The 57,671-nt window shown below is 40.1% G+C and carries 52 protein-coding genes, 3 tRNA genes and 1 rRNA gene (1 of these 56 running past the window's edge); 10 read left to right on the top strand and 46 right to left on the bottom strand.

The features are described 5' to 3' along the window. The 25 genes from G631_RS0109260 to G631_RS0109385 all read right to left on the bottom strand — a co-directional run. A 16S ribosomal RNA gene (locus G631_RS0109260) occupies positions 1-123 on the bottom strand; the annotation flags it as partial. Between the two features lie 653 nt (positions 124-776). Beyond that, a tRNA-Ser gene (locus G631_RS0109270) sits at positions 777-864 on the bottom strand. Between the two features lie 117 nt (positions 865-981). Then, positions 982-1,509 carry a Fe-S-containing hydro-lyase gene (locus G631_RS0109275; RefSeq protein ID WP_026489196.1) on the bottom strand — a complete coding sequence of 176 codons (528 nt, stop codon included), beginning with the start codon at positions 1,507-1,509 and terminating at the stop codon, positions 982-984. 160 nt (positions 1,510-1,669) lie between these two features. Continuing rightward, a complete protein-coding gene (locus G631_RS0109280; RefSeq protein ID WP_026489197.1) occupies positions 1,670-2,512 on the bottom strand; it encodes a fumarate hydratase in 843 nt (280 codons plus the stop codon). 28 nt (positions 2,513-2,540) lie between these two features. Then, the gene (locus G631_RS0109285; RefSeq protein ID WP_026489198.1) at positions 2,541-2,945 is read right to left on the bottom strand and encodes an HIT family protein; all 405 of its coding nucleotides are present in this window, start codon (positions 2,943-2,945) and stop codon (positions 2,541-2,543) included. Next, a complete protein-coding gene (locus tag G631_RS0109290) occupies positions 2,945-3,439 on the bottom strand; it encodes a rhomboid family intramembrane serine protease (RefSeq protein ID WP_176757124.1) in 495 nt (164 codons plus the stop codon). Before G631_RS0109290 ends, G631_RS0109285 begins: the two co-directional genes overlap by 1 nt. A 174-nt stretch (positions 3,440-3,613) precedes the next feature. Continuing rightward, entirely contained in the window at positions 3,614-4,624 is a 1,011-nt protein-coding gene (locus G631_RS0109295; protein WP_026489200.1) for an SCP2 sterol-binding domain-containing protein, read from the bottom strand. A gap of 50 nt (positions 4,625-4,674) precedes the next feature. Further along, positions 4,675-6,096, bottom strand: a complete 1,422-nt coding sequence (locus G631_RS20235; protein ID WP_051197094.1) for a DUF6382 domain-containing protein — start codon at positions 6,094-6,096, stop codon at positions 4,675-4,677. Then, complete coding sequence (locus G631_RS0109305; protein WP_026489201.1) at positions 6,069-6,536, bottom strand: pilus assembly protein; 468 nt, start codon at positions 6,534-6,536, stop codon at positions 6,069-6,071. The genes G631_RS20235 and G631_RS0109305 overlap by 28 nt, the downstream gene beginning before the upstream one ends. Next, complete coding sequence (locus G631_RS0109310) at positions 6,529-6,972, bottom strand: prepilin peptidase (RefSeq protein ID WP_026489202.1); 444 nt, start codon at positions 6,970-6,972, stop codon at positions 6,529-6,531. The genes G631_RS0109305 and G631_RS0109310 overlap by 8 nt, the downstream gene beginning before the upstream one ends. Further along, complete coding sequence (locus G631_RS20240) at positions 6,959-7,888, bottom strand: hypothetical protein (RefSeq protein ID WP_155833907.1); 930 nt, start codon at positions 7,886-7,888, stop codon at positions 6,959-6,961. Before G631_RS20240 ends, G631_RS0109310 begins: the two co-directional genes overlap by 14 nt. Continuing rightward, positions 7,878-9,206, bottom strand: coding sequence for a DUF5702 domain-containing protein (locus tag G631_RS0109320; RefSeq protein ID WP_155833908.1), 1,329 nt, complete (start codon positions 9,204-9,206; stop codon positions 7,878-7,880). Before G631_RS0109320 ends, G631_RS20240 begins: the two co-directional genes overlap by 11 nt. Before the next feature lie 94 nt (positions 9,207-9,300). After that, the gene (locus tag G631_RS21460) at positions 9,301-9,519 is read right to left on the bottom strand and encodes a Flp1 family type IVb pilin (RefSeq protein WP_035789599.1); all 219 of its coding nucleotides are present in this window, start codon (positions 9,517-9,519) and stop codon (positions 9,301-9,303) included. Positions 9,520-9,546: 27 nt separating this feature from the next. After that, the gene (locus G631_RS0109330; protein WP_026489205.1) at positions 9,547-11,004 is read right to left on the bottom strand and encodes a type II secretion system F family protein; all 1,458 of its coding nucleotides are present in this window, start codon (positions 11,002-11,004) and stop codon (positions 9,547-9,549) included. Positions 11,005-11,021: 17 nt separating this feature from the next. Next, the gene (locus tag G631_RS18750) at positions 11,022-11,786 is read right to left on the bottom strand and encodes a type II secretion system F family protein (protein ID WP_155833909.1); all 765 of its coding nucleotides are present in this window, start codon (positions 11,784-11,786) and stop codon (positions 11,022-11,024) included. Beyond that, positions 11,731-12,969 carry a CpaF family protein gene (locus tag G631_RS0109340; protein WP_026489206.1) on the bottom strand — a complete coding sequence of 413 codons (1,239 nt, stop codon included), beginning with the start codon at positions 12,967-12,969 and terminating at the stop codon, positions 11,731-11,733. The genes G631_RS18750 and G631_RS0109340 overlap by 56 nt, the downstream gene beginning before the upstream one ends. Further along, positions 12,953-13,978 carry a hypothetical protein gene (locus G631_RS0109345; RefSeq protein WP_026489207.1) on the bottom strand — a complete coding sequence of 342 codons (1,026 nt, stop codon included), beginning with the start codon at positions 13,976-13,978 and terminating at the stop codon, positions 12,953-12,955. Before G631_RS0109345 ends, G631_RS0109340 begins: the two co-directional genes overlap by 17 nt. Next, complete coding sequence (locus G631_RS0109350) at positions 13,975-14,364, bottom strand: prepilin peptidase (protein WP_026489208.1); 390 nt, start codon at positions 14,362-14,364, stop codon at positions 13,975-13,977. The genes G631_RS0109345 and G631_RS0109350 overlap by 4 nt, the downstream gene beginning before the upstream one ends. A 139-nt stretch (positions 14,365-14,503) precedes the next feature. Continuing rightward, the gene (locus tag G631_RS0109355) at positions 14,504-14,980 is read right to left on the bottom strand and encodes a flagellar export chaperone FliS (RefSeq protein ID WP_026489209.1); all 477 of its coding nucleotides are present in this window, start codon (positions 14,978-14,980) and stop codon (positions 14,504-14,506) included. Positions 14,981-15,010: 30 nt separating this feature from the next. Further along, complete coding sequence (locus G631_RS0109360; protein WP_026489210.1) at positions 15,011-16,195, bottom strand: flagellin N-terminal helical domain-containing protein; 1,185 nt, start codon at positions 16,193-16,195, stop codon at positions 15,011-15,013. Positions 16,196-16,204: 9 nt separating this feature from the next. Then, a complete protein-coding gene (locus G631_RS0109365; protein ID WP_026489211.1) occupies positions 16,205-19,354 on the bottom strand; it encodes a DUF6240 domain-containing protein in 3,150 nt (1,049 codons plus the stop codon). Positions 19,355-19,430: 76 nt separating this feature from the next. Beyond that, positions 19,431-21,350: a 1,4-alpha-glucan branching protein GlgB gene (gene glgB / locus G631_RS0109370; protein ID WP_026489212.1), complete on the bottom strand. Its 1,920-nt coding sequence runs from the start codon at positions 21,348-21,350 to the stop codon at positions 19,431-19,433. 31 nt (positions 21,351-21,381) lie between these two features. Further along, the gene (locus tag G631_RS0109375; protein WP_026489213.1) at positions 21,382-24,168 is read right to left on the bottom strand and encodes a tetratricopeptide repeat protein; all 2,787 of its coding nucleotides are present in this window, start codon (positions 24,166-24,168) and stop codon (positions 21,382-21,384) included. Positions 24,169-24,243: 75 nt separating this feature from the next. After that, positions 24,244-25,122, bottom strand: a complete 879-nt coding sequence (rsmA, locus tag G631_RS0109380; RefSeq protein ID WP_026489214.1) for a 16S rRNA (adenine(1518)-N(6)/adenine(1519)-N(6))-dimethyltransferase RsmA — start codon at positions 25,120-25,122, stop codon at positions 24,244-24,246. 44 nt (positions 25,123-25,166) lie between these two features. Continuing rightward, positions 25,167-25,934: a TatD family hydrolase gene (locus G631_RS0109385; RefSeq protein ID WP_026489215.1), complete on the bottom strand. Its 768-nt coding sequence runs from the start codon at positions 25,932-25,934 to the stop codon at positions 25,167-25,169. Positions 25,935-26,152: 218 nt separating this feature from the next. Here G631_RS0109385 and G631_RS0109390 point away from each other — a divergent pair. Continuing rightward, a tRNA-Lys gene (locus G631_RS0109390) sits at positions 26,153-26,225 on the top strand. A gap of 315 nt (positions 26,226-26,540) precedes the next feature. On the opposite strand, the gene G631_RS0109395 is transcribed toward G631_RS0109390, so the two are convergent. From G631_RS0109395 to sufC, 7 genes are all read right to left on the bottom strand, one after another. Beyond that, the gene (locus G631_RS0109395; RefSeq protein ID WP_026489216.1) at positions 26,541-28,025 is read right to left on the bottom strand and encodes a radical SAM protein; all 1,485 of its coding nucleotides are present in this window, start codon (positions 28,023-28,025) and stop codon (positions 26,541-26,543) included. Between the two features lie 182 nt (positions 28,026-28,207). Then, positions 28,208-28,759: a TetR/AcrR family transcriptional regulator C-terminal domain-containing protein gene (locus G631_RS0109400; RefSeq protein ID WP_026489217.1), complete on the bottom strand. Its 552-nt coding sequence runs from the start codon at positions 28,757-28,759 to the stop codon at positions 28,208-28,210. A 24-nt stretch (positions 28,760-28,783) separates the two neighbouring features. Then, complete coding sequence (sufU, locus tag G631_RS0109405) at positions 28,784-29,233, bottom strand: Fe-S cluster assembly sulfur transfer protein SufU (RefSeq protein WP_026489218.1); 450 nt, start codon at positions 29,231-29,233, stop codon at positions 28,784-28,786. Further along, positions 29,223-30,443 carry an aminotransferase class V-fold PLP-dependent enzyme gene (locus tag G631_RS0109410; RefSeq protein ID WP_026489219.1) on the bottom strand — a complete coding sequence of 407 codons (1,221 nt, stop codon included), beginning with the start codon at positions 30,441-30,443 and terminating at the stop codon, positions 29,223-29,225. Before G631_RS0109410 ends, sufU begins: the two co-directional genes overlap by 11 nt. Positions 30,444-30,469: 26 nt before the next feature. Next, positions 30,470-31,642: a SufB/SufD family protein gene (locus tag G631_RS0109415; RefSeq protein WP_026489220.1), complete on the bottom strand. Its 1,173-nt coding sequence runs from the start codon at positions 31,640-31,642 to the stop codon at positions 30,470-30,472. 14 nt (positions 31,643-31,656) lie between these two features. After that, complete coding sequence (gene sufB / locus G631_RS0109420) at positions 31,657-33,066, bottom strand: Fe-S cluster assembly protein SufB (RefSeq protein WP_026489221.1); 1,410 nt, start codon at positions 33,064-33,066, stop codon at positions 31,657-31,659. Positions 33,067-33,077: 11 nt separating this feature from the next. Beyond that, positions 33,078-33,824: a Fe-S cluster assembly ATPase SufC gene (gene sufC / locus G631_RS0109425; RefSeq protein ID WP_026489222.1), complete on the bottom strand. Its 747-nt coding sequence runs from the start codon at positions 33,822-33,824 to the stop codon at positions 33,078-33,080. A gap of 167 nt (positions 33,825-33,991) precedes the next feature. Between sufC and G631_RS0109430 the strand changes: the two genes are divergently transcribed. The 3 genes from G631_RS0109430 (at position 33,992) to G631_RS0109440 (ending at position 35,513) form a co-directional block, all read left to right on the top strand. Further along, a tRNA-Gly gene (locus G631_RS0109430) sits at positions 33,992-34,062 on the top strand. 80 nt (positions 34,063-34,142) lie between these two features. Next, positions 34,143-35,039, top strand: coding sequence for a putative manganese transporter (locus G631_RS0109435; protein WP_035789601.1), 897 nt, complete (start codon positions 34,143-34,145; stop codon positions 35,037-35,039). Between the two features lie 15 nt (positions 35,040-35,054). After that, positions 35,055-35,513 (top strand): Fur family transcriptional regulator, encoded by a 459-nt coding sequence (locus G631_RS0109440; RefSeq protein ID WP_035789603.1) that lies wholly within the window; start codon positions 35,055-35,057, stop codon positions 35,511-35,513. Positions 35,514-35,628: 115 nt separating this feature from the next. Here the strand turns inward: G631_RS0109440 and G631_RS20245 are convergent, their stop codons facing one another. The 3 genes from G631_RS20245 to G631_RS0109455 all read right to left on the bottom strand — a co-directional run bounded on the left by G631_RS20245 (position 35,629) and on the right by G631_RS0109455 (position 38,036). After that, on the bottom strand, positions 35,629-35,934 hold the full coding sequence (locus G631_RS20245; RefSeq protein ID WP_051197099.1) for a hypothetical protein: 306 nt from the start codon (positions 35,932-35,934) through the stop codon (positions 35,629-35,631). Between the two features lie 187 nt (positions 35,935-36,121). Beyond that, on the bottom strand, positions 36,122-36,817 hold the full coding sequence (locus tag G631_RS0109450; protein WP_026489225.1) for a hypothetical protein: 696 nt from the start codon (positions 36,815-36,817) through the stop codon (positions 36,122-36,124). Positions 36,818-36,860: 43 nt separating this feature from the next. Next, positions 36,861-38,036, bottom strand: coding sequence for a DUF3810 domain-containing protein (locus G631_RS0109455; protein WP_026489226.1), 1,176 nt, complete (start codon positions 38,034-38,036; stop codon positions 36,861-36,863). Positions 38,037-38,212: 176 nt separating this feature from the next. On the opposite strand from G631_RS0109455, the gene G631_RS0109460 reads away from it, so the two are divergent. From G631_RS0109460 to G631_RS0109470, 3 genes are all read left to right on the top strand, one after another. Beyond that, positions 38,213-38,887, top strand: a complete 675-nt coding sequence (locus G631_RS0109460; protein ID WP_026489227.1) for a response regulator transcription factor — start codon at positions 38,213-38,215, stop codon at positions 38,885-38,887. An 11-nt stretch (positions 38,888-38,898) separates the two neighbouring features. After that, positions 38,899-40,197, top strand: coding sequence for a sensor histidine kinase (locus G631_RS18760; RefSeq protein ID WP_051197101.1), 1,299 nt, complete (start codon positions 38,899-38,901; stop codon positions 40,195-40,197). Positions 40,198-40,291: 94 nt separating this feature from the next. Beyond that, entirely contained in the window at positions 40,292-40,783 is a 492-nt protein-coding gene (locus G631_RS0109470) for a hypothetical protein (protein WP_026489228.1), read from the top strand. Here the strand turns inward: G631_RS0109470 and G631_RS0109475 are convergent. From G631_RS0109475 to G631_RS0109500, 6 genes are all read right to left on the bottom strand, one after another. Next, the gene (locus G631_RS0109475) at positions 40,752-42,203 is read right to left on the bottom strand and encodes an O-antigen ligase family protein (protein ID WP_026489229.1); all 1,452 of its coding nucleotides are present in this window, start codon (positions 42,201-42,203) and stop codon (positions 40,752-40,754) included. The two genes, G631_RS0109470 and G631_RS0109475, sit on opposite strands and share 32 nt — an antisense overlap. 14 nt (positions 42,204-42,217) lie before the next feature. Next, positions 42,218-42,988 (bottom strand): RluA family pseudouridine synthase, encoded by a 771-nt coding sequence (locus G631_RS0109480; protein ID WP_026489230.1) that lies wholly within the window; start codon positions 42,986-42,988, stop codon positions 42,218-42,220. 84 nt (positions 42,989-43,072) lie between these two features. Then, complete coding sequence (locus G631_RS0109485; RefSeq protein ID WP_026489231.1) at positions 43,073-43,762, bottom strand: response regulator transcription factor; 690 nt, start codon at positions 43,760-43,762, stop codon at positions 43,073-43,075. A 22-nt stretch (positions 43,763-43,784) separates the two neighbouring features. Beyond that, the gene (locus tag G631_RS0109490; protein WP_026489232.1) at positions 43,785-45,299 is read right to left on the bottom strand and encodes a sensor histidine kinase; all 1,515 of its coding nucleotides are present in this window, start codon (positions 45,297-45,299) and stop codon (positions 43,785-43,787) included. A 184-nt stretch (positions 45,300-45,483) separates the two neighbouring features. Beyond that, positions 45,484-47,064 (bottom strand): glucose-6-phosphate isomerase, encoded by a 1,581-nt coding sequence (locus G631_RS0109495; protein WP_026489233.1) that lies wholly within the window; start codon positions 47,062-47,064, stop codon positions 45,484-45,486. Positions 47,065-47,264: 200 nt separating this feature from the next. Beyond that, a complete protein-coding gene (locus tag G631_RS0109500) occupies positions 47,265-47,804 on the bottom strand; it encodes an NADH peroxidase (protein ID WP_026489234.1) in 540 nt (179 codons plus the stop codon). Positions 47,805-48,095: 291 nt separating this feature from the next. Here G631_RS0109500 and G631_RS0109505 point away from each other — a divergent pair, with 291 nt between their 5' ends. From G631_RS0109505 to G631_RS0109515, 3 genes are read left to right on the top strand one after another with little or no spacing between them, the layout of a single operon-like run. Continuing rightward, entirely contained in the window at positions 48,096-48,962 is an 867-nt protein-coding gene (locus tag G631_RS0109505; RefSeq protein WP_026489235.1) for a MurR/RpiR family transcriptional regulator, read from the top strand. 5 nt (positions 48,963-48,967) lie between these two features. Further along, positions 48,968-49,447, top strand: a complete 480-nt coding sequence (locus G631_RS0109510; RefSeq protein ID WP_026489236.1) for an S-ribosylhomocysteine lyase — start codon at positions 48,968-48,970, stop codon at positions 49,445-49,447. A 30-nt stretch (positions 49,448-49,477) separates the two neighbouring features. Then, entirely contained in the window at positions 49,478-50,173 is a 696-nt protein-coding gene (locus G631_RS0109515; protein ID WP_026489237.1) for a 5'-methylthioadenosine/adenosylhomocysteine nucleosidase, read from the top strand. Positions 50,174-50,256: 83 nt separating this feature from the next. Here G631_RS0109515 and G631_RS0109520 read toward each other — a convergent pair whose 3' ends face one another. The 5 genes from G631_RS0109520 to G631_RS18765 all read right to left on the bottom strand — a co-directional run. Next, on the bottom strand, positions 50,257-51,345 hold the full coding sequence (locus G631_RS0109520) for an undecaprenyldiphospho-muramoylpentapeptide beta-N-acetylglucosaminyltransferase (protein WP_026489238.1): 1,089 nt from the start codon (positions 51,343-51,345) through the stop codon (positions 50,257-50,259). A gap of 63 nt (positions 51,346-51,408) precedes the next feature. After that, entirely contained in the window at positions 51,409-51,651 is a 243-nt protein-coding gene (locus G631_RS0109525) for a TIGR03905 family TSCPD domain-containing protein (protein ID WP_026489239.1), read from the bottom strand. 115 nt (positions 51,652-51,766) lie between these two features. Continuing rightward, positions 51,767-52,858, bottom strand: a complete 1,092-nt coding sequence (locus G631_RS0109530) for a hypothetical protein (protein WP_026489240.1) — start codon at positions 52,856-52,858, stop codon at positions 51,767-51,769. A 56-nt stretch (positions 52,859-52,914) separates the two neighbouring features. Beyond that, on the bottom strand, positions 52,915-54,381 hold the full coding sequence (locus G631_RS0109535; RefSeq protein ID WP_242829085.1) for an MBOAT family O-acyltransferase: 1,467 nt from the start codon (positions 54,379-54,381) through the stop codon (positions 52,915-52,917). 201 nt (positions 54,382-54,582) lie between these two features. Then, positions 54,583-57,671, bottom strand: the 3' portion of a protein-coding gene (locus tag G631_RS18765) for an endo-1,4-beta-xylanase (RefSeq protein ID WP_051197106.1). 583 nt of this gene lie beyond the right edge of the window; the window shows 3,089 of its 3,672 coding nt (coding positions 584-3,672); its start codon lies off the right edge, out of view; its stop codon occupies positions 54,583-54,585.

A 57,671-nucleotide genomic window follows, 5' to 3' on the forward strand; every position in this document is an offset into this window, starting at 1 on the left:
GTCCGCCACTAAGATTTAACAAGAATCCGCCGAAGCCTCATCAGCGTTAAATCTCCGTTCGACTTGCATGTGTTAGGCACGCCGCCAGCGTTCATCCTGAGCCAGGATCGAACTCTCACGTTTAAAAGTTTGATCTGGCCAGAACTCAAGCTTGGCTTTTTGTTCTGTCCGTTATTTACTAATTTTGTTCTGAATAAATTCTCTTGGAATTTTTCAGGGTTGCATTACTGTTTATTTGTCAAGGTTCTTAGTTGTTGTAGCTCTCAGCCGCAACTCATTTAGAATAGCATAGCTTTAAGTTTCTGTCAACAACTTTTTTAATTTGTTTTCCGAAGTTTCGATTCGCAGTTACTGGGACAAAGCCTCATCAGTAGGTAACTGCCCTCTCCGCAACGGGCAAAAGTTATTATAGCAAAGCACTTTTCCAAATGCAACATCTTTTTTTAGAAATTTTCAAAAAGTTTATAACCCACTATATATAGGCCACTAAAGCTGCTTTGACCGCAATCTGTAGTTCGATATTATATGCTTTCTTCAATATTTCAATATCGGTTATATTCCTTTCAAGTGCATATATTTGAGCAGGGCCAATATTTGGAAGGCACCTGAAATATATCAAAACCATATTTTGTCCTGGTGAATAGGATTGAGTAGAAGGCGGTCAGTCTTCCTACTCGTCTGCGAGCCGCTGGTCAGCTTAGCTGACATATTTCATATCAGCGGCTCTGCAATACAAAAAACTCCTTAGGAATAATCCTAAGGAGTTATGTGCTAAACGGAGAAAGCGGGATTTGAACCCGCGCACCGCGTGAACGGTCTACACCCTTAGCAGGGGCGCCTCTTCAGCCACTTGAGTATTTCTCCATGCCTGAATCCCTCTACCAATATGTGGTTTGAATTCTATAGCTTGCATCTGTAAATCATCAGACGCAAATGTAATTATACAAAGGTGCAAAGGCTTTGTCAATTCTTTTATGGTAATTATTTGTCGTAAAGATTCGTTCCATCTGAATCTATTACTACTATTACAGGAAAATCTTTTACCTCAAGTCTTCTAATAGCCTCTGTTCCCAGATCATCATAGGCTATGACTTCTGCCTTAGTTATAGCTTTTGACAATAACGCGCCGGCTCCGCCAATGGCTGCAAAATATACTGCTCCATTCCTCATCATTGCATCAATTACTTCTTGTGATCTTTTTCCCTTACCTATCATTCCTGCAAGTCCAAGATCTAACAGCTTTGGCGTATACTTGTCCATTCGACTTGCTGTTGTCGGCCCAGCAGAACCTATAGGGCGGCCTTCTCTTGCAGGAGAAGGCCCCATATAATATATGAGATTATTTTTTAACTCTATGGGTAATTTCTCGCCTCTATTCAGAGCTTCATCCATTCTCTTATGTGCAGCATCTCTGGCTGTATAAATAGTTCCAGTGATATACACCATATCTCCAGCCTTTAGCTGTTTAATTTTTTCCATGTCTACAGGAGCATTTATCTTTATTTCCATATCATCCTCAAAAATGCTAGTGTAACGCATTTATATTTCTCAAGAGAAAAATAGCTACACTAATTGTGTTTTATCCTATGAAATACCTTATTGATCCTTTAGGTGTTAGCCATTACATTTCCAAAAAGTATACCGGCTTGTTTGCCTCTGAACACCCAAATCAGATAACCTTTGATACATGTCGATTCACATGACAACAGATGTTTACAGCTACCGGAAGACCTGCTATGTGGGTAGCGTAGGTATTAATGTTTACAGCAAGGGCCGTAATCTTTCCTCCAAGACCGGCTGGTCCTATGCCAGTCTCATTGATCCTATCAAGTAGCTCTTCTTCCATTTTGCAAACATACTCAATGTCTGAATGTTGGCCTACAGGTCTTGTAAGTGCTTCTTTGGCCATCTCAGCGCATTTTTCAAATGTGCCTCCTATGCCCACTCCCACAACCATAGGTGGGCAGGCATTAGGCCCAGCATCCTTAACAGCTTGAACAATAGCATTTTTGACGCCTTCTTCACCATCAGCAGGCTTGAGCATAAACACTCTGCTCATGTTCTCACTTCCAAAGCCTTTAGGCGCACAGGTAATAGATACTTTATCTCCTTGAACGATGTTGTAATGAATAACGGCAGGGGTATTGTCGCCTGTATTCTTGCGTATGAGCGGATCTCCAACTACAGATTTTCTGAGATATCCTTCTGTATATCCTTGTCTGACTCCTTCATTAATTGCATCTGTAAGACTACCGCCAACAAAATGAACTTCCTGCCCAACATTTACGAAAAATACAGCCATTCCAGTGTCCTGGCATATTGGAATCATATCCTCTTTAGCAGTCTTAAGATTTTCCTCAAGTTTAGAAAAAATATTCTTGCCAAGCTCAGACTCTTCCTGTTCCTGTGCTCTTGAAAGTGCAGTTCTCATATCATCTGACAGTGTATGGTTGGCATCAATGCACATTTGCCTAACTATCCCTGTTACTTCAGCAACATCTATTTCGCGCATTCAAAGGTGCTCCTTATAGTTATTGATCTCATCCTAAGATTTCGTTCTTGATTGCTACAAGCTCATCTGCAGAAGGACTTGTAGGCTTCCAAAGTATATGCTGTCCATCATTTTCATATCTTGGAATAATATGCAAATGGAAGTGCATAACTGTCTGTCCTGCTGCCGCTCCATTGTTCTGCACAAGATTAAGGCCGTCACAGCCAAGTTTTTTCTTCATAGTACCTGCAACTTCCTGTGCCACCTTTACAGCTCCCATCACTGCTTCCTGTGGAATATCAAAAAGATCTGCGTAATGCTTTTTGGGGAGTACCAGCGCATGGCCCTTTGTAGCTGGCCCGTTATCAAGAATAACTCTGAAATCATCATCCTCATAAATTGTATTTGATGGTATCTCTCCATTTGCTATTTTACAGAAAATGCAATCACTCATTAGACTATTCCCTCCATGTCTTTTCTATTATTAAACATAATGATATTGATCATACCCATGATAAATCCTGCCAAAAAACCACCCAAATGTGCTTGAGTATTGGCCTGAGCCTGAAAAAAACAGGCTTCCACTACGAACATAAGAAGTAACACGAGCCTTAATAGCATAGACTTATCTTTGGCTAATGACTTTCTATTTATCACAAGCCATACAACTAAAAATCCAACAATTCCCATTGTGGCGCCACTAGCACCAAGAGATATTCTATAATTGGATTTGACTATCTCGTAATACATTGACATAAGATTGCCAGAAAGACCGGCAATGATATATAAGAAAAGATATGCCAAATGTCCAAGATAGTGCTCTATTACAGCTCCTACCAATAGCAAAACCATCATATTATTAAAAAGATGATTGATATCCCAGTGCATGAACATCGAGGAAAAGAGCCTGTAATATTCGCTATTTCCAACGACAAGTGCTGTATCCATAGACGCCTTTGCGTTTAAGGAACGCATCACGGTGTTATTTAATGTAAAGAGAATCACATTTATAATGACAAGCGCTAGTGTAACATATGAAGTTTTATAGATTTGCTTCTGTTTTTCATAAAAGGCTTCATCTATACCAAATTTATTATCCTGCATATCTATGTTTGAAAGCTGTTATTCAGCCATTAGATCAAATAGCTGATCCATGCTGCGAAGAAGCTTAAAATCTCCCTTCATCTTGATGCTGCCTGCCATAAATGCTCTCTGGAAGGTCATTCTCCCCTCAAGAACATCCTCTAAGACCATCTGATCAGAGGTGATAATAACATCGCAGTCATCGTCATTTCCTACATGACAATCACATTTGCTATTGTCAACGTCTATAATTATAGGCTTAGACTTAGGATTATCCTGCACAATTATCTTGTATTTAGCACGAATCCCAGCTACCGGAGTGAATTTCTTGTTCAGCCGCTTTACATATTCTTCTGTGTTTCCGACACTGCCGTCTTCTTTGCCCATCTTATCTCTAAAGATACTGGCAAGTTCCTGTATGTCTTCCTTTTGTGTGCGAACATAATTATCATCAGATGCATATTCTGAAAGCTGCTCTGATTCCTGAGGTGTAAGATCTATACCTTTTGAAGCTGCAACTTTATTTATCACAGCTTGATTACTCGCGGGAAAGACTGCCATTTTTTGATTAATGGTTCGGTAAATGTTCTCAGTCTTTTTCTCAATTATCTTGGAATACTCGGTGCTGTTCTCAAGCTTGGTAGTGTCAGCTATGTATCCGCACATTCCATCACAAGGAAGTCCCCCTAGCATTTCCCATGCTGCTGCCAGGCTCATCATTCCTTCTCGCTCGCCATGAGTAGTAGACATGACAACAGGAGCCATGTAAATTCCCTTTATTCTGTCTTTATCTCCATATAGCCAGCAGGCATCAAGAAACTGCATAAGATAGCCGCCCACCCCATACCACTCAACTGTTGATGCTAGTATTATTCCGTCTGCATCCTTGAGCGTATTAGGAAGCGCAGTAATACCATTACGCTGCTCATATAGATTGTATTGCTGAACTTTAACATTTAATTCTTGTAGAACTGCTTCGATCTGTGAGATAACGTACAGAGTTGGATCATCAATGATTCCTCTGCCGCCGTAATAGATATTAATCTTCATGGATACCCCTCCAACCAGTTAAGGGTATTATACCACAATTATAGGGCAAATCACCTACAGTCAAAGCAAATTCTACCGATTCTGACCTCATCCCCCTCTTCAAGTCCTATCTCTTTTTGCGGAGTGATTTTTAGACCATTTCTAAACGTTCCATTTGTTGAATTGAGATCAACGATTGAAATACCGCCTTCCTCATTTTGCATAAATCTGCAGTGAATCCTTGATACACTCATATCATCTAGCACCTCATCAACGCACCCTGCCATTTTTCCTACAGTCAATGGGAGTTTGTCCAATGAAATCCTTATAGTCTTGTCTGTATTTCTACTATATAAAGTAAATGCTTTATCGCTGTCCTCTTCCTGAGATAGCACTACTGTTTCACCGCATGATGGCCTTGTACTGGCAACATGCCTTGGTCTCTTGCTATATGATGTTACATTGACTTTATTCTTGTAGCTGTCGACATCCACATAAGTATCCATAATCTCCTCATCATTGAATTCTTCGCAATCTTCAAACTGATTGTAGTCCTCATCTTCATCCATATCTTCCAGAGGCTTGATATCCTTTTTGTTTTTGTTTTTCTTTTTCCATGACAAGCTGACATTTGCATCTTTAAATCCATTGATAAATGCCACAAGACCAGTTACAACAGATACTACAATAACTATTATTGATAATAAATTTTCTTCTTTGGACAAAATGTAATTCATGCGTACATACATCATGATAGCTAAAAGGATCAGAAACAGAATTCCAAATATGATCTGAACCTTGCCACTGGCTTTTTGGACTTTGTGCTTTCTGATGTCTTCATTCTCTTCTTCCTCATCCTCATCAAGATTAAGTGCTCTATTGTCAAATTCTATAAATTCCTGAGTATCTTGGCTCTGCTCTATTTTCTCAATAGGTTCTTTTACATATCTTTTATCCTCGAGAACCTGTTCGATACAGTCAATGGCCAGCATGCTATCCATCTCCGCCTTCTCAGCGCATGAATATATCATCTCTACAGCTACCTCATCATCATGATCAACCAGTTCCACTAGTTCATCGATGAATCCTGCAAAATCTGCCTGTTCCTTCTTGAAAGGGCAATACATGAATTTAAATTCACCAGTAGACAGATCAGTAAAAACGCTTTTTGCATCAAGGACTACATTTTCCATGCCAAGCAGATATTCCGATAGGCTCTCTAATGAATTCTTAAGAGATGTCAAAAGCTTCGCAAGCTGTTCTGCATCCATTCCTCTTACAGAAAATCTGTCGCGAATATTCTGCATTGAGTTTATCTCATAGTATAAATAGTTTTCATTATTTATAGTTCTCATGTTGCATGTCAAAAAACCTGATAACTTGCCTTTTTCCAAAATTCTTGCCTGATAACTTTCAATCTTTTCCCGTGAGTTATTGTCTTGTTGAACTATCAGATAGTTATGCTTTAATTCTCTATAGTATCTGTATTCCATAAATCCTCCTTAGTAGCGATATCCTTAATTCTTTTTACAGTTCTGATATGGTCAGAGTATTTTCTTTTTCTGGCAGTGGACTTTGTCTCAATTTCCCAACCTTTTTTTGGTTTTAAAAAAAATCTGCCCATAGCCCCATGGCGAGTTGTGGTTTTTCCTGTAACAGTTATTTCTTTTCCTCTAGTTTCTCCATCAAATACTGGCTTAGCATTACCAAAGTACTTATTTCCTGCTACCATCTGGCTTTTGTCCATGACAGTTTGCTGCATATCTTCATTTTCGGCTGTTGAAGCGCGAAAAGCCAGAATATAACTATCTTGCGCCAGCATGCATCTTGCGTACATGTAATTTGTGAAATATATGATGAGTATGAATACGCAAATTGTCATTGGCACTATGAAAGATGCCTCTACTGTCATATATCCTGAAAGTTTACGCAAACATCATCACCCCCATTCCCAATGTCAAAAAGGGAACAAAGGCAATCTGTGTCTTTCTGTTTCCCTTTCGACACACTAGGATGAATATGGATAGAATATTGGTCACAAACAGCCCGGCAAAACAGCCAAGTATCACGTGCTCAAGTCCAAACACCGGCCCAACAGCCATGAGAATAAGGCCGTCCCCATACCCGACTTCTTCCCTGGTTATTCGTCCTATGATCAACATAATGGCCCCAGGTAAAAGAGATAAGAAAGAGTCTGGCAGTCCTTCACCCATATAGAACCTTATGCCGGTTGATAATAGCGCTAATAGACCACAGACTATGATGGCTTTCATCGATATTTCTTTTTTCTTAATATCCTCATATGCTACAAGTAGCATGATTACGAGGGTTAGTATTTTTATAGTTATCAACATTTTATCCACATCCACTACAGGGACTTTTTCCTCCTACTTCTGATATTGGTATCGTATATATTTTTCTTTTTATTCCCGGGCAATCAATCGTTGAATGATACCGTTCTCCATAATCAGTAATAAAGACATTTCCGCCCGCAACGCTCTGTCCGCAATATTCACAGGGATAATATTTAGACTGATCCTTATTGCGCTCAGCTCCTATCTGCGAATAGGAAACACTCTTGATGCTTGGCTTAAGGTATTTACAGCCAATGTCCCTGTGATAAACACTGCCATGCTCGGTAACATATACCATTTCTTCTGCCAGACTAGCCTCAACATCACTACCCACAATGTCATATCCTGTCCAGGCATGGCCATAATATCTTGATTCCACCAGAAACGATCTAAAGCCAATCAAGGAAATGATGGGATGCACTCTATAGTCAATAACAATGTCAACTATGTCGTTACCCATCATTATCTTTGACGAGAGCATGTTTTTTATGTCTATCCCATCTGTTACTGCCGTATTTGCAAGTTTTTGATCAAGTCTCTTTTTTAGCTGGTAATATACATATCCATTTAGTCCGCCTGTTTCCATTATTCGCAGAGCATCGTTTTCTGGTTCCACCAGCTTTTCTCCCTCTCTCATATCAAAAGCCAGAATGCAAGCATCGTTGCCCACCTGGTGCAGAGTTGCTTCCATCTCAGACTGAATCCTGACTATATCTATGGCAGCGATGATATTTACAAAAAAGAATATGAAAAGAGGCAGTGCAATAGATGCCTCCAGTGTCATAGAAGCAGATAAAGACACTTCTTTAAGAGTTCTGATTGTCTGGAGTATACAGTTATCTTTTATTTCTTTTTTGTGTTTGTGAATTTTAAAAAAAGAAGTGCCCTTAACTCCCCCCATGACACTGTTTGGTGGATTTTTATCTCTCATATCCATAAATTCTCTCTATTCCTACCTCATATCCATATTTGGTGCCCACTTCAAGCTGCGCTCTAAATACATCAACGCAATAATCCAGCTTGAAACCGGCATTTCCTTCTGTTTGCCGTATATCCATTTCCATGATGTCCATCATTCGCTTTGTCTTTTCCAAATGGCTTGTCATTAAAAGCTTGATTCTCAGGTAGTCCTCGTAAAGAAGTCCTTCCTGGTTGTCCTGACTGCCCAGATGATCTCGGAAAGAGAACATATTCGAAAGACTAAGCTTCCAGGTTTCATCTGATTTAAACAAGGGAACACGTCCTCCGGAAAAGAGAATGTGAAGATCTGAAATGGATTCCGCAAAAGTCCAGGCAAATAAAATTGAGTACTTTATCGCATCGGCAAGCTCTGGAACAAACAGAATCACTGACAGGGCTGTTGCTATTGCTTCGGCCTCTGACACTTTTTCCTGGCAGCTAAAAAGATAGATCATATTTGAAGCCTGTCTCCAAAACAGTAGTGTTTCAGCCATTTTTTCCAAATTGCCATAATCACTGTTAAGACCATAGATCAGATATTCCAGCTGGTACTTTAACTGGGCCTTATCCATTTCTGCACCGTATCTACTGCATTTTTCATAGTAATACTGATCCAGGATAAGCTTTTGTACTGCAGTAATACCCATTTGATCATCGAGGCCAGTTCCCTTATTAAGATTTCTATGGGACGCATACTCAGACAAACTGCAAACCGACTCCGAAATACCGCTTTTATCAGGCAACGCCAGGTTTAACGCCCCTATTCCTCTCTGAGAGTTGACCACATCTGCAGGATTACCGATTGAAATAATTTCCTTTTTTCCATCTTCTTTTTCTATTTCAGGAAGTTCCGTGGAATCTATTATTTCCTGGTTCTCACTTGCCAGAGCGTCAACATCTGTGGAATCAAGGCCGCCTGACTGAAGGCTGCTGGCATTTGATGAAACTTCTCCCATCAAATACCCAATAGGTTCTCCTGCCATATAAGCCAGTATCTGTCTGTTTAGCACAGCGCCATTGTTATCAGTTGCTACGCTATAGCCAGATATCTTAACATCTTTGCAGTACATAGCTGTCATAGTCTGGGCATTAAGGATTCCTCCTGCTGTGCTTCTTTCAAAATTTTTTTCTGCATAGTGCCTTAAATGATCCTCTAGATTTTTGATTGATGGATTCCCGGTTCCATAAGATGTATCCACCATCAAAAGTCCGTACTGCTCATATAGTTCTCTGTTGTACTCTGCCAGAACCGAGTTCATAGCAATATCTGCTACACATTCTGTCTTCATTCTCACAGCACCTATCCTGGCTCCCTGATAGAGAGCCAGTACCAGTGACAAAATGATCATTATAGACAATGATAAAAAAACTGTTATGTATCCTTTAGTTTGTGATTTCACGAGTTTCTGCCCTTATTGTCTTAAATATGTCTTCAACGATTCCTGAAATCTGCTTCTTGAACACAATAACAAGTCCAATTAGTACAACGATAATCAGAATGACTTCTACTGTTCCCATTCCGGATTCATCATTCCAGAACGCCTTTACTCCATTTGAAATTTTTGTTCCTAAATTCTTTGCCTTAATCTGTAATTCTTTCATTATTATTTCCTCTTTCTTTTTCATAATTTAAAATGTCATATACGCTGGAATCATGATAATTATCATCACAATAAGCAGCATTAGTATCATAGGTAATAGGAGTCTTGTTCCAGCCTCTTCTCCTGCTTTTCTTGCCAGATCAAGTCTGTCATCAAATGCTTTTTCTGACTCCTCTGAAAGCAGCTTTAAAAGCTCACTATTTCCCTTTCTCAAATTCTGGGACAGCAAGGTACTAAGTCTTGTATACTGCTGCCCACCACATCTTCTCCCAAAATCCTCATACACCGCAGTCTCGGATTTTCCCATTTTCATTTCTCTAGTGCTTTTTGTAAGTTCCTCATATGCATAACTCATGGGAGCACCTTTTTTTCTTTTACTGGCATAATTCTCTGACAGTTTAGAAAAGATATTTCTCATGGTCATTCCAGCCCCTAGATATAAGACTATCTGCGAAACAATTCCTGGATATTCTCTTATGAGCTTTGCATTTCTATCATCAATCTTTTGCTTTAATTCTTTATCCTTCATTACAAAAGTTGCTGCACCACCTACCAGCATTAGGAGAAGTAGCAGAAGACTATTGTCTTCTTTTATTTCACTCCAGCTTAATTTTTCTTCTTTGTACTTCTCCGGTAGTTCCATGCTTCCTTCATACCTGCTTACCTCATTGCTGGTATTTAGCAACTCTTCAATGTCGTTTTGAATGATCTGGGCCGGCGAAAGTTTTTTGGGTATTACTTTCGCATATATTACCTGCTCCCACTTGTGATCATCGTAAGTATAAGTGGCGATCAGCGTAATAACTGTGCCCTCCGCAGAGACATTTGAACAGTCTATCTCTCCGTCATATTTGCAAATATCATGATCATCTACATTCCAGGTTATCTCGAAGGGGTACCCATCAATTTGCTTTATCAGCATTAGATTGTCATTTACTTTTTCTAAGCTCTCGTTCTTTCCCAGAATCTCTTTTTCTAGTTTTGAACTTGCTTCTTTAAATAAGGCATCTGCTTCTTTTTTGGTGTACTTTCTCTCCCCTACTTCTACATGAAATTTTCCAAGCTTCGTTCCATCTTCAGTTTTGGCTACTAGCTCAACATCTCGCTGCCCCTCTCCTGGAAGATATCTCTCCACCTGCCCACTTTCCTTTAGTGCTCCATCAAAGTTTCCTGAAAGGTATAGCACAAGAGAAAGGATGCTACCGCAAAATGCAAGTAGCAGAACTATACTGATCTTTTGGGCATAGTAATAACTGGTTGCCTTATCCAAATCCTTGCTTCCACCAAGTGTTGTCAGGTATCCTCGAACCTTCTGATCCCAGGAAATATGCCTCTTGCCACGTACCTTTTGATATATGAAAAGAGATACCTTAAATAATTCTTTTGATATACCCTCTTCGTTTATATCTTCATCAAGTTCCATATTTCTTGCTATTATCCAGATAGAAAAAACCAGCACTGGAATAATAAAATAAATCAAAATCATTCTTTAAATTTCCTTCTTTAAACAGAGATATTTACTATGCGCTCAGACAGAACGTACGAAATGCAATAGATGACCATACAAACAGTCATTAAGATTATTCCAAAAAAATTGTGATATAAAGCATCAAAAAAACCTGGGCTTGTCAGACTTATATAGAAGATGATAAAAAACGGAACACAGTTCATTATCCTGGCTTCAAGCCTTTTAGCGCTGACTAGAACATCTATCTCTTTTTCAACATTCATCTTCCTTGAGATAACATCTATAGTCCGCTGGATAATGTCTGTCATGTTTCCGCCACTTCTTTTCGCTACAGAAAAGACCATTGCAAAGTCCTGGATGTCTGTATTTCCTGTTTCTTTTCCCATGCCATAGATAAGCTTTTCAAGAGGAACACTGTTTTTTAGCCCCTTACTGATCCTTGCAAGATAAAAAGAAATATCGCTGTTCTTACCATACAGAAGTTCCATGTCTCTTCTTGCTTCCATAAATGCATTCTCTATAGAGAAGCCTGCCTTCAGACTCGTTAAAACAGAAAAGATAGCATCCTTAAACTGAATTCCAATCTGTCTGCATCTTTGCTCACTTTTATTTTTCTTTTGGATGATAACCCAAGGGATTGCTATCGGCGATAATAAAGCCACCGCAAGATACGAGTCGAAAAATAATCTCCCAAACATTAGTGCGATCAAAGCTCCCTGAATCCAGAAAATGGCATCACTCTTCTTAGGATGATAGCCTAAGACCTGCTGCCTCAAGCTTTTCAGTATTCTTAAGTTCACCAATTTTCCTCCATTCTCCCTTTATCTTTAAGTCTGTAGACTCAGCGCTTTCGCAGAATCTAAAAAGTGGGTTAAGTGCAATTCTGCCATTATCATCAAGTTCTTTTTCCACTTCACTTATTTCCAGCACTTTTCTCGATCTGTCCCTCAGTCTTCCAAGATGTATTATAATGTCTATTCCTGCTGAAATCTGGCCTCTTACCGCAGACAGTGGTAGTTCCCCCATTCCCATAAGACTCATGGTCTCCAGTCTGTACAGCATGTCTGAAGCACTGTTGGAATGACCTGTTGACATAGCCATATGACCGGTATTCATAGCCTGCAGCATGTCAACACATTCTCCTCCTCTAACCTCACCAACGATGATCCAGTCTGGTCGCATTCGCAGAGATGACTTAATAAGATCTCTAATGGTAATTGGTTTGCATCCTTCTACATTGGCGTTTCTGGATTCCAACCGGACAAGGTTGGGTACTCCCATTATCTGAAGTTCTGCAGAATCTTCTATCGTAAGAACTCTTAGATCCTTTGGAATAAAATCTGATAATGCATTGAGAAATGTGGTCTTACCAGAACCTGTGCCACCAGAAATAAAGACGTTATAGCCTGCCTTTATTAAGATCTTTAGATAATCTCTAAGAAAAGGAGATAAAGAACCAAGCTCTATGAGCCTTGCCATGTCTATAGGTTTATCCGGAAATCTTCGAATAGTGATGATCGGACCATTAAGTGCGACAGGGCCTAGCACGATATTCACTCGGCTACCATTTTCAAGTCTTGCATCCACTATTGGCTGCGACTGATTGACGACTCTATTGCAGGATGCAACTATCTGCTGAACAACATCCTCAAGTTTGTCACTTGATTCAAATCTTCCATCAAACTTAAACAGACTTCCATTTTTCTCGATGAAGATATTTTCAGTACCATTTACCATGATTTCTGTGACTGTAGGGTCATCTACCAGTTGCTGAAGGATATCTAGTTTTCTTATAGAATGAAAAATCTGCATTCTGAGCCTTTTTCTATCCTCCACGGATATAGCGACATGCCTTAGCCTTTCAGATAGTTCTTTATCCACAAGTACGTACATTTCTTCGTCAGAGATATCCTTGGAGTAGTCTATGCAGCCCATGACCTTTTGTCTGACAGATCTTTTTATCCCATCAAATCTTTCTTCCATTCAAAAGTCCCTCCCGGGCAAGTAGATAATAAACATACCCATCGTATTCCTGCTTGTCCCTAATATCCGGAAGCTGGCATTTTATGGTCTTTTCAATTATATCCTCAAGTTCGCTTTTCCTAAGGACTTCATCGTACATCTGCACAACTCTGTTATCCCGCAAGTTATCCCTTGTTATTGTGAATATCTTTTCACTTGAAGATGCAATATCAAAAAAACCACCTGGAAGCTCTGTAAGATCTACAACAATGTTGTCATATCCACATTCATCAGTCAGTAGCCTGTACAGATCCATAACCTTTTCAAATCCGATTTCCTTAATCTGCATTGCAGTCTTGGCTGGCATTATGTAGTCCACGTTGTTCTTGGTCCTTTTTATCTTCTCAAGGAAAAGTCCGAATTTCTCCCTTTCGCAGTCTGCATAATAAATCAGATCCGAAATATCTTCTTCATAGTCAATACCAAGATAATCCGGAAGTGTAGAAAAACTTTCAAAGCTTAGAAAAACTGTCTTGGAATCCCTGGCCAAAAGTTCTGCAATATTTACTGCCAGAGTTGTCTGTCCACACTTAGAAAGTGGTGAATACAGGCTGATAACTCTCCCTTTTCCTGAGGCTGTCTGCAAGCTAAGGCCATTCAAACTGCTTGAATCTTCCATGCAAAAACCAATAATGTTATCCACAATACTGGACGCTGACTGGTACTTATCCACATATTTAGTTGTCAGCTCATCTCCATCTCTAACCACGCTGCTTCCGCCAAGGCCTTCATCAAGGATTAGTATATTTCTGAGGCTTGAGAAAAGTTTGCATTCACCTAGCTCTTCAAGCATGCTTTCCGCTATCATCAGAAGTTCAACTGTGTTCTTTCTTGCAAATTCCTCCATGATCTTAAAATCAGTAAAAGAGAAAATTTCAAAACCAAGATGTAAATGGCTCCTTAAGTACTCATCAAGTCTTCTGCAATAAAGCTCATCGCTATCGCAAATAACTAATTTTAGCTTTTTCATACCAATCCTCCCAAAACAAGTACTGCACTCAAAAGGACAGGTACTGCAAAATGTAGTGTTTTCTTTTCTCTCTTAAAAATAATAATTACCAGTGAAATGGCTCCTGCAATCAGGAAAGAAAATAAGATACAGGAATATAATTCCTGAAATGATAAAAAAGATGCTGTAGACAATAACAGTTTAACATCTCCTGCCGCAATCCCTTTAACGAGATAGACCGGCATGAGCACCAAGAAGGTGGCTCCGACACCCGTAAGCGCATTTAGAAACCTGTCTGGTCCCTGGCTCAGGGCTAAGATAAGTCCAGTTAATAGACCTGGAATTATCCAAACATTATAGATCTTGTCTTTATACAGATCGGTAAAAACTGCTCCGCCTAAAAACAAGAGTAAAACCGCTCTTATTATGATCCACTCCTTTCAAAGATTTTTTCGAGCTCGCGATTAAAGAATTTATCATCATAAAAGCGGTTTGTAAATACCTAAAATTATTAATCTTTCTTAAGAAATTCGGAAACAGGCATGGTTAAGCCATAAATCCACGGTTCATAGATGAATCTTTTACACTTTCATTTAAACTATACCTGCCATAAGTAAGTCCAGCATACACACTCTGCGTATTTCCCATGGTCGGTTCGCTTTTATCAATGCTCTCTATCTCTTTATATGCTGCATGGAGTGCCTTAAAATTTCGCTCCACTCTCTGGAGTCTGCTTGTACTCATATTAACGCCTGCCAGCATAAGCTCCTTTTTCGAAAAAATATAGAGTTTATGGAGCATCTTACCTAGTTCTGTCCTAAGGTTAACAGACCTGATAAGTTCATCAATGCAGTTTTGAGCATATCCTATATTTCTGTCTGAAAGAGTCCTGTTGCCTGTGCTTATGGCAGCCTTCGCATCTGCTATATATTCAAGCACCATTTCGTACAGTATTGTGATCATCTGTGTCTTATTTGCCTGTGTTATCTTGAGGGTATACTCCTGCTTTTTTTCCTGTGTCATAGACATATCCTCTCTGCTATCTTAAATAGGTCACTGAAGAAGCTGTAATACTTGTGATGGTCTTTCATTTGCCTGAGCCATCATAGAGGTTCCGGCCTGGGAAAGCACCTGCTGAGTAGAATAAACAGTCATCTCTTCAGCCATATCTACATCCATGATTCTTGAATATGCGGCAGTCATATTCTCAACAGTAATATCCAGACTGTTTGATGTATGCTCAAGTCTGTTCTGATAGGATCCAAGCCTTGCACGGATTGAACTTATTGTTGAAAGAGCTCCCTTTATGTCTTCGATTGCTTCTCTTGCGCCGACTGTATTAGCCATATCAAGGTTGTAGATTCCAAGGGTTGTAAGGGAAACCTTAGGGATTCTGATATCAAGCGTCTGTCCTTCATTGGCTCCTACCTGCATTGTCATTGCTCCTGATGCCGTAAGGTCCAAAAATACTGTATCATCAAGAGGTCTGTCAATTTGGATATCAATTCTTTTTCCAGTACTGTCTGAAAGTGTAAGGACATCTTCATTGATGGTTGCAGACATTCCATTTGTCATGTACTCTGTCTCAACGCCATTGTTAACTTTGTATATCTTTATTTCCTTGTCGCTTCCGTTTTCAAAGAAAATACCTTTTTTATCTACTCCTGTAGTTCCTGTCAGGTTTATGTATGAAACATCTATTCCTGTGATCTTATATTGTCCAGCTTCCACCACATCAGAGTAGCTACTGAGTTTAACTGCTGCATCAGTAACAGAACCGTCAAGACTCTTTCCTACTGTTGTATATCCTTTTAGATCAAAGGTCCCATCAAGTATGCACTGTCCATTAAACTGCGTTGTCTGAGCCATTCGCTCTATTTCCTGTTTTAAAAGACTTACCTCCTCCTGGATTGTCTGCCTGTCAGAATCTGTGAGGGTTCCGTTACTTGCCTGAACCGCAAGCTGGTTCATTCTCTGCAGGATCTCATGGATTTCTGACAAAGATCCATCTGCAACCTGAACAATAGAGATTGCATCATTTGAGCTATCTCCGGCTACGCCAAGACCTTCAATCTGGGAATTCATTCTTCTTGACATTGCAAGACCTGAAGGATTATCCTTGGCATTTGCAATCTTAAGGCCGCTGGACAATCTCTCCAGTGATTCAGATAAAAGATTATCATTTCTCTGAAGCGCGTTATTAGCGATCATCGCGGACACGTTATAATTTACTTTCATTTCTACCTCCTAAAGGGACTCTATAAATGCTTTCGCCATAGACAGAAGTACCGTAGTATCTGCTTTATTCTTTTGATTGCCATCCGTGGCATTTGCATTAGCTGTTCCTACTGAGATAGGCTGTGTCTGCGCATGGTAAAGGATTGCTATTTGTTCCTGGCCCACGCCAATATCCTTTAGTTTCTCAGCCAATTTGACGCACATTTTAGATCTAACGCTTTCCAAGTATTCAGCTTCTTCGCTGCTCTGGTTATATGTCGTTGTGAGCATACCGGCCACCATATTGTCTTTTACATAAAGACTAGCTGTGATTAGACCGTATTCGTATGTCTGAACACTTGCCTCCATCCTTGAGTCCATGCTGTTATCACTCTTAAGCGTGATATGCATGGAAATCTTTTGCCCATCGATAGTTACAGGCACATCGAAGGTTCCTTGATCGGAGCTCTGACTCATAACAGTCATCCTTCTCTGCATGAGGTTGATGGCCTTAATATCAATATAAGAGTCATCATCACTCATAAGAAGCTGCTCTAGACTATCCGAGATGTTACTGAGACTGTTTTTATAAGTCTCCACATAATCCGGCTCTCCGAGAGCATCCACCAGCCTGCCTGTCTCTCGCAAAGCCCTCTCGCCAGCCAGATCTTCTGCCTTCTGCCAGATGTTCCCATTCTTACGTTCCCTTCTATTAGAGATCATTGCCTCAAGATTTCCAAAGTTAACCTCCATATGAAGACCTTTTAGTTCTTCAAGAGCATTGTCTGAATCTCTTGTCTGGGCCGTCTCTCTTATCTGCCTTATAACCTGCGAAGCATACTGCCTCTCAAGGCTCTCCTCTACCCCAGCATTTTGCAAGTCTTCTGCAAATTTTGGTAAAAGAGTATTCTCTGAAGGAGCCGCCTGCATAAGTTTTTCGGGCTCAAGATTCTCATATACTATATCGGCCTGTGCACTATAATACTTAAAGGCCAAATTAATTTGTTCATCAATTTTTAATCCTGATGCATCCTGCAGCTCTACTCCGCCGAAGTCGTCATCTACTGTATATTCTATTCCTCTCTTAAATGCCGACTGGATCCTTGTTGCTGCAAGAAGATTGCCAAGTGTCATCTCCATACCTGTCTTTAGAACTGCACCAATTGCCTGATAATCATTCTTTTTAATGGTATGGAATAGTCTGTATATACCAATAAATGCACTTCTCTCCTGGGCCGTAATTTCTTTTTTATGCTCCAGCTTATAAAGAAACTTCGCATATTTCTCATCTGACCTGCTTCCGCCATTGCCAGATTCCTTATCGCCCATCATGTTTTTATCCAAAGCACTTGCAAGTTCACCAATCGTCATTCCCAGAGGATTATTGCCCTCTCTGACGATATCAAGTACTGCTCCAGGTTTAAGCCTATCAAGCGTTGTCTTTAATGTCTGGTCAAAGGCTCTGACTTTTTCGAAATTTTCAGTCGAAAGCTCCATACTGTTGTAACCAAGAATCCTGATAGCGCGTCTATTACTGTCATTTATTTCCTGGCCCATATCTTTTAATATGTCATCTACATTTCTAAAGGCCTTTTTAATGTTATCCCCAAGGTCAGCCCTTGGAGCGGTCATCATTGGCTCGTAGCTCTCGCCTGCCTTCCTATAGCGCATCTTGAGTTGCATGGAGGCATCACTTATCTCTGCAAGTGAAGCTGTCTCCATTTCTGCCATCCTAGCTCCGCTTATTTCTATTGGCCCTGACTGGATAATTGCGACCTTGCTCAATGTAGCACGTATAATATATGTCTGGGTTGCCGGTGTTACCTCTGCAATTTCATCAAGCGCCACTCCAGCAGTTTCGTCAGGAATCTGACCAAGAAGATTTTTTAGTCTTTCGATAAGCTGCTCCATTGGTGCAGTATCTATAGAAAAGCCACTGGACAGAAGCTGTTTGTTTGCATCTACAGTCATACGGAGTCTTACTTCTTCTAGCTGAAGCCTTGCCTGCACAAATCTGCTATCCTGTGTATCTACTGTGCACTCAGCAGCTCTGGCATAGTTATCTTTATTGAGCTCTGACTCTGCTATGAGATTCCTTAACGTATTCTCTTTGCCTGCCTGGATATTTGTCCTAATATCATCCTCAGATATCTTATCTGTTGCACTTTTAATATCCGCAGCCTGCCTATAGTAATTTCTATCTTCTGACAGGTCCGCTGCCACTGCTTTTTTTCCATTAGCTATAGCGGCTGCAATTGCCTTGGCTGCGCTGCTCTCAGAAACGGGAAAAGATATTTCTTTTACCCTGTGTACTCCATTCAAAGTATCTGCAGTAAGTGGAATTCCCTGCTGTATGATCCATCTGGCCTCTTCTCTTACCTTTCCATCTTCTTTGCTAAGTCCGGCCTCATCTATAATCTTATCGATCTGTCCATCAAGTTGTTCCCAGTCATAGGTCTCTGCTTTCTGTGCATAATATCCCCCTGCATCCTGAGCGTAGAAGCCACGCCCCATGCGGTTTTGTCCATTAGTACTATGAGCAGCAAAGTAGATGTTTTCCATGCTAGGTCTCATGTTATTATGAACAAGGTATTTCACTGCAGCATCTTCCAGACCCTGTATGTCAGAAATCTGGTTATAGGCAATTGCTGCAGACTTGGCATTTTCATAGGTTACTGGAATATCGTTTTCGTGAAAGCTCTTCTGAAGCTCTTTTGCAAAAGAGATACTTCCTGTAAGCTTGGACAACTTATCAAGACTAAGGTCATCATTAAAGCCCACAATTTCTTTTCCAGACTCCAAAAGAACACTCTTGATCTTATCAAGAATGGTCACAGTCTGTGCGCTATCCAGATTATTAATATCAATACCTTCCTTTGAAACTCTGGCAAAGTCTTCTTCGGACATGGTATTTGATAGAAGCGCCATATAATTATGCTGTGTCAAAACATCCGTGTTATCTGCCATTTCGCTTATATCGCTTAAGCTCTTGGCGTGACAGGCATAGGCATCATTACTAAAAATGCTTGAATCAAGCTGCAGGTTTACATTACTTACGCCCTGCGCACTTGATCTACCGGTCTTTGAGTCTGTCGGTAAAGCCCTTTTTGGATCCATCCAAAGTTCATCGCGGCTCTCCTCAACCTTCTGGCCAGTAAGTGCCTGAAAAGAAATATTCATAATTTACCTCATAATAAAAAGATGGTGATGAACTATTCTTCATCACCATCTATTTCGGCACGCCTGTCAAAAATCTTTAATTTTTCTTCTTGCCCTGCTGGAACAAGAAAACTTCCGCTCCATAAGGGGGCAGATCAAATTCTATGCTGTAATCCTTGTAATCGCAAAGCCCTTTTTCCGCTTTTATCTTGTCCGGAACATTACTTCCAAGGCCGCCATAGCACTCCTTGGCACTATCCAGGAGCTTGGTGTAGGTTCCCTCAAATGGAACACCTACCTTAAATCCCTTTCTCTCCATTGGTGTCATGTTAAGGACAAAAAGAATGTTATCTTTGCCATTTATTGCTCGTCTATAGAAGCTATAGGTGCTACGCTCTTTGTCATCTGCGTTGATCCACTCAAAGCCGCCCCAGTCATCATCTACTTCATACATCGCAGGATATTTCCTGTATATTTCCAAAAGCTTGCCAACATAGTCCTTCATACCTCTGTTGAGATCATTCTCAAGAAGGAACCAGTCAAGCTCTCTCTTTTCGCTCCATTCACGCTCCTGGCCAAAATCCTGCCCCATGAATAAGAGTTTTTTACCTGAATGCCCAAACATATAAGTATACCCAACTCTCAGGTTAGCATATTTATCCACCTTGTAGCCAGGCATCTTTTCAACCATCGAGCACTTAAGGTGTACAACCTCATCGTGAGACAAAGGCAGGATATATTTTTCTGAATCGTTATAACTCATGGCAAAGGTCATCATGTAATGAGCGCCCTGCCTGAAATATGGATCCAGCTTCATATATTCACAAAAATCATGCATCCAGCCCATATTCCACTTAAATGCAAATCCAAGTCCATCATCCTCTGGCCTTGCTGTAACTTTAGGCCAAGCTGTGGACTCCTCTGCTATTGTCAGTACATTTGGATAAGTCCCTCTGACAACACTGTTAAAGTGCTTAAAGAATTCTATAGCATCAAGATTCTTGTTGTCGCCGTATTTATTTGGAACCCACTGTCCATCTTTTTTACCATAATCAAGATAGAGCATGGAAGCAACTGCATCTACTCTTAGTCCATCAATGTGGAATTTGCGAATCCAGTAAAGAGCATTTGCGATAAGGAAATTCTTAACTTCTGGTTTGGCCAGATTAAAGATCTTGGTTCCCCAATCTGGATGCTCTCCCTTACGAGGATCTGGATCTTCATATATGCAGGTTCCATCAAAACATGCCAGTCCAAATTCGTCTGGGCAAAAATGAGCAGGTACCCAGTCAAGGATAACTCCAATGCCATGCTTGTGAAGCTTGTTTACTAGATACATGAAGTCAGAAGGCTCACCATATCTTGATGTAGGAGCATAGTAACCAGTTACCTGATATCCCCATGACCCGTCAAAAGGATGCTCAGCTATACCAATCAGTTCAATATGGGTATATTTCATATCCTTGAGATATTCAACAACCCTGTCCGCAAACTGTCTGTAAGTATAAAAACCATCTTCGGTTCCATCAGGATGCTTCATCCATGATCCAATGTGGCACTCATAGATCGCAAGTGGCTGGCGATTAGGGTCTTTCCCCTTAAGCCCTTCATACCATTTTGAATCAGACCATTTAAAACCTTCCAGACTAGTTGTCCTGGAGGCATTTCCTGGTCGCAGTTCAGCATAGTTAGCATATGGATCAGCCTTATACAGCTTTCTTCCATCATTTGTTGTTATCAGGAATTTGTACAGCTCACCAATGCCTACTCCTGGAATAAAAAGTGTCCAGATATTTCCGCCCTTTGAGCGCTTCATCTCATGGGCATTCTCATCCCATCCATTAAAGTCACCTACAACATGCACTGTCTGCGCATTTGGTGCCCACACTGCAAAAAAGTATCCCTTTTTACCCTTCTCTTCAGAAGGATGTGCGCCAAGCTTCTCATATATATCGTAATGTGTTCCCTGTCCAAATAAATATTCGTCGTCCTCAGATATAAAAACCTTCTGCCCCATAAGCCCCCCTCAAGTTTTATAATACTCATTCTTAGTGCATAAAGTCTTTTTCACGTAAGATTATCATGTCGTTTTCATCGTATCTCTTATTGACAATTACATCAACCAGATGTGCTATTGAGCGCTTTTCTGCATAGTAGATTGCATCATCAACTATGTCTTTAACTTCTGCGACAGTCACTTCATGATCAAGAGTCTGTCTCTCAGAAATTCTGGTATGAAGAGCGAGAATTCCAAGATTATCTATTGCATATTCTTTTTCAAAAGCATACTGCTTGGCATATGCCACAAGCGAGTCATCGTCAAGTGCCTCTATATCTACTCTTACATTAAAGCTCTGCTTAAGAGATGGATTCTTATCAAGAAACTTATCCATATCATCTTTGGTATCCTCCATAACAAGAATAAGGCCCTTATTCTCCTCCTGAAGTATTCCCAAAAGTTCATTGACTGTTTCCTGATTCAGATCAGCTGCTCTTTGAATGATAAGAGCTCCGTTTGCAAGCTTGTCGAAAATACTGCTGGTACTCTTTTTGTTAAGAGTGTTGGCTGTAATCTTGGCAACCTTGCCGCTAAAGTTAGAATCAGAAGCCTGAACCGCCTTGATAAGGCCTTTGGCAAGATTAACTGTTCCTGCTCCCTCTTCTCCTGTTACAATAGCATTTCCAGTAAAGGCATCCATGCTAAGGTTATCAATAGCATTGATGATCTGTCGTCTGGACTTCTTGTGATGAATATATGGTCCAAAGAGCTCTTTTTCCTCAGGAGTCATTGTCCTTACGCGCTCTTCGATTTCTCTGTTTCCAAGGTGTTTCTTCTCACCTTCAGACTTATTATCTGTAGCAGACTTGGTTTCCTTCTTAGAATCCTTTTGGGCTTCCTTGCTTGCTTCTTCTACAGTTTCTTTTTCTTTTGATGTTTTCTCTTCCTGCGCCTTTTCTACGTTGTCTGTATCTTCGACCTCATTGGAATTATCTGTGTCCTCGTCTCTGTCCTCTGAAACAGCCTCAGCTTCTACCTCCTGCTCTTTTTTGCTGGCAGATAGTTCCTCGTTGACTGTATCCTCGTCTGCATCGACCTCTTCTGGGAGTTCATCCGGAATCTTATCAAGTTCATCAGTATCGGAAATTGGAACTTCCTTGGCTTCTGCCTCATCTATTACTTCATCAACTGCTGCGTTGATGACATCCTCTCTATTTACAGACCAGTCACCTCTGCCAGACGCTTTATCGTACTGTTCCTTCTTGAGTGCTTCATCGATTGCCTTCTCTATCTTTTCCTGAAGGCCTTCCTTGGTCTGCTCATCATAGTCAGCAAACATGTTTCCAGTTTCGTCAGCAACTCTGCGCTTAACAGCCTTAAGCTGCTTTTCCTTCTGATCCTGTTTGAACTTCTCCCAGTTTCCAAGGTACTCTTCTATACTGATCTGACCTGTTATCTGCTGCTCAACCTGTGGTTCTGGCTGAACGGCCATACTGATCTGACCATCATATTCCTGAGAAAGAATACTCTCAAAATGAGTAGGCATCTGGTAGCTGGCATTTGGGTGGATGACAGCTCCTGGAACTTCTTCCTCTAGTGGTTTTTCTTCATACATGCCGCTGCCAAATGCTGGGCTGGCTGGAGCTGCAACCTGTGGCTGCTGGGTCTCTTCCGGCTCCTCATACTTCTTGGCCTCGCCAAGGATTGGTCCATTTCCACCATATTTGATGTCTATACCCATCTGAGGCACTGAAGGAATATCCTGCGTCTGTGTGTCAAAAAAGATTTCCTGCATGCTGCCTGATGGCTGTTTGTCAGTTGTATCTTCATCCTTCTCAGCAGCAATGATCTCTCTAAGGCCTTCTGCCAGTGTTTCCTGAAGGTTCATGGTATTATACTGACTAACGTCTACAGTAGGCTCTTTTATCTCATTGATATGAGGATAAACAATCTCGTCTTCTCTATAAACCTTGGTGTCATCAGATACCGGCTCTTGATATGCCTGCTGAACTTCCTGCTGCATCTGTGGCTCATAAACCACTGTATCCTGTGCAGCCCCTTCTGTCCTTGATATATTGTATTCCCTTATCACCTCGTCAGTTATTGGGGGCATTTCCTTGGTAGGCTGCTTGGTATCCTGGTAAACAATCTCGGGCTGTTCCTGAGCTTTCTCTGTTTCCTCTATAGAAACCTGAGAAGCCTGCTGTGTCTCCTCGTTTCCCTTGTTCTTAAATCTGTTATACCTGTCTTGCTGTTCTGGTGAAAGAGGTTCATGAAGTGCCTTAAGTTCAAGGGCCTTCATAACATATCTTCCCTCTCCAAACCACAAGAACATTTCATCGCATTCCTCTACGCACTCTGTTGTAAGTCCTACTCTGTGATAGAGGTATGCAAGTTCATAAGCCCATCTTTCTCTATAATCGTGCTTTTTGAATTCTTCAAGGACAGCAATACGCTCCTCAAGGCTGACTTCCTGTGCCTCATAGAGCTTGTACTGCAGAATGTATCTTCCTGTGTCGCGAGGTGCAATCCTTACAAATTCCTTGTAATATTCCACAGCCTGAACAAACTCGCCCATCTTAATGGCAAGTTCACATAGCGAATAAACTATTGGTCTGCTGGTAGGATGTCTGTCATAAGCCATCAAAAGGACATCTCTACTCTCCTCGTACCTTCGATTTATCTTATATAAGTCACTGATAGTGCAGAGCATCGCTCCACTCTTAACACGTTTCCAATCTATTGTATCAGCGATTCTGACCGCTTCGGCATATCTGCCTTCCCCAATCAAAGCCTTGATCTCATCGGCTCTGATCTTATACTCCACTTTATCCAAAACTTCTACCTCTTTGGTACCAACAAAACTTCACCTTATGGTGTTTAAAAGTACCCCAAAATACTATATATAGTGTTAGTTTAACATAGCACTAGTCCTTTGTAAAATATCTGAGAGCCTTGCAAACTGCTCCAAACTCAGTGTTTCTCCGCGGGCCATTTCATTAATACCCATTTCTGCAAGGGCTTCTTGTACCTGCTGTCTTGAAACCTTAAGAGCAGGGTTGTTTGAAAGAGAATTGGACAAGGTTTTTCTTCTCTGGTTAAAAGAAGTCCTGATAATCTCAAACATATATTTTTCATCGCCCACCTTAACAGCCGGCTCTTCAAACCTTGAAAGTCTCACTACCGCAGATCCAACTCCAGGCTGTGGTATAAAACTGCTGGGAGGAACGTCCATAATGGCTTCTGCCTTGGCATAATACCCTACTGCAAGCGACAGCGAGCCATAATCCTTGTTGCCAGGTCCCATAACCATTCTGTCTGCCACTTCTTTCTGGACCATTACAGTAATACTTTCTATAGGTGCCCCGCTTTCAAAAAGCTTCATGATGATAGGTGTGGTGATGTAATAGGGGAGATTTGCAACAACCTTGATGGGTCTTCCTCCATTATAGGTTCTGACTATCTCATCTATATCCACCTTAAGAACATCTTCGTTTATTACTGTTATGTTATCATATTCTGACAGAGTGTCGGCCAGAACAGGTATCAGTGTCTTATCTATTTCAACAGCCACAACCTTCTCTGCAGCCTCTGCAAGATACTGAGTAAGACTTCCTATTCCAGGGCCTATTTCAAGGACACAGTCATCTTTAGTTACTCCTGCGGCGCTTACTATTCCATCAAGTACTCCGCTGTCTATCAGGAAATTCTGTCCAAATTTTTTCTTGGCACTCATACCAAACTTAGCCAGTACTTCTTTTGTTCTGGCACTATTTCCAAGATACGCCATATTACCTCCAAATTTCTATCTGATGCACATTCCAAAAAGTGTCATCAAAAAAGGCCATACATTCGCCTTGCGTTATCTTCTGTTATCTTAATAACTTCTTCTCTTGTGATCTTCTTTATCTCTGCCATCTTGTCTACAACATAGGGAAGATATAAAGAACAGTTCCTTTTTCCTCTAAATGGCTCTGGCGCCAGATATGGACAATCCGTTTCTAAAATAATCCTGTCCATAGGCGTGTTTTCCACAACTTCCACCATCTTTTTGGCATTCTTGAAGGTCAAAACACCTCCAATCCCGATATAAAAGCCCATCTTCGTGCATATATCCGCAATTTCTTTTGAATATGAAAAACAGTGGACTACTCCGCCTATATCCTCTGCATGCTCATCCTTCATAATATCAAGCGTATCCTGCGCCGCTTCCCTGGAATGGATAACAACAGGAAGTTTAACCTCTCTTGCTATCTGAAGCTGTCTTCTAAACCACTTTTTCTGAAGTTCAGGAGCAGGGTCTGGCCAATGATAATCTAGGCCTATCTCACCTATAGCCACGCACTTATCATCTTTGCTCCACTCTATCAGCTTTTTAATATTCTCTTCATCAAGTTCCTCAACTTCACTTGGATGGACACCTACTACTGCGTAAAAGAAATCATATTTGTGAGCAAGATCCATAGATGCCTGCGAACTTGAAAGACTTGCACCAATATTGGCAACATATCCTATTCCCGCATCCTTAAGTGAACCAATAAGCTCTTCTCTGTCTGTATCAAATTGCTCATCATCGTAATGAGCATGTGTATCAAATATCATTTTTCCTCCAAAAAGCAATTTCTTTTTAAAAAATTCTAGAAAAAAAGAACTGCCTTATATAATTTAACACAAAAAATTCATTGTGAAAACCGCATAAATACTGGATTTTTAAAATTTTTTAAATTTTTTTCAAAAAAATGCTTGCATTAATGTTTTTTACGTAGTATAGTATCACTTGTCGTTAAGACATGGCCAAGCAAGCCAAGTAAATAACGAATGCACCGCTAGCTCAGTTGGTAGAGCACCTGACTCTTAATCAGGTTGTCCAGGGTTCGAGACCCTGGCGGTGCACGCCGAGTACTGTTTTCGTGGGTATATCCCATGGGGATGGTACTTTTTCTTTGCGCGTTAAATTGAGCCATGCATGCACAAATAAAATCGCACGTCGGGAGTTTACTCACGAAAGTGCGATTTTTTATTTGTGCATATACGGCGAAAGCCGCGACAACGAGAAATGCGCAGCATTTCGAGTCTGTCGGTATGGCTCAATTTAAGTGCAAAGATCTGCGAACGCCGCGTAAATGAGAAATTCACTTTGTGAATTTCGAATCTTGCGTAGCCAATCCACCGCATTTGTTCCGAGTCTGTCGGCATGGCTTATTTTATTTACGCTCTCTTCACTCTATTCTTTCTTAGCGGCCTATGCTTAAACACCCTTATATTACTTCCAGATCTCTTTTCCTTTGCATAATTCTCATACTTCTTTTTAGAATGCTTCTGGCTTGCCCATATCTCATCTGCAACCCCTCCCCACTCTTCTGCATAATCATCGCACTTTGAGCAAAGATGTTCTACTGACTCCTCAGACTCTTCATTTGTTCCATAGGCCCCAGATCTTTCAACCATCTCTCTTAAAAGCTTAGGATTTTCCAACATCGGACATGGTCTTAAATGATTCTTATTAAACGGCTGTCCCTTGTGATACTCCATGAACAGCGGGCTCTGTAGCATTTCCAGAATTGAGTGGGTATGGATATTAGTATTAGAGAAGTGTATAAATACGCAAGGTTCAGCGTCTCCACTCGAATTAATATGGAAATAATTACGACCTCCCGCAATACATCCTCCCACTGATTCTCCATCATTCTGAAAATCCATAGGGAAGAATCCAATATCGCACTTGTCACTTCTAAGGAATCTAATCTGCTCAACCATTTTTCTTCTCTGTTCTACTGTTGGCATCAATTCTGGAACTGCGTTGTTTCCAACAGGCATATAATGGAAGAAAAATCCAAATCTCGCACCTTTTTCAGCTATAAATCTTATGAAATCAGGATTAGTTACTGCTTCTATATTTTCTCTCGTATAACAGATTGATGTTCCATAAATGATTCCATACTTTTTAAACAGACTCATAGCATTCATTACAGCATCATAATGACCGATTCCGCGACGAGCATCATTAGTCTCTGCCGTACCCTCTATTGAAAGCTGGAAAGTCAGATTTCCCAGTCTGACTACCTCTTTACAAAAATCTTCATCTATAAGTGTTGAATTTGAATAAATCGAAAACTCAACATCATTATGCTTTTCTGCAAGTTTAAGGATGTCCTTTTTTCTAACAAGTGGTTCTCCGCCCGTCATCATATATAGATAAACACCAAGTTCTTTTCCTTGAGTAACAATCTTATCCATGTCCTCAAAGGAAAGATTGTGTTTCGGGCCATAAGTGCCAGACCAGCATCCTGCGCAGTGCATATTGCAGGCACTTGTTGGATCAAACAATATAAGCCAAGGGATATTACAGCCATACTTTTCCCTATTCGCCCTTATCATCTTGGTCCCTCTAAAGAAGGCCTCATAACCAAGGTTGAGCATCATCATTTTTGCAACGTGTGGATCCGTCTCATCCACAACTGAATTAATAAATTTGACCCACCTATTGTTTGGATCTTTAAATGCCTCTCTTACAAGCTCAAGTTTCTCTTTATCTGCTCCCTCACCCCAAAAGCGCTCTGCTTCGTCTACAAGCTTGAGGTATGTCGCTGTTCTATCCTCTGCTTTATCAAGATGTTTTAAGTATTTGTCAATCAAAATGCTAAACGCATGTCTTTGCGCTTTGTGAGAAATATTAGATATTATTGTTCCCATATTATGCCCCTCCTTTATCAAAGAAATCTATCCCCATCTTCTGCCTAAATTGTAAATTTATGGGAAATTGTTTTCATTGACCAAAAGCTTATTTTTGGGGAATTTTTAGACATTTTAGAGTTTTTGCCACAAATTTCGCCCAACTCTTAAAGTAAAAAATCCTTGAGAAGAAATTTATCTTCTCAAGGATTATCTTTTTCATCTTCAATTACAATTTCGGCTAGTCCCACACTTACACTTCTTATCCTAGTCACAAAAGCCTCTGGTTCAAGCACCATTCCTTCTCTCAACCAGCGCATAACCGCAGTTAAGAATGCATCGCCAAAAAACGTGATTCCAAATTCATCTGCCTCTATTTTGTAGGCATTGCCTTGCATAAAATACTTTGCTATCGGCTCTAATGTTTGAAGAACATAATCTTTGAAACCATTCTGTCCATCAATCTTAAATGCCGCCCTATAAAAATCTTTTTCTGCGTAAAATTTGCCACACAAATCAAGTAGAAGGTCCCATCCCTTATCGTATCCGGCAAAATCCATTTTATCTACTATATCTGTCTTGAATATCCATTCAACAAGATCGTATTTGTCCTTGAAATGGTAGTAGAAGCTCTTTCTATTCATCCCACACCCATCACAAATATCAGAAACACTGATCTTATCAAAAGGTTTCTCTCGCATAAGTTTTTTTAATGCAGAAGCAAGTGCATGTTTGGTAATATTTGAATCAGCCACAACTATCGCCTCCTACATTATAAGTTATACTTCGCCAGTGGCCTTCTCCGGATGCTCTAGCATCTCCTGCATAGTATGCCATCCTAAAACAGCACATTTAACCCTTGCTGGCATATGTGCCACATCCTGAAGAGCAGCAGCCTCATCAAGAGCCTCTATGCTCTCTTCATCAGTGATTTCTCCCTTTATCATTCCCATGAAAGTTCCAGCAAGCTTTATGGCTTCCTCTTTATTCTTGCCTATGATCTGATCTACCATCATATCTACAGATGCCTGTGAAATAGCACATCCACTGCCATCATACATACCATCTTCGATAATTCCGTCCTTGAGTCTTAGCTGAAGAGTAATATCATCTCCACAACTAGGGTTAACTCCTCTTAAAATAAGATCAGGATTCTCCATCTTGCCCTTGTGAACAGGATGAAGATTATGCTCATTTACTATTTCACGATATAACTGTTTAAGCTCCATATCCCATAACCTCTCTAACCTTGGAAAGCTTATCAAGGAATATCTTTACTTCCTCTTCTGTATTATAAAAATATACACTAGCTCTTGCAGTAGATCCTGCGCCTATAAACTGCATAAGTGGCTGGGCACAGTGATGGCCTGCTCTTATACAAACATGATCGTCGTTAAGGACAGATGACATATCATGAGGATGAACTCCCTCCATTGTAAATGTCACTATTCCGCAGTGCTTTTTATAATCCTTAGAGCCATAAACCTTGATATATGGAAGTTTCTCAAGACCTTCCATAAGAAGCTTCGTAAGTTTAAGTTCCTGTTCTTCTATTGTATCAAATCCAACGTTTTTAAGATACTCTATAGCTGAAGCAAGTCCAACTGCATCTCCTGCATTAACAGTTCCTGCTTCAAATTTATGAGGTATTTCAGCATATGTGGCGTCAGTTCTAGTCACATATTCAATCATCTCACCGCCAGTTAAAAATGGCTGCATTTTCTCCAGCAGTTCGTATCTGCCATACAAAGCACCAATTCCCATAGGAGCCAGCATCTTATGGCCTGAAAAAGCAAAGAAATCAGCACCAAGCTCCTGAACGTTAACTGCCATATGTGGAGTAGACTGTGCTCCATCAACAACTACGATAGCGCCTTTTGAATGAGCATATTTAGCAATTTCTTTTACTGGATTGGTTACTCCAAATACATTAGATACATGTCCTATGGCAACAATCCTGGTCTTGTCAGTAATCTTTGTCTCATACTCCTCTTTGGAAATAAGACCCTCTTCATCTGGCTCAAGGAATATCAATTTTGCTCCGTTCTTTTTTGCAACCATCTGCCATGGAAGAAGATTACTGTGGTGTTCCATTACAGTTACAACAATCTCGTCGCCCTCGTGAACATTCTCAAGTCCATAGCTATACGCCACAAGATTTAATGATTCTGTAGTATTTCTGGTAAAGATAATTTCCTCACTTCTACCTGCACCTATAAAATCTGCCACAACTTTTCTAGCATTCTCGTAAGCCTCTGTGGCATCCATGCTCCAATCATACAATCCCCTTAATGGATTTGCATTTTTTGTCTTATAAAAATTTTCAACAGCTTCCAGAACCTGCCTTGGTCTTTGGGATGTAGCTGCATTGTCAAAATATACATAGTCGCCGGAGTTTAAAATATCAAAATCCTTGCGAAACTCCTGTAGGTTGCCCATTGGCTTATCTCCTTAATCTCCTATAATCAAGCAATATTCTGAATAAAATACTGCACTCTCTGCATTAGTTCTTCGTCAGGAATAAGCCTTGCAACACTATCAAGTCTTGCCTTGATCATGATTCTCTTAGCCTCATCCTCGTCTATGCCTCTTGTCTGCATGTAAAACAGAATATCTTCACCAAGCTGACCAATAGTAGCACCATGTCTTCCGTCAACGTCCTCTTCCTGGCATAGAATGATTGGCATTGTGCGGTTTACAACATCCTCACTCAGCAAAAGAGTATCTTCCTGCTCATCTCCAACTGATCCTGCGCTTCCATTCTTAAAGTCAATGGTAAACCTAAGTGTCTTCTGGGCATTACCCATCAGAACTCCCTTAAACTGCAGTAGAGCATTAGTCTTTTTGCCTCTGTGGTCTGCTACAAAATTAATGTCAAGGTTATCTTCTCCCGCGCAATAATAGCCTGTATCACTAGTAAAATCAGACTGCTTGCCAGCGAGATTGATATAGCATCCATTCCAGGCCTTGAAAGCTCCAAGTTCAAGTGATATAAGCCTTATAGCGCCATTTTCAAAGCAGGCTCCACCAATATCATCAAAATGAATATACTGGTTACCAAGAAGCTGCGTCTTAACCAAATTGACTCTTGCGCCTTCTTCTGCAAGGATTCTAGTGCTTACTCCCAAAAAGCCTACAGCTCCTGCGTCCTGTGAACTGTAATCCATGATAACAGTCACTTCTGAATCCTTGCGGGCATGAATGACCTGAGATGCAAGCATTCCTTTGCCATTCTCCATATCAAATCTAAGAATTACAGGTCTTTCAACTTTTTTACCCTCATCTACGGTGAAAATATCTGTCTTGGCACCAGCTTCAATAAACAATTTATCGACATCAATGCCCATTCCTGTTCTGACAGCCTGCTCTTCATCTCTTAATGAGGTATCCCCATTAGGACCTCCTGGCACTCCAGTGGTAAAAAGAATCTTTTCTTTATTGGCCCTGAATACTTCTCCAGCTTCCTCAAAAGATACTCCTCTTTTGAGAACCACTCCATCAGGAAGATCCTTAACTTCAGGTCCAACAAGTGAATCAATATTTATATCTGCGGCATCTATTGTACTGTCATTTACTTTCAAGAAATTATATGTGTAAACAGGCAGTACATTTACCTTCATATTCAAATCTCTGCTCATGTTACTTGCTCCTATTAGTGTCCGCTCATCTCAAGCTTGATAAGATTGTTCATCTCAACTGCATATTCAAGCGGAAGTTCCTTGGATACAGGATTAGCAAATCCGCTTACTATCATTGCCCTGGCATCTTCTTCACTAATGCCTCTGGACATAAGATAAAAAATTGCATCATCACTGATTCTACCAATCTTTGCCTCGTGTCCTACGTCAGCATCATTGGTTCTGATATCCATAGCAGGGATTGTATCTGCTCTTGAAATGCTATCAAGCATAAGAGAATCACATGAAACAGAAGCCTTTGCCTTTTTGGCAGTCTTCTGAATTGTTACACTACTTCTGTAGGTACCAATACCGCCGTCCTTGGAAATAGACTTGGTAGAGATACTAGATGATGTTCCCTCTCCGATATGAACAACCTTAGCTCCTGTATCAAGATTCTGGCCCTTACCTGCAAATGTAATACCTGTAAATTCCATCTTGGAGTTATTACCCTTTAGGATTGTCATTGGATAAAGATATGAAGTATGTGAACCAAATGATCCAGATACCCATTCCATTATTCCGCCTTCCTCAACAACTGCCCTCTTTGTATTAAGGTTATACATATTCTTGGACCAGTTCTCGATTGTGGAATAGCGAAGTCTTGCGCCCTTTCCAACAAAAAGCTCAACGCATCCTGCGTGGAGATTGGCAACGTTATACTTGGGAGCAGAGCATCCCTCTATAAAGTGAAGGTCCGCACCCTCATCTACGATTATAAGAGTATGTTCAAACTGACCAGCTCCAGCCGCATTTAATCTAAAGTATGACTGAAGTGGAATATCCACCTTAACTCCCTTAGGAACATACACAAAAGAACCACCCGACCAAACTGCTCCGTGAAGAGCCGCAAATTTGTGGTCTGTTGGTGGAACAAGCTTCATGAAATGTTCCTTGATCATATCTGCGTATTCACCATGAAGTGCGCTTTCAAGGTCTGTATAAATAACTCCCTGAGCAGCTACCTCATCCTTGACATTGTGATATACAAGCTCTGAGTCATACTGCGCGCCAACTCCAGCAAGAGACTCTCTCTCTGCCTGAGGGATTCCAAGCTTTTCGAAGGTGTTCTTGATATCCTCAGGAACATCCTCCCACTTGCCTTTCATATCTGACTTATGTCTTACATAAGAAGATATTCTGTCCATATCGAGGCCCTCAATACTAGGTCCCCAGTTAGGCATCTTTATCTCTTCATATAACTTAAGACATTTTAATCTGAAATCTCTCATCCATTCCGGGTCATTCTTTTCCTCGGAAACCTTAAGAACAGTTTCCTCAGTGAGACCCTCTTCCATTCGATAGAATTCAGCTTCTGTCTCTACATCTTTAAAATCATATAAACTGCGGTCGATATCGGCCACAACCTGTTTATTATCGCTCATGTCTTTCCTCTTTAGATAAATCTTTCAAAACCATTTGCGTTGATCTCATCCACTAATGAACCATCACCTGTATGAACAATATTGCCCTTAACAAGTACATGTGTATAATCAACGTGAAGTGACTCCAATATCTTAGTGCTATGAGTAATTATAAGAAGAGCTCCGTCTTTCTTCTTCTGATACTCTTCGATACCCTTAGATACAGTACGAACAGCGTCTACATCAAGTCCGGAATCTGTTTCATCAAGAATTGCAAACTTAGGATTGAGCATAAGAAGCTGCAATATCTCTGCCTTCTTTTTCTCACCACCAGAAAAACCAACATTAAGATCTCTGTCAGCATATGACTCATCCATAGAAAGGATTTCCATAGCTGCCTTCAAGGATTTCTGGAAGGCAAGAAGCTTAACAGGCGCTCCAGTCTGCGCATGATATGCATTTCTTATGAAACTAGAAAGAGATATTCCAGGAACCTCATATGGATTCTGGAAAGAAAGAAACATTCCAGCCTTGGCCCTCTTATCTGCAGAAGCTTCTGTAATATCCTGTCCCTCAAAAATAATATTACCTTCAGTAACGTTGTAATGTGGATTACCCATAAGAGTATAACCAAGTGTAGACTTACCTGCTCCGTTAGGGCCCATAAGTACATGAGTTTCTCCTGGTTTGATATCCAAATTGATTTTATTAAGTATAGGAAGTTCATTATCAATTGATACTGATAAATCCTTAACCTGTAACAAATACTGATCTGACATAACATTTTTCCTTTCGAAAATTATCCAAAATGTTTTCCTACTAACTTAGTAGGATTTATATTAACACCGCACCCTTACGATGTCAATTGACAAACAATGATAGTTTATCATAAAAGTTCTTGACATACTACTTAAAAGTGGGTAGAATACATTCTTGTCAGCACCTTGCGGGTGTAGTTCAATGGTAGAACACCAGCCTTCCAAGCTGGATACGTGGGTTCGATTCCCATCACCCGCTTTCTGCTATTTTTTTTGCAATTTTTCTAAATGCAAATGATTTGCATTTGCAAGTACTAGAAACAAGATCAAGGAGAAAATATGGAACTTATATTAGATGTAGTAATCGACGCACTAATTGATTCCCTTAAGATATTGCCATTCTTATTTATCACATATCTTATTATGGAGTATTTAGAACATAAGACTGCTGAGTTTACTTCCGGCATTGTAGAAAAAACAGAGCACTTCGGACCTTTATGGGGAGGCCTGATAGGAGCATTTCCTCAGTGTGGTTTCTCAGCAGCAGCATCGAACCTGTATGCTGGCCGCGTTATAACTTTAGGAACACTCATCGCTATATACTTATCCACTTCAGATGAGATGATTCCTTTGTTTATATCAGAGCAGGTTCCAATAAAGACTATGATTCAGGTTCTTGCTATCAAGGCTCTGATCGGAATTCTCGCAGGCTTTGTGATTGATTTTGTAGTACATGCCTATCACAAGGCTCACAACAAATCTATAAATGACCCAGTTAGAATTTCTTCACTTTGTGAAAAAGAACATTGTCACTGCGATGATGACGAGTCAGAGGGATTATTTGGCATTGTAAAATCTGCATTTGTTCATACTTTCCACATTTTTGTATTTGTACTGATCCTTACTTTAGTATTAAATCTTGTGATTGAACTTATTGGCGAAGATAAGGTTGCCCTTCTTTTAAAAACAAGTCCCGTCATCAGCCATATCCTCGCCGGGCTTGTTGGGCTTATTCCTAACTGTGCTGCTTCTGTTATCATAACTGAGCTCTATCTTGATCAAATGATCACTTTGGGAACTATGATGTCAGGTCTTTTAGTTGGAGCTGGAATTGGACTATTAGTTCTATTTAGAGTTAATGACAATAAAAAAGAGAACATCAACATTGCTCTTCTTTTATTCTTCATTGGAACTGTGATTGGACTACTTATCGATCTTATTGGAATTACTATTTAAGATATTGAGGAAACTATGAGCTGTAAAATACATGCAGAATCGTATGATGAGATAATTGAACGCAACTGGCCGGAAGGTGTCAAGAAGACAAAACAAAGGATTGATATTTTCAAGATTCTTTATGGAAGTCATGAACCCCTATCTGCGGCAGATATTTATACAAAGCTGAATAATGAACATCTTTCTGAGATGTATGCTTTTTCCACCATATACAGAAATCTTATTGCATTTGAAAAAGCTGGTGTCATATCTAAAACTGTTCTTGCCACCGAAGAAACTGCTCTCTACGAGTTAAAGTCCGGCAAGCACAGACACTATGTCGTGTGCCTAAAGTGCCACAAGAAAATGCCTATCGCTGTATGTCCGCTTCATGAGATTGAACACGAAATCGAGCATTCCGTTCCAGGATTTGAAATAACAGGTCACAACCTTGAGATCTACGGCTACTGCGAAAACTGCTCAAAAGAGAAATAAAAGAAAAATAATAAGAGCCATCACATCCATTTGAATGTGGTGGCTCAAATTATTGTACTGACTAAAGCAATTGATTATTAACTAGTCTAAACCTGGTGTAAAAAATCTAATTGAATTAGTTGTTTGATGCCTCTGAAGTAGCCTCTGTTGCAGCCTCTTCCTCAGATGAAGCCTCAGCTGAAGCGTCTGATGTAGCCTCAGTAGCCTCTTCTACAGATGAAGCATCTGATGCAGCCTCAACAGCCTCTTCTACTGAAGATGCCTCTGAAGCAGCCTCAACAGCCTCTTCTACAGATGCTTCTACAGAAGCCTCTACAGATGTCTCTTCTACAGCTGTCTCTACAGTTGTCTCTCCGCAACCAGCAAGTACTGCTGCTGAAAGTGTTAATGCTGAAAGTAATGTTACGATATTCTTCTTCATAATATATAATCTCCTCTTCTAACCTTTATACTTTGCAATTACATTGCAAGCCAATTGCTTCAGTACGAAATAAGATTATATACTCTGAATTTTTAAATGTCATGAATGAACTTGTGCATTTTCTCTTAAGATTTCTTTAAGATTTTGTTAATAATTCACAAAAACATTAATAAAAATCAAGAAATCGTCAATTTGAAAAGTATCCTCCAAAGGTCACCGAACCATTTTGCGTATCATTATCATACTCAAAAGAAAGTGATACTCCTGAAGGATCTACATCTTTTAAACTCTCGCATGGAAGGGTAAAACTTGTATCTGTGGTGTTTTTTACAATAAACTCCCAGGCATTACTATCTGTATGTACTTCCAATTTTATTCCCATCAGTGTATAGCCTGATTCCAGAATATTTCCATCACCAATGAGATTTCCAGAATATGTATCTGTTGTAATATCATGGAGAACAATGCTATTAATATCAAAGCCCATTTGGTTAATAATATATGAATTTATCTGGATATTTTTAGCCTGCTCAGCGTTGGCTGTCGCCTCTTCCTGATAAGTGCCATCTAGTTTCCCCTGAACTGTGCTATAGCTGTCAGTAAGCTCTGCTATCGTAGGAAGAACAGCATCTATCTTTTTGTCACTCATCTTAGTGAAATCCAAGGCTTCTATTTCTGTCACTTTAACGCCTAGCGTGTCAAGTTCTGGCCTTAATGAGGTGTCTGCTATATCAAGATATGTTTCTTCTGCAGCTGCTCTGGCCTGAACAAGCTGGTTTCTTGCATTCTCTGCTTCTGACAGTTTTTCTTCAGATGGTTTACATCCTACTAGCAGAAGCATCATGGCAAGTACTCCTAATAGAACTGATTTATTCTTTTTCATAGGTTTCTCCTAACTACTTTAATTCGCTAGTACTTATTATACCTCACGAAACCCTTGCCAATACACTGTTATTATAATAATAATCCATGATCAGTCCCACAACATATCTGTAGCTGGCCTTTCCTGCAGAAACACCATTTACCTTCAGATTTGTATCAACGAAAGTATCCGCAGCTTTTTTAACTGTTTCTGTCTTGATAACGGCCTTTTTTTCAACCTCTTGCCAGCCCTCTGGAGAAAGAAACTGATTATCATATTTGACTCTATCAGAAATCTTTACGTGCTTCTTGTATTCTTTTTCCCCTACAGCATCATAAAAGTCATTGTTTATGTAATTGAGGACTCCCAGATAACCACTATATTGAAATACAATGTCATCAGAATTTATGCACGCCAGAAATCCAAAGAAATTTGCTTCATCCTCATATATGTATCCGTGAGTGTGCGCAAGTTCATGGCACATAGTAAACGGCTTGTGCATCATGTTCATGGTATCGTTATAATTTGCTTCCATAGAAAATGGAAAATAATATCCCTGCATGTACTGCTGACACATAAAGTCTGAAAAATACAGGGCTTTAGGAGTTACATAATATCCCCCAAGTCTTGGATATTCGCCAGAGAGTCCCAACATTGCCTCTTTTGCAGTTTCCGCCATATTTCCCTCATATAACACATTTCCATTCTCGTCATGTGGAACCTTCTTAGAAAGCTCATTGCACTTTCTAACCACATAATCTCTTAGCTGAGTAAGTTCAACTATATTATAGTCATCCTCCGATGCCTGAACTCCGATTCCTATGCGGGAACAATGGTATAACACGAAACAATTCAGGCTCATTATAACTATAGTAATTGTTAAAAGAACTGGTGTTACCCTGTAGAGGATGTCTGATATCTTATTTAATATCCCGCCTGCCAATGTATCTTTCCTACTGTTCTCCCCAGAAAACCTTGCTACAGTAAGGATAATTGTATGGACTAGAACAAACACCAGCAAAAAAGCTATGTACAAAACCACCGCTACCAGCAAAACTTCTCCCACAGAAAAGCCCACAAGACTTGTAACTCTTCCATATAAACCTGTAATTACCGGAAAAATATTAGTGACATAAAAGTCAGAAAAAGCCGCACTTTTCCATGCAGCTACATTAAAGATAATACATAGTCCTATAATAATTATAATTGGTAAAGAATACGCTGTTTTCCCCTTTTTCATCAGCAATACCCCCGACGCGTCCTAATAAAAATATTGTACTGAGCAAATATGTACTAGGCATGTCCAAAAGAGGGCCAAAACGTTCATATTTTATACATATTTTAGTTTCGCTTTAGGCTACTATGCTAAAATTATTAAGGTAGGAAGAGTTTGTACTAATAAAATGAGGTAACAAAATGAGACTACTACTTGCAGATGATGAAGTTGAACTTGTAAACGCACTTGTGGCGATACTAAAACATAGTAACTACACTGTCGATGCTGTCTATAATGGAACAGACGCCCTCGACTATGCCCTTACCGGCGATTATGACGGCATAATACTTGATATTATGATGCCTGGTCTTGATGGCATGGATGTCCTTAAAAAATTACGTGAAAAAGGCCTTTCCACGCCAGTTCTATTTCTTACTGCCAAAACTGAAGTTGATGACAGAATAAAGGGTCTTGACCTTGGAGCAGATGACTATCTTCCTAAGCCCTTTGACATGGGTGAGCTTTTGGCCAGAGTCCGTGCAATGCTCCGTAGAAAATCTGACTTTTCACAACCCAATCTGACTTGTGGAAACCTAACTCTTGACAGGGCTGGTTACGAGTTATCAACTCCTGATCATGAAAAAATCAGGCTCTCAGGCAGAGAGTTTCAGATGATGGAGATGCTCATGACTTCACCAGGAAGAATCATTTCCGTAGACAATTTTATGGATCATATCTGGGCAGACGGCGAGGCCGATGTAAATGTAGTATGGGTTTATGTCTCAAACCTTAGAAAAAAGCTGGCATCACTTGATGCAACCTGTGAAATAAAGGCAGCCAGAGGACTTGGCTATTCAATCAGTGAAGCAAATTAGAGAGGTACTCTATGGTCAGAAAGCTTAGAAAAAAATTTGTCATAACAGCCATGCTATCCCTTTTAGTAATCTTAGTTGTCATGATTGGCATTATAAATGCAGTAAACGTCTACAGTATGTTTCAGGATGCAGACAATCTATTAACCATGTTGGCTGATAATAACGGCTACTTTCCTGACATGCGCCGCATGAATCCGGCTCCTGCAGATGATAAATTAACTCCTGACAAGCCTTTTTCTTTTGATAGATTAAATGATGCCAAAAGAGTGGAAATGCCCTACCAATCAAGGTATTTCTTTGTTCGTTTCGATGCGGATGGGGCCATAACAGAAACCAATCTCATGCATATCGCTGCCATCTCAGAGGCTTCAGCATCCGACTATGCAAGTGCTGCATATGCAGGAAATAAAGCAAAGGGGATGTATCACTCCTATAGATATTACAGAGTTAATAATGAGGATGGTACAAGCCTCATCATTTTTGTAGATCTGAGCGTTTCTATGATCAATGTCTACAAGCTGTTATTCCAGTCACTTTGCATCGGAGCTCTAGCCCTTGTTGCAATGTTTATCCTGGTATATATGTTCTCAGGCCGTGCTGTTGCCCCGGTTGTTGAATCCCTTGACAAGCAAAAGAGATTCATAACCGATGCCGGTCACGAATTAAAGACGCCACTCGCAGTGATATCTGCAAATGTCGATGTATTAGAGCTTGAAGGTGGAAAAAATGAATGGACTTCAAGTATAAAGAACCAGACCAAGAGAATGAACGATCTTGTGAAGAATCTTTTGACCTTATCCAAAATGGATGAGGAAGTAATGCATGTAGTATACTCTGACTTTGATATGAGTAGTGTTATCAGGGAGTCTGCAAGTTCATTTGAGACTATTGCTTCTTCTAAGGGCAAAAACTATATGGTAGAGATAGATGATGGCATACATATTACAGGCGATAAAAATGCCATCTCTCAGCTTTCTTCCCTGCTTATAGATAATGCTATAAAGTACTCCTCTGACAAAGGCCGTATCTTTGTCAAACTATCCAAAACAAACACTATCCAATTTGAGGTTTCAAATACCTGCGATAATATTCCTAAGGGAAATCTGGACAGATTATTTGACAGATTCTACAGAGCAGATTCATCAAGATCTAGAGACACCGGCGGATACGGTATTGGGCTTTCTGTAGCAAGAGCCATTGCCACTTCTCACGGCGGCACAATAGAAGCTCAAAAAGAAGGAGATAACATAATACGCTTTTTAGTTACGCTTCCCAAGCAGTTACCAAAGAGTATACAGCGAACCAAATGATAACATTTTGTAAATTTCTCATAAACTACGCGGGTTTATGCACTTATCATGCTATAATTAATTTACAAAATATAATGCATTTGGGAGGTAACTGATGTATAAAAAGGGAGATAAAGTAATTATCTTAGACTACAATGGCAAACCACTAGTTCCCCATGTCGTTGCCGAGATTGAGGATGTTTATGGTCAGGACCGCGTAAGACTCAACTTACCAGATGGAGCCTGCTGTCTTGAATTCGTAAACCACTTCGAGAAGATTGATGAAGACACCTACAACAAATACCTGCATGCAGTACATGAAAGAGAAAAAGAGCTGCCTGTAGACCTCCAGATAGACATTAGAAAATTTGCTTCCAAGCACCCAAGGCGCAGGAAAGATGAGATCATCAAAAAGTTTGATTTAGATAAACGCTATGTTTCAATCCTGAACGCCTATATGGGCCGTGTTAATATGTACGGAAAAGAAAATATAAATGAGCGATTTCTTTTCGAATACAAGGAAGCTCTTTATGGAATAGTAGAAACCAGAACCTTTTTCCACGAGCTCGACGACTCTATTCCAATTCCCGATTACCTGATAGGTTAATTGCAATTCCAATCAGGATCAGACAGTAAGGCATAGAAGTTACCTGTGGAAAAGATATCTGATTAAAAATAAAATACGAGATAACAGGGAGCGCGCAAATGACTTTTGCATGCTCCTTTTCTTTTGCCATAGCAAGTTTGTAGATGACCGAGATAAATAGTCCCAAGTAGGTTATGGCTCCGATAAGGCCTCTTTCAAGCAGAACCGTAAGTAGCTCGCAGTGAGCATTTGTAAGGGCTGCCCCATTAAATACATTGGTAAAAGAGCTATTCCAGTACCCGTCAGACATTGCATAAGGATAAAGGCAGTCCTGGCCAATTCCCACAAGCTTTTGCCAAGGTGATAATCCGGCGTAAATCTCAGCGCACATCCGCCAAATGATCCCTCTTCCATTTCCAAAATCCTCAGAAAAATTCATTATCAAAAGCACAATCGCTGTGGCTAGAGCAGCAACCATCACTACTATGTAAATCTTTTTGTATGTTTTTGAGTAAAAAGAAACCTTTATCTCTTCAAATAATCTTGATACTCTGTAGACGAAAAATGCTGCGGCTATGATAATTGCTCCAACATGAGATCTACAAATGACCAGCAAAAGGTTATCGCTGTAGTTATAATAATTTCCTGCAAACATCATCAGAATATCAACTATGCTCATAGATATCCCAAGAACTATAGCCTGGATCAGAAAAGCTTTGAAGTTTTCTCTATCTAATGTGCCATACCACAAAAGAAGTCCATAGCAGGCGCAAATTATAAGCCCTGCTCCTTCACTCCCCTGCAAAAACAGAGCAACCAGGCCCACTATTGTATATATTCCCAACAGGAAAAAGCGAGAGGAAAATCTTTTTTGAACAAACATAAATCCCACGCCCAGTGGAACCCAGATAGAAAGAAAGCCTGAAAACCAGTTAATATTTCCAATAGTAGCTACAAACGATGAGTTTTGTCCAGCAATCATAAAAGGAAAAATACTCATTCTATTTAATATAGAAAGTGCAAACTCAAAAAGGGGCACCAGCAAAAACAGGGCCAGAATCTGACTTTTAAAAAATCCGCTTTTACTTATAAATATGCAAAAGGAAATGGCAACAAGAGTTGTCAAAAGGCCATTTCTCCATCCCTCATATCCAAAGAAAGCCACCTTTTTATCTACAGAAAAAAGCCAGGAGATAAAGCAGGAGAATAGGGTTCCATATAGAAAGAATTTATCTATGTTATTATCCAGAGCCTTTCCTTCTTCGCCAGCCTCTTTTCTATATCTGACAAGTTCTCTTATAAGAAGGATAATGACAAATGGGATACTTATGACAAGGTAGCATAAGGCCTTGGCTTCGCCTAGTTCATAATATCCCGCATTCATATAAAGTGGCAAAAAGCCGCATAATAACAGCATATATAGCAAATATAGAAGTTCCATGTCTGACCTCTTTTTTATTTTGTTTCAAGCATTGCCTTTATCTGTGGGTTGTCCGGGGAAATCTCAAAAGTCATCCTCTTTTTTGTTACAGGATGGTCTAAAACAAACTTGTAGCTAACAAGGCATACATCTTTTACAGCTTTTTTATCTGAAAGCTCGGTAGACTTAAGTGTTCCGTACTTCCGATCTCCAAGAATCGGATGCCCTATATTAGAAAGCTGAACTCTTATCTGATGAAATCTTCCAGTAAGAAGTTTTATTCGCAAAAGAGATTCCTCTTTAGTTTCTGCTATGACCTCATATTCTAACTTAGCATCCTTAACTTCTCCTGACATGATTCTGATGCTGCTTCCATTTTCAAGTGTAATGGTATTTTCATTAAGGCTTTGTTTCTCTTTTTCTGATATAACAGCTGCAAAACCGTCTTCTTTTCTTACTAGAAGATTTTCAAGTTTTCCCTTTTTCTCCTCAAAAGTTCCATAGCATAAGGCATAGTAATATTTGTCAGTAGTTCTTTTCTTTATCTGGGAAGCGATGTCTGTAGCGGCATTCTTGTTCTTGGCCAGGATGATAACTCCCTCTACAGGCTGATCAAGCCTATGGACTGTTGCAACATATGGGGGCTTTCTTCCTTCATTTTTCCCTCTATTCTGGCGGCTTATATAATTTCTTGCAGCACTGACAACATCCATACTATAGGATTTAGCGCCTTCTGTAGCCATGCCTGCAGGCTTATGGCACACCAAAATGTCATTGTCTTCATATATGTATTCTATGCTTTTCATTCTTATTTCCTTGTTATTATCATATGATTTCAAAAGAAAACTCCTACCCGGAAACCGGATAGGAGTCACATGATCTATCTAGCATCAAACCTTGAATCTGTATCCCACGCCCCAGATTGTCTCTATGTACTGAGGATTTGATGTGTCATATTCAATCTTCTCACGGATTTTTTTGATATGAACTGTAACAGTTGCAATATCTCCGATTGAATCCATGTTCCCAATTTTTCTAAAGAGCTCTTCCTTGGTAAATACGTGGTTTGGATTTTCTGCAAGGAAAGTAAGAAGATCAAACTCCTTAGTTGTAAAGCTCTTCTCCTGATCATCAACATATACTCTTCTGGCAGTCTTATCAATCTTAAGACCACGGATCTCGACAAAATCATTGTTCTCGTGACCTGATCCGACAAGCCTTGAATATCTTGCCATATGCGCCTTTACACGGGCAACCAGCTCAGATGGGCTAAATGGCTTGGTTATATAGTCGTCAGCTCCAAGTCCAAGTCCTCTTATCTTGTCGATATCATCCTTCTTGGCAGAAACCATAAGGATCGGCACATCCTTCTTTTCCCTAATGTGCTTACAAACCTCAAATCCGTCCATACCTGGAAGCATCAGATCCAAAATGATAAGGTCAAAATCCTCTGCTAGAGCAGTTTCAAGACCTGCATCTCCAGTATTCTCAATTTTAACCTCAAAGTCGCTCAGCTCAAGATAGTCCTTCTCAAGATCAGCAATAGCCTCTTCATCCTCAACAATAAGAATTCTACTCATACACGTCTCTAACCTTTCTTTTTTATTGTGTTTCGTGGTCTACTGTGACAGTTTCCTGGTTGTCTGCATACTCAACGTACTTTCTCAGTACAAAGTGCATGCATGTTCCCTCTCCCTCATGGCTAGTAGCCCATATATATCCGCCATGATCCTCTATTATCTTTTTAACAATAGATAAACCGATTCCACTTCCTCCCTGCTTGGAATTTCTAGAAGCATCTGTTCTATAGAATCTGTCGAATATGTTAGGAATGTCTCTCTGAGCAATTCCCTTACCATTATCCTCCAGTTCTACTCTGATGGAATCAATCTCATCAAGGATCCTGATATCAATCTGGCCTGTCCCATCATCTCTATCAAGATATTTGACGCTATTACTAACTACATTATTAACTACACGCTTTATCTGCTCCGGATCAGCAACAATCTGCGTATCAGGCGCAGTCAGGTTTGAATAATTAAGCTTTATGGATTTACTCTCAAGGTCTGCACCAATCTCTTCAATGCAATCTCCAAAGTAATCTCCCACATTAAGTTTTATGAAATTATAAGGAATTCTGTTGTTATCAATACTGGAGTACAAGGTAAGCTCATTAATAAGGTTGTTCATATCATTAGCCTTATTATTGATGATCTTGATGTACTTCATCTGTTTCTCCGGGTTATCAGCGACACCCTCTAAAAGTCCCTGAGAATAACCCTTTATTGCCGTGATAGGGGTTTTCAGGTCATGAGAAATGTTACTTATAAGCTCTTTATTCTGCTTCTCTCGTAATATCTTTTCCTCAGCAGATTCCTTGAGCCTAAGTCTCATGTCCTCGTAATTACGATACATGGCCCCGATCTCGCCCTTTTCCTTGACATCTGTCGGTAACATGTAGTCGAAATTACCATCCTGAATATGCTGCATTGCAACATTCAGCTCATCTATTGGCTTGAAGAAACTGTTACCTATCCACATGGTCAAAAGAAAACTCGTGATCAGAAGGATACCGATGATCGCAATTCCCATGTAGATGAACAATGAGGCTGTCAGAGCCGTTCTAATACCTGAGATAATGTACAGACTTCCCTGATCACCTGTAGAAAATCTAAAATCAATCTGCTTGACCAAATGCTTGGAAGCAGTATAGTAAATACCCTTTATATCTGTTCCATACCCTGGAAGTTCATCCATGACATCCTGGGCTCTATCCATATTTGCCACATAATATACTTCATCATTTCTCATGACAAGGAGAAATGAATATTTTGAAGCAATTTTGCTATCTACGCTTTGAAGATAATCTATATCCTCTAATATAAACGGATTAACAATACATGCTAGAGCTATATCATGTGTAACTTCATCTGCCATATCAGCAAAAGTCTCGCTGGGGTCTGATACCATACTATAATCAAACCCGCTGGAAATCTCGTTTAGCTTTTGCTCATATACAAGATATCTGCCTACTGCAAAAAATGTTCCCAGGGCCAGGATAATAGGTATAATAACTATCGCCACTGACGTAATTAAGAGTTTTGTACGAAAACGCATTATATACCCCCGGCAACCTATATCTGTGCACCTATCAAAATTATATCATAAAATCGTCACTGATTGTTAATATGAAATTCTCTATTTCTTGTTGAAATGTTTATCAATATTTCAATCAGAAATTTGTGCCGCCAGACTCACATCAAAAAGAGCCCCGAAAAACGGGGCTCCTAATGCTATTATATTAGATTCCAAGTAACTTACTATATTCAGCAAGGGCTCCATCTGTCTCGTGAGCAAGAACCTTCTTGGCAAGAACCTTGCCAAGCTGAACGCCTTCCTGATCGAATGAGTTAATATTCCATACAAAGCCCTGGAACATAACCTTGTTCTCGAAATGAGCAAGGAGTGCTCCAAGTGACTTAGGATTAAGTTCATCACCAATGATGATACTTGAAGGGCGTCCTCCCTTGAAGTTCTTATTGGCATTCTCATCTTTTTTGCCGCAGGCAAAAGCTACTATCTGAGCTGCTACATTAGCACAAAGTTTCTGCTGGCTTGTGCTATCCTGAATGTTTACATCATTCTGAAGCTGGCTGTTTTTAAATCCAATAAACTGAAGAGGAATAATATCTGTTCCCTGGTGAAGGAGCTGATAGAATGAATGCTGTCCGTTTGTTCCTGGCTCACCAAAGATTACAGGACCTGTTACATAGTTAATAGGCTCACCAAAGCGGTTTACACTCTTACCATTTGACTCCATGTCAAGCTGCTGAAGGTGTGCTGGAAAACGGCTAAGTCCCTGTGAGTAAGGAAGTACAGCTGTGCTGTCATATCCAAGTACGTTTCTCTCATATACACCAATCATAGCATCAAGCATTGCAGGGTTCTTGAGCATATCTTTTTCTGTGGCAAGCTTATCTTCCTCTGCAGCGCCATCAAGGAACTGAGCAAATACGTCAGGACCAAATGCCAGTGAAAGAACTGCTCCGCCAACTCCTGATGTAGAAGAATAACGACCTCCGATATAGTCATCCATAAAGAATGCCTCTAAGTAGTTGTCGCTCTTAGCAAGAGGAGAAGTCTCAGAAGTAACAGCGATCATGTGCTTGCTAGCATCAAGTCCAGCCTTCCTTAGTGCATCTGTTACGAAAGACTCGTTTGTAAGTGTTTCAAGTGTTGTTCCTGACTTTGAAACAAGGATAAAAATTGAATGAGCAACATCTACTGAATTAAGTACTGCGCTTGCATCATCAGGATCCACGTTACTGATGAACTTAGCTTCCATCTTGAAGTTGCCTGTTCTCTTAGCCCAGTTCTCAAGAGCAAGATACATAGCTCTTGGTCCAAGGTCAGATCCACCGATACCGATCTGAACTACTGTTGTGAACTTCTCACCCTTGGCATTTGCAATTTCACCAGAATGAACCTTATTAGCAAAATCAGCAATTCTCTTCTGCTCTTTTACATAGAATTCACGTTTATTTACGCCATCAGCTATAACATCAGCAGCAAGCTGACCTCTTGTAAGCTGATGAAGAACCATTCTCTTTTCACCAGTATTTATTACTTCGCCGCTTAAAAGAGCTTCATACTTTTCTGAAAGCTCTGCTTCTTTTGCAAGTTTAGAGAGAGCTGCAAGAACATTGTCATCAACTTCTTTTGCTGCATAGTTGTAACTAAGTCCAGCTGCCATAGGAACTGAATAGTTTTTAACTCTCTTTGCGCCGTTTTCTCCGGCCATAACGTCTACAAGATTTACACGAGCTACGTTTTTTAGCTCATTGTAAGAATTAAGTGTGTCAAGATTTTTCCAATTCGCCATTTTTATGTCCTCCTATTGGGATGTGGAAAACGTATTCCGCCATCCGTTTTAAAGTGTATCAAAGAAAAAAACGCATATCAAGAAGTAACCTATTAAATATATGTGAAGTTTCTTGTGTAAACACAAAAACGACCTGATAGATATAAATCTACCAGGTCGTCTCCCATCATATAATTGTTTTACTATCTTTTACTCTGTTTTTATCCAAAGTATCTCTTTAAAAGGCCTGCAAATGCCTTGCCGTGTCTCGCTTCGTCTCTTCCAATCTCATGAACTGCATCGTGGATGGCATCAAGATCAAGAGCTTTTGCCTTCTTAGCAAGATCAGCACGGCCCTGTGTAGCGCCATACTCAGCATCTGCACGAAGTTCAAGATTCTTCTTGGTAGAATCTGTGATCACTTCACCAAGAAGTTCTGCAAAATGAGCAGCATGCTCTGCCTCTTCCCACGCAGCCTTCTCAAAGAATGCGCCAATCTCTGGATATCCCTCACGAATAGCCACTCTAGACATAGCTAGATACATGCCAACTTCTGAGCACTCGCCATTGAACATCTCGCGAAGGCCATTCTTGATCTCTTCTGGTGCACTTGATGCAACGCCAACTACATGCTCACATGCCCATACCTTCTCACCTTCCTGCTTGGTAAACTTCTCTGCAGGAGCCTTACATACTGGACAAGCCTCCGGTGGCTGATCTCCTTCGTGAACATAACCGCATACCTGACATACCCACTTCATAAACTAGTCTCCTTTCCTGCGTCTTAACGCAAAGTGCATGAACGCACTTAAGTATCTGAAATCTCTTACATATAAGTTTAGCACAAAAGGCATTTAAATTGCGCACTATTTAACTGTTATTTATAAAGATTTTATAGATACTTTCCAAAACTTTGAAAATTAATTTCGTTATTGAAATATATTTTAATGTATACTAATTATGTAGATTTATAAACGTTTTTTCAAACAATTTATGCATTTTATCGAATCCCTTGGTATTGTTTTTGGGCGCTTTCACGCAGGAGAATTATTATGAATATTGTCAGCGAAAAAATCAGAAGTTGCTATGATACCTTGCCATCAGCAGAGAAGATGGTTGCCGATTTTGTATTGGAGAGGAAAGATGATCTTTTCCAGTACCCTATTAAAGAACTAGCAAGACTCTCCGGCACTACGCAGGCTGCCTGGACCAGATTTGCTCAGGCAATTGGATATACCGGGTTAAAAGACCTGAAAAATGCCTACTATTCAGAAGCAAACGTTTCTTTAAAGCAGGCTGATAACGGCCCAAAGATTGCATTTAAAGACGTAAACGAGTATACTTCATTACAGTCGATTGCAGACAATATCTGTGCTACAAGTGTCCAGGCCATTCAGACAACCTACAGACTTTTTGATACTGGAAATTTCAATGACGTTGTAAGCAAGATAGTAGCAGCTAAACAGATACAGGTCTTTGGAATTGGTACTGCAAGTGTTGCAGCCTATGACTTGTATTGTAAACTTCTTAGAATCCACTATAATGTTGTATTCAATCAGGATCACCATATGAATCTGATGACTATTTCTCAGATTTGTCCTGAAGATGTAGCTATTTTCTTTGTTGATAATCCCAAAAACAAGGAAATCATGCAGCTCTACAATATTGCCAAAGAGAAAGATGCTATTACTATCGCTATAACCAAACTTGGTAATAACGCTTTGACTACAGGTTGTACTCACGTTCTTTTTACAACTTCTCCTGAAATTGATAAAAAGAGTGGTATTACCTGTTCCAGATTCGCTCAGCTGTTTATGGTAGACACTCTTTACACAGGAATCTGTAATCGAGATTATGACAATATCCGTGAATATCTCAGAGATTCCTACGAGGTATTCAACGAATCCGGCAAGGAGTGATCACTATGGAAAAAATAGCTAGTTTTACAGTTAATCACCTTGATCTTGAACCAGGTATCTACGTATCCAGAAAGGACAAGGTTGGAGCAGAAACCATCACCACTTTTGATCTTCGCATGACAGCTCCAAATAAAGAACCCGTTATGAACACCGCAGAGGTTCATACAATGGAGCACCTCGGGGCAACATTTCTTAGGAATGATCCTGAATTCAAAGATAGGACCATCTATTTTGGACCAATGGGTTGCAGAACAGGTTTTTACGTAGTTTTGGCAGGAGATCTTTCATCAAGGGATATCGTACCACTCATAACAAGAATGTATGAGTTCATAGCAAACTTTGAAGGCGAAGTTCCAGGCGCAAGCGCAAGAGATTGTGGTAACTATCTTGATATGAATCTTGGAATGGCCAAATTCCTTGCAAAGAGATACCTTGATAATACACTTTACAATATTTCTGATAAGCATCTTGTTTATCCAGAGTAAAGATATATCCACAAGAAGGGGCTATTATATATGAAAATAGGAATTATCGGCGCTATGGAGGTTGAGGTTGAAACCCTCAAAAAAAATATGACTGTAAAAAATACAGTCAAGAAAGCTTCCATGGAGTTTTTTGAAGGAACACTTGGTAATACTGACGTTGTTGTTGTACGAAGTGGTATATGTAAGGTAAATGCTGGAATCTGTGTACAGATTCTTGTGGACACTTTTGGCGTGACACATGTGATTAATACTGGAGCCGCTGGCTCTCTTGATGCCAGAATTAATATCGGTGACATAGTTATTTCTACTGATGTCTGCTATCACGATGTAGATGCTACAGTATTTGGATACAAAAAGGGTGAGATTCCTCAGCTTGGAACATTGGCATTTACTGCAGATGCCAACCTTCGAAAAAAGGCAGAGGCTGCCATAAAGGTTGCTGCTCCTGATATTGGTGTATTTGAAGGAAGAATCTGCAGCGGAGATCAGTTCATCTGTGAACAGTCTATAAAGAACGCTATAGTTTCTGAATTTAGTGGAATCTGCTGCGAGATGGAAGGCGCTGGAATTGCCCAAGCCTGCCATCTTAATAACATCCCATTTCTTATTATCCGTGCGATTTCTGATAAGGCTGATGGTAGCGAGATCATGGACTATCCAGAATTCGAGGCCAAGGCCGCAAGAGACTGCGCTGCAGCTACTATGGAATTATTAAAAACTCTTTAACTTAAGCTTGTTATAACAAGAGCTCCCATTCCAATTGGAAGGGAGCTCTTTTCTTATATAGTCTATATTCGATCTTGATCATATCAGTTATGCTGCTCAATCTCATCATTTAATATCTTAACTATAGTATTTGTCGCAGAGTGAAGGCTGCTCTTACTCATATTATCCAGGTACTTCTCTCTATTCTCATAAAGATCCTGAATTGTCTCTACAAGAATGTCCTCATCAAGTTCATCATTATCAATAACAAGAGAAAATCCCTGCTGTTCAAAGGATCTTGCATTAAGCATCTGATCCCCTCTGCTTGATCTTGTTGATAAAGGTATCAGTATATTAGGCTTTTTAAGTGCAAGAAGCTCGCAGATTGAGTTTGCACCTGCTCTTGATACCACTATATCTGCCATAGCAAAAAGATCTTTGAGTTCATTCTTAACATATTCAAACTGCTTGTACCCTGGAACAGATAATTTCAGGTTATCCATTTTCTCTTTTCCACAAATATGGACAACATTAAAATCAGGAAGGATTCGTGGAAGTGCAAAACGTACAGTTTCATTTACAGACTGAGCGCCAAGGCTACCGCCGATAACCATAAGAACCGGCTTATCATCTGTAAATCCACATAGCTCTTTTCCAACACTAGCATTTCCCATTCCAAGTTCTTCTCTGATAGGAGTTCCTGTAAGGATTGCCTTGTCTGCAGGAAGATGTCTCATAGTCTCCGGGAAGTTACAGCAGATCTTGCTGGCACCATTCATGCTAAGCTTATTGGCAAGACCTGGTGTAATATCTGACTCATGCACTATGTAAGGAATCTTAAGCACTCTTGCCGCCCTTACTACTGGTACACTGACAAATCCACCTTTTGAAAAAACGATATCTGGCTTGATCTTCTTGAGAAGTGAGATAGATTCTGTAAATCCCTTCATTACCCTGAATGGATCTGTAAAATTCTTGGGATCAAAATATCTTCTAAGCTTACCTGTAGCTATTCCAAAATAAGGAATATTGTAATCCTCGATAAGTTTTTTCTCTATTCCTTCGTAAGATCCAATGTAATATATTTCATAGCCAGCCTTTTTAAGTGCTGGAATAAGTGCAATATTAGGTGTTACATGGCCTGCACTTCCACCACCTGTAAGGACGATTTTCTTTGTAGCCTTCTCGCTCAACTTACTAACCTTCTTTCAAATTAAATACAAATCACGAATAACTACTCAATGTTTATACCTTAATTAAGCATTCATTGCCTGCTCGATTGCATATGACAACTGATCAGGACATGATGTTGGCTTCATACCACATCTGATACCACGAAGCTTTGAAATAGCATCCTCACACTTCATGCCCTCAACAAGTCTTGATACTCCCTGAAGATTACCATTGCAGCCGCCTGTAAAAGCAACGCTTTTAATAATTCCATCCTCAACATCAATGTCAATCAGAGTTGAGCATGTACCCTTTGTCTTATAGATCATAATAATTCTCCCATTCTATATTTAAATAAATGCCTTTTTTACACTTTTGGTTGCACTTTAGTATAACACCTTCAGCTAAATATTCCATAAAAAATATGAAGAGCTTTTGTTTCTCTTATTCTTCTGCATAGTTTAAAAGCCCCTTCTCTTCATAGGGAACAATATACTCATTAACAACCTTGTCAGAAAAATCTCTGACACCGCCTATGACTTCCTCATAGTTTTCAAGGGTCATCTCATTTTCACCAGCTATCATCTCATCTAACATAAGCTTGTTGATCTCAGGTGCAAAATGTAGTGTGTCCATGTAGATTTCAAGGTTTGTAGCCACTTCCTCCTGGGCCTGGAAACAGAACACCCGCACATTATCATATTGTAAAAGAGCTTTTGTCATCTGAAGTTCGTTGTAGATATAAGCATCTCTTTCGCCGCTTCTTACAATTCCATCCCACCATAGCATTGAATATACTGGATAGAAAAAGATAAACTCTGTCTCAGGATGCGCTTCCACCTTACTTGTCAAAAGAGCTATGTTATCCTCAAGGTTCTTTTGATATACTGTTTCCTCCATCATAGGCGTAATATCTTTTGCCCTATGATATAGGCCAAGGGCCATATCACTGTTAAAGCTCTTCCACTTAGCCCAGTTATATGAAAAGCTCTCATCGTAGTCTCCTATAAATGAACTGGCTATCTCATAGGGAATCTTTTCAAGCAAAACGTCCTTATTATAAAGATATCTGACATCGTTAAAGGGATTCTTGTCATAAAGATATATTGGACATCCCGTAGATTCATAGGTTGTCTCTGCTGTCATGGCAAGTGATGAGGGGTCTATATTGTAAAAGACTCTCTTTATATCATGACCTTCATATGCTACATCCAGCATATAGCACAGATCCGCTGTTGCTCCATAAGATCTTACTGCCTTTATAGACTTGCCACCATAAGCTTCGTCATACCAGTCATTGTCATTATTTTCAACTACCGAAGACCCAACGATCAGCGTATCGTAATCAAAATTTCTAAGAGTGCCTATGCACTGATATTCCTTGTCATTAAGAACTGCCTTAAGTCCAAGCCATGGCTTGTGATAGTGATAAAAAGGGTCAAAAACATATACTATTCCCCCTACTAAAACTGCCACCACCAGAATTATTGTAAGTAGCCTTTTTATGAACTTTTTTGAATTACTGTTTTGATCCATATCTTATTACTTTCTCATAATCAAATTTCTTTTTGTTTCTGATTTTTTCGCTCTCTCTAAAACTGAAAATACAAGAATGTGCTCACAGTTGAAAGAGATATGAAAGACCAGATGAACAATATCACAAGGCCTGCAATCTGCTTTTTCTCAAATTTTGTCTCGGACACTATCTGGGCTGTATTCTTCATGCGCATTACTAGGGCACTTATTACCAAAAGAACTATGAAAGTTCCAAGATATACCCAGTTTAAAAGTGTTCCTCTACCCGTCTGTGTCAGGAGCTGCCTAAGGAGATAGTTTTCCGGAATTGCCAGATTCTCAGCTGTTCTAAATAGGAATCCTGGATATGTCCATACAAAAAATCTCTTAAACATCATTCCTGCATAGGTCATGTCCTGAGATCCAAAAAACACCAGCGAAATCACGAAGAAGGTGAAGGTAAAGACATTTCCGAGCCAACGAGGAATTACTATCAGAGGCTTTTCCCTGAATAAATATCTGCTTTTCTTCTGGCCGCTCTCTGATTTTTCCTTAACTCCAATAATTCCTAAGTTATCAAATACAACAAGTATTCCCTGCATGAGTCCCCAGCAAATAAAAGTCCAGCCAGCGCCATGCCACAAGCCGCTCAGCACAAAGACAATTAGCACATTGGCTATAGTCCTTATCTTGCCTTTTCTGTTACCGCCAAGAGGAATATACACGTATTTTATAAAGAATCTTGAAAGCGTCATATGCCAGCGCTGCCATAGCTCTTTTGAAGATGCTGCCTTAAATGGAGAATTGAAGTTTACTGGAAGTTCAAAGCCCAGCATAAGACTGACTCCATTTGCCATATCGCAGTAACCTGAAAAATCAAGATAGATTTCAAAAGCGTAGGCTATCATAACAAGAGCCACAGTCAAGGTGTCAAGGTAATAAGTATAATGAAAGCCGTAGTTTACAGCCTTAGCCAGGTTATCTGCAAGAAGCACCTTCTTGGAAAGACCAATGATAAAAGACATTATTCCCCTCGCCATCTGGTCTGAGTTATACGCTCTACGCTTTTTGTCCTCAAACTGATCTATCATTTCCTTGTGAAAGGCAATTGGTCCCTGGATAAGCTTAGGAAAGTAAACAGTGAACATCAGGTACTTCAGGAATGGGTAATGAGGAGCTTTTCCATTTGCTCTGTCTACAATAAAAGAAATCTGCCCAAAGGTAAAAAAACTGATTCCAACAGGCATAAGTATTTCTTTTGCCGAAAATGTCGCACCTGTTATTGTGCCCAGATTTTCCAGGAAAAATCCAAGATACTTTAAATAAAAAAGCAGGCCTAAATTAGCTATGACGCCTAAAACCTTGATAGCAGTATAAGCTCCGCTCTTTGCCTTTTTCTCTTCAAATATATGTATAAGAAGACTTAGTCCATAGTTTACGGCAACACTTGCAAGAAGAACTAATGCAAAGGTAGCTCCAAAAGTATAATAGAAATACAGTGACATCAGCACTAAGAACACATCTGCCACTGTATATTTTTCCAATTTATTAAAAAGCCTCCAACCTGCCAGCAGAATTGGCAGGAACAATAGTATAAATGTAAAAGAGTTAAAACCCATTTATTATTCTCTCAATCTTTAGATTTCATGAAGAGTATATCAAATCTGCTCCTTAGTGTAAAACAGCGCAAAGGGGGCAGATTGCTCTGCCCCCAGGGTTGTTGTTTGTGTGTTTTATCTAACTAATTATTTTACAAGAACACAATTCTCATCGAATGTGTACTTCTTGCCCCACTTTTTGATGGTCTCGTTCTGAGCAAGCTTTCCATCTGCCTTTGCATAGAACTTGTTATCACCTTCTGTGATCCAGTCAGAAATAACAAGTCTTCCATCTGCCTTTGCATAATAGTTGCTGCCTTCAAACTCGAAGAATCCTGTAAATACAGCGCCGTCTTCGCCAGCGATGTATGTCTGTGTCCACTTCTTAACTACTGCATTCTTGACAATTGCGCCATCTGCATTTGCATAATACTTAGCACCATCAACTGTTACGAAGGTCTGCTTCTGCATTACGCCCCTCTCATTGAAGAAGTATGTTACTCCATCAATTGTCTGGAAGCCTGTGAGTTTTGTTCCATCCTCAGTTACATAGTATGTTGCTCCCCACTTTGTAACAAGTGTAGGCTGCTTCTCAGGTTCAACACCTGGTTCAGGCTCTTCACCATCAGCAAGTACGATTGTTCCAAATACTGCAGGTGATGACCAGCCATTACCTGACTTATCAGCCCAGTTAAGGTATCCAAGTCTTCTTCCTGCTGCATCAGCATCATTAACCTGAATATCGAAACCAACCTGTGCGCCAACATGTGCCATAATATCTGTCCACTTGAAGGCAGCCTCGATCACATAACCTTCTTCTGTTACAACTGCTGCTGAATTTACATTTTCTGCAACACACTTTGTGCCATTGAAGCTATATGCGTTCTCGTAATTAATTCTGTACTGCTTGTCGTCATCCTGATAAGCTGATGACTTATTGTTGTTCTCATCGATAAATACTTCTACAGAATCCTGCTCCCAAGCATCTGATGCTGCTTTATTAAGAACAGAATCCTTAACTGTTGTAAGAACATAAAGGTTTTCTTCATCCCAAAGAACCTTTGCAGTTGCTGAAGCCTTTGCACCATTGTTGATTGCTACAGGGATTTCTTTTGCTGTAGCCCATGCTGCATCAGATATATCGCCATCAACTACTACTGTTCCCTTCTTAACTGCTACAAGTGGCTTAATAACTGTCTCAGCATAATACTTGCTGGTCTCATACTGCTTGTATGTAGTGTCATTAAACGCCATTACCTTGTCGCCATCCTGGAATCTAAAGTCAATCTTAACCTTATTAGCTTCAAGTACTGACATGTCTACTGGAACATTAACAATTGTCTCGTAACCCTTTTCTGTAGCTGTTGCTTCGCTTCTTGATACTGCAGTAACCTTGATAGCGCCGTCATCTGTGAATATTACAACCTTATCATTTTCATCAATAGTTGCGTCTGTAACAGTAACTTTAACGTCGATTCCATCTTCACTCCACATAGGAACAAACAAAGCATCGGAATCTTCCATTGTCAAATCATATCCATGACCAGCACTGAAATCACCATTTGCATTCTGTACAAGTGTTATTGTCTGGATTTCTGGCTCAAGCTCGCCAGCATCTACAAGTGCCCAGAAAGCATTCTTAGCCTTATAATAATCATCAAAGAGCAGCGGATACTGTCTATCTCTTCCGTTTGCTCCGCCACCAACGCTGTTTGATGTCTGGAGCCATGAGTGCTTATCTGTTACTCCCCAGATTGTCATACCTGTGAAGTTAACGCCCTCATTTCTAAGTCTTCTGATTGTGTCATAAACTGCCTTGTATCTCTGAGCAAGTCTCTCATCTGTTGAATTAGCGCTTCCCTTGAAGTCAAGCTCTGTTACCTGAACCTGATCAACAAGCTCTGCATATCTGTGTGCAGCTGCCTTAAATGCTTCCATAGAAGGATCATTATTAGCTATCTGATAATGTCCCTGCATTCCCATACCATCAATTCTGGCACCAGGTGTAGCTTTAACATTTGAGATAAGCTGGCAGATACCATTTACCTTGTTTGAAGAAGTATCATTATAGTCATTGTAGAAAAGAGCTATCTCAGCTGGCATGTATTTGTTTGCATATACGAATGCATTGTTGATGAACTCAGGAGACTGATATACTCTCCACCATGTTGAGTTCTCGTTTGCATTTCTGTATGTGCCTGTTCCGTCACTTACAGCCTCATTTACAACATCCCATCCATAGAACATTCCTGCATACTTGCTACCTTCACCAGTAAAGTGCTGTGCAACTTCTCTGATGTAAATCTCAAGACGCTTGTTCATAACTTCTGGTGTTACATAAGGCTTGGATGTGTCATAGTCCTCATGGAAGAAGAAATCAGGAGTCTGTGAATGCCATACAAGAACGTGGCCTCTGATTCTGATCTTCTTGTCGGGATGCTCATTGTTCCAGTCGAGGAAGTAATCAAGTCTTCCCTCAGGTGTTGAGAAATCAAGCTTAGGGAATGGAACCATCTCTCCATTAAGTTCCATATCTACGATCTCTGCACCCTTCTTGAGCATTGCATCTGGCTTAAGCTCGTTACCAAGAGTTACGCCATTGAAGTGCTTAGTTGTAAGTGCCAGGTCGTTAGGGTCACGGAACTCATCATAGCTGACTGCTGTTCCGATAATAAAGTCCTCACCCATAAGAGCTTCTACTGGATCACGAAGATCTACGATATCATATTCAACTCCAGCTTCAGGCTTCTCTTCAGCAGGTGTTGTGTCTACTACGACCTCTACCTTTTCAACCTTAACGCTAAATGGATATGTCTGCTCATTCATAGCCATGATAGCTATAGCATCTACGTCCTTAGTTGCGCTTGGGTAGGTTGCGTATTCCTTGCTGCCTTTTTTGCCGTAGTCTGCAGTAAGTTCCTCTCCTTCACTGTATGTCTTGAAGCATACAGACTGGCTGTTAGCCTCTTCAAAAGTGATCTTTAAAGCCTTGATATCTTCTCCAGGAACTTTCTCGCCAAGTGAAAGATTGAACTGCTCCCACTCCTTCTCAAATGTGAGAACACCGTCTTTTACTACTACAGGCTCGCCTTCCTGCCATGCTTTTTCAAATACAAGATTATCGCCTTCAAATACAAGAACTTTTTCGTTAGCGTGTGCAGGTTCTGAAGTTGCCTCAACTACAACATCATCAATTGTTATGCCATATGGATAGTTCTCTTCTCCTGATGGCATTG

Origin of the sequence: Butyrivibrio sp. XBB1001 (assembly GCF_000424505.1) — a bacterium.
In the GTDB taxonomy this organism is placed as follows: domain Bacteria; phylum Bacillota; class Clostridia; order Lachnospirales; family Lachnospiraceae; genus Butyrivibrio.

Excerpts from the sequence above, each read along its gene's own strand:
- G631_RS0109275 (WP_026489196.1), bottom strand. The coding sequence starts at position 1,509 with ATGGAAATAAAGATAAATGCTCCTGTAGACATGGAAAAAATTAAACAG.
- G631_RS0109280 (WP_026489197.1), bottom strand. The coding sequence starts at position 2,512 with ATGCGCGAAATAGATGTTGCTGAAGTAACAGGGATAGTTAGGCAAATG.
- G631_RS0109285 (WP_026489198.1), bottom strand. The coding sequence starts at position 2,945 with ATGAGTGATTGCATTTTCTGTAAAATAGCAAATGGAGAGATACCATCA.
- G631_RS0109290 (WP_176757124.1), bottom strand. The coding sequence starts at position 3,439 with ATGGATACAGCACTTGTCGTTGGAAATAGCGAATATTACAGGCTCTTT.
- G631_RS0109295 (WP_026489200.1), bottom strand. The coding sequence starts at position 4,624 with ATGAAGATTAATATCTATTACGGCGGCAGAGGAATCATTGATGATCCA.
- G631_RS20235 (WP_051197094.1), bottom strand. The coding sequence starts at position 6,096 with ATGGAATACAGATACTATAGAGAATTAAAGCATAACTATCTGATAGTT.
- G631_RS20240 (WP_155833907.1), bottom strand. The coding sequence starts at position 7,888 with ATGAGAGATAAAAATCCACCAAACAGTGTCATGGGGGGAGTTAAGGGC.
- G631_RS0109320 (WP_155833908.1), bottom strand. The coding sequence starts at position 9,206 with ATGAAGACAGAATGTGTAGCAGATATTGCTATGAACTCGGTTCTGGCA.
- G631_RS21460 (WP_035789599.1), bottom strand. The coding sequence starts at position 9,519 with ATGAAAGAATTACAGATTAAGGCAAAGAATTTAGGAACAAAAATTTCA.
- G631_RS0109330 (WP_026489205.1), bottom strand. The coding sequence starts at position 11,004 with ATGATTTTGATTTATTTTATTATTCCAGTGCTGGTTTTTTCTATCTGG.
- G631_RS0109340 (WP_026489206.1), bottom strand. The coding sequence starts at position 12,969 with ATGGAAGAAAGATTTGATGGGATAAAAAGATCTGTCAGACAAAAGGTC.
- G631_RS0109345 (WP_026489207.1), bottom strand. The coding sequence starts at position 13,978 with ATGAAAAAGCTAAAATTAGTTATTTGCGATAGCGATGAGCTTTATTGC.
- G631_RS0109355 (WP_026489209.1), bottom strand. The coding sequence starts at position 14,980 with ATGACACAGGAAAAAAAGCAGGAGTATACCCTCAAGATAACACAGGCA.
- G631_RS0109360 (WP_026489210.1), bottom strand. The coding sequence starts at position 16,195 with ATGAAAGTAAATTATAACGTGTCCGCGATGATCGCTAATAACGCGCTT.
- G631_RS0109365 (WP_026489211.1), bottom strand. The coding sequence starts at position 19,354 with ATGAATATTTCTTTTCAGGCACTTACTGGCCAGAAGGTTGAGGAGAGC.
- glgB (WP_026489212.1), bottom strand. The coding sequence starts at position 21,350 with ATGGGGCAGAAGGTTTTTATATCTGAGGACGACGAATATTTATTTGGA.
- rsmA (WP_026489214.1), bottom strand. The coding sequence starts at position 25,122 with ATGGCGTATCTTGGAAATAGTGCCAGAACAAAAGAAGTACTGGCTAAG.
- G631_RS0109385 (WP_026489215.1), bottom strand. The coding sequence starts at position 25,934 with ATGATATTTGATACACATGCTCATTACGATGATGAGCAATTTGATACA.
- G631_RS0109395 (WP_026489216.1), bottom strand. The coding sequence starts at position 28,025 with ATGGGAACAATAATATCTAATATTTCTCACAAAGCGCAAAGACATGCG.
- sufU (WP_026489218.1), bottom strand. The coding sequence starts at position 29,233 with ATGGAGCTTAAACAGTTATATCGTGAAATAGTAAATGAGCATAATCTT.
- G631_RS0109410 (WP_026489219.1), bottom strand. The coding sequence starts at position 30,443 with ATGGGCAACCTACAGGAGTTTCGCAAGGATTTTGATATTTTAAACTCC.
- G631_RS0109415 (WP_026489220.1), bottom strand. The coding sequence starts at position 31,642 with ATGAGCAGAGATTTGAATATGAAGGTAAATGTACTGCCTGTTTACACA.
- sufB (WP_026489221.1), bottom strand. The coding sequence starts at position 33,066 with ATGAGCGATAATAAACAGGTTGTGGCCGATATCGACCGCAGTTTATAT.
- sufC (WP_026489222.1), bottom strand. The coding sequence starts at position 33,824 with ATGTCAGATCAGTATTTGTTACAGGTTAAGGATTTATCAGTATCAATT.
- G631_RS0109435 (WP_035789601.1), top strand. The coding sequence starts at position 34,143 with ATGGAACTTATATTAGATGTAGTAATCGACGCACTAATTGATTCCCTT.
- G631_RS0109440 (WP_035789603.1), top strand. The coding sequence starts at position 35,055 with ATGAGCTGTAAAATACATGCAGAATCGTATGATGAGATAATTGAACGC.
- G631_RS20245 (WP_051197099.1), bottom strand. The coding sequence starts at position 35,934 with ATGAAGAAGAATATCGTAACATTACTTTCAGCATTAACACTTTCAGCA.
- G631_RS0109450 (WP_026489225.1), bottom strand. The coding sequence starts at position 36,817 with ATGAAAAAGAATAAATCAGTTCTATTAGGAGTACTTGCCATGATGCTT.
- G631_RS0109455 (WP_026489226.1), bottom strand. The coding sequence starts at position 38,036 with ATGAAAAAGGGGAAAACAGCGTATTCTTTACCAATTATAATTATTATA.
- G631_RS0109460 (WP_026489227.1), top strand. The coding sequence starts at position 38,213 with ATGAGACTACTACTTGCAGATGATGAAGTTGAACTTGTAAACGCACTT.
- G631_RS18760 (WP_051197101.1), top strand. The coding sequence starts at position 38,899 with ATGGTCAGAAAGCTTAGAAAAAAATTTGTCATAACAGCCATGCTATCC.
- G631_RS0109470 (WP_026489228.1), top strand. The coding sequence starts at position 40,292 with ATGTATAAAAAGGGAGATAAAGTAATTATCTTAGACTACAATGGCAAA.
- G631_RS0109475 (WP_026489229.1), bottom strand. The coding sequence starts at position 42,203 with ATGGAACTTCTATATTTGCTATATATGCTGTTATTATGCGGCTTTTTG.
- G631_RS0109480 (WP_026489230.1), bottom strand. The coding sequence starts at position 42,988 with ATGAAAAGCATAGAATACATATATGAAGACAATGACATTTTGGTGTGC.
- G631_RS0109485 (WP_026489231.1), bottom strand. The coding sequence starts at position 43,762 with ATGAGTAGAATTCTTATTGTTGAGGATGAAGAGGCTATTGCTGATCTT.
- G631_RS0109490 (WP_026489232.1), bottom strand. The coding sequence starts at position 45,299 with ATGCGTTTTCGTACAAAACTCTTAATTACGTCAGTGGCGATAGTTATT.
- G631_RS0109495 (WP_026489233.1), bottom strand. The coding sequence starts at position 47,064 with ATGGCGAATTGGAAAAATCTTGACACACTTAATTCTTACAATGAGCTA.
- G631_RS0109500 (WP_026489234.1), bottom strand. The coding sequence starts at position 47,804 with ATGAAGTGGGTATGTCAGGTATGCGGTTATGTTCACGAAGGAGATCAG.
- G631_RS0109505 (WP_026489235.1), top strand. The coding sequence starts at position 48,096 with ATGAATATTGTCAGCGAAAAAATCAGAAGTTGCTATGATACCTTGCCA.
- G631_RS0109510 (WP_026489236.1), top strand. The coding sequence starts at position 48,968 with ATGGAAAAAATAGCTAGTTTTACAGTTAATCACCTTGATCTTGAACCA.
- G631_RS0109515 (WP_026489237.1), top strand. The coding sequence starts at position 49,478 with ATGAAAATAGGAATTATCGGCGCTATGGAGGTTGAGGTTGAAACCCTC.
- G631_RS0109525 (WP_026489239.1), bottom strand. The coding sequence starts at position 51,651 with ATGATCTATAAGACAAAGGGTACATGCTCAACTCTGATTGACATTGAT.
- G631_RS0109530 (WP_026489240.1), bottom strand. The coding sequence starts at position 52,858 with ATGGATCAAAACAGTAATTCAAAAAAGTTCATAAAAAGGCTACTTACA.